The sequence below is a fragment of the Bradyrhizobium sp. UFLA05-89 genome, assembly GCF_059803475.1.
Genome location: NZ_JBANBA010000083.1, coordinates 1 through 43,145 on the forward strand (window position 1 = coordinate 1; position 43,145 = coordinate 43,145).

Genomic DNA, 43,145 nt, shown 5'->3' on the forward strand with positions numbered 1-43,145 from the left:
CACCTCCCGCAGAACAAAAGCGGAAAGTGTAACCCATGTGTCCGGTACGTACCGTCACCTATGTCTCAGGCTGCTCACAAGGATTTGGGGCGGCTTCTCGCGCTTCGCCTTTTCCTCCACCAACGAAACAACCAACCCTAGGTTCTTGCCCGGTGCCGAATGCGTTCCGCCGCTTCGAACGCGCGGCATTGGCGGGCCGCCCCTTTCAAAACAGTCTCTGCGCTGGTTTGCACTCGCCATTGAATTTCTTGAGACCATCGCGTTCAATGAACTGAGCAATCAACGCACCGGTTACGCGGTTGAGCGTGACGCCGCCTTTGTCCGGATCCGTTGAAGCGACCGTTACCCCCGACAAATCTCCGGACATCGTCCATTTCACGTCATTTATCATCAAAGTCTGTTTGCCAATATCAACAGCGACCGCAATGGAAGACCTCTCGCCTACTCGGTTGACCTGTTTGCCTTGATGGATCACTTCAACTGTTCCCCAGCATGACAACAGCTGTTCGTCAGCCTTTGCGTTGGCGGAAGCGATGAGTGCAAAAACGGATACCAAGACCAATAGCGCCGCGCGCTTGGTAGGTGAGGCGTCAATATCCAGGGACGCGACAGATGCGGCAGTCAGATCGTCCATGAGAACCTCCCGAAAAGCACCGACCTAGGTCAGTGAGCGCCTTGGTCATGGTCAGGCAGGCAATTGCTCGCGCACTCGACGACCATCTCGCGTTCAAGGGAGAACCGAGATGGCCCTACTCATTGCTCACCGCGGGGGCCCTTATCCTCAGTCTCCTCGATCAGCATGTCGAGTTGACTCGCTAGATCGCTCAAGCTCTCAAAGTCACCTTGGCGCAAGGCGGCATCCTTGGCCAACTTCAGCCATTCGCTGGCGAGTTGCAGCCAAGCTTCCTTATCGATCGGATCGTCTGCCTGCCTCGCAGATTTGCAGCATTCCTCGGCCTTCCAGCGGAACCGATTTGCGGTACTCTCGGACATGACGGGCACCCCCGCGTGTCCCCACCCGAGCGGTGCACGCTAGGCCGACACCGACGAGGGTTATTGAGCCAAATCAAGGAGCATCGGGATATCGCCTATCGGCCCGCTTCGCACGCTTTGGCCCCCTGTCGGCTGATTGACGTAAACCGGACTCGTTGCGCTCAAAGCGAGTTATTCCGAGTCTGCCCCCAAAGGCGACGTTGCCCTTGAGCGGCCAGTAGTAAGCCCAAAGGCCGCAAGTCGTGGCCGCGGCAGAAGAAGAAGACTTGGCAATTGCCCCTCAGGGCGGAGGCGACGCTTCGAGCACCAAGACCCAGTCGCCTTCACCAGATTTGTTGACTCCCGAAGGAGTGAACCGCCTGCTCCCCTCATTGGCGAAAGGAGATCCCGTCACGTCCGTGTACTCTCCACTCGTGGGATCGTACCAGCGAGCCGTCGCCGTGCCCGCGAGCCTGGACATGTCGACCGTGATGGTCCGAATTGATGGCATGTAAACGATCACCAGCGAGCCATTGGGTGTTCGGGCAGCCGTCGCGCAAGTGTTGCTTGTGATGTATCCAATGCCCCAATACTTTCGGAAACGACCGAGCGCCCTTGACATCAGCGAGTCTTGGTCATGGCCAGCGTACGCCATGAATTTTCCGACAGCACACGAAAAGTAGTCATAGCCAGCAGTCACGACTGCGTGGGTTTGATCGGGCACCAGATCATACCATCTTCGCGAGGCGAAAAGCTTTTCCATGTGGCTTAGCTGGATTACGCCCGACGTATCCAGCTTGGCTTCCCATCCCTTCCGAAGCTGCCAGGAGTGGGCGCTGCCATAAAGCTGTCCCGCGGCGCCGCTGAGCATCGACCAATACTCTTGTTGTCGCAAGTTTCGCGTAGAACTGTCACCAGTGAGTTGCCCCTCGAACTCGTAGTTGGCTTCCACCATGAAGACGGGCTTGAAGTTCGCGCGATTGTATTCAGTTAGAACCTGCGCATAGGTGGGAAAGTAGGTGTATGCCGCATCGAGCTCGATGAGGGGCGCCCATGAATCGTCGTCCAGAGAACCGCTGGTCGTATAGTTGAGCTCGACCGTATGGATGTGGTTTTTATCGATGCTTCTGATCCCGCGTGCGACGGCCTTCACTAAATCGTCGTCGGCAGCATTTTGCCATGACTGCAGGTCGTTACCATGCATCCAGACAAGGTTGGGAAAATCCTTGTAGCGACTTCCCAAATATTGCCCGTACGCGAATGCTTTGGACTTGCCGTTCTTTCGGAGGAAATCCAGCCAGCTGATCGTCTCGATGGGGTCCAGGAGTACGACCATGCCGTGATCCGCCGCAATGCGGAGCATATCGTCGACCCGCTGAAAGTACGCCGGATTTGGTGTTGCAAGGTCGCCCGGAACCAGAAAAGGTGCAATTCCATCAAACGTCTTTGCCTCTATGTTGCAACTCGCTTCAGTGAAAATGCAAAGCAGGTTGATCCAAAGCGTGTTGATGCCATAGCTCCGACGATTGACCATAAAAGCCGCCGCCTCGCTCTGCGACAAACTGGTGATCAATTGTTGTGGGGAGTCTCCGACCATCAGGAACGGAGTGTTTTTCTGGTCGACGAGATAGCGGTTGTTGCGGCTTGCTTTGAGTGGATAAACAGGACCGCCAGGAGATCCAGATCCGGAGATTGGAGGGTACATCGGAGCTTCTTGCGCAAGAAGGCAAGGCATCGGCCCGATAAATAGGGCTCCTCCCAACAGCGCTCTGGCTACAGAACGAAGCATTTGTCACTGATCCAATCATGCATCGCAGCATCAACGATCAAACTATGTTCTTCGGATGATCATATCACGCTGGAAGCGCGTGGGCGGCGACTGTCCGCTTATCGCTCGCGCATGCGGTCTGGACATCCATCATCGACACGCTCCTCAACTTTTGAAGAGTTCGGTAAGGAGCACGGTGACAATGCACTCAATAACCCCGCCGCTTTCGCAGGTTCGAAGGCGCACGAATTAAGTGCACCGTAATTCCCAGCGCCCCTCCCGAAGGCCCCTTAATCTTCGACCCGGAACAGCCGCCATCGCTCGGGCACGCCTTTGAGCTGGTGAACGCCGTGATCCCTGAAGCGGATTTGCGCGTGCGACGCGAGCAGGTCCTTGACCGCGCTCGAGACCAGGACTTCACCGGCGCGCGCTTTCGCGGCGATGCGCGTGCCGATGTGAAAGGCAAGACCGACCATTTCGCCCCCGCTCACCGTGTACTCGCCCGCATGCAGCCCTACCCTGATCTCGAGCCCGAGCGTGCGCACGGCCTTTTGGATCGCTGTCGCGCAATTGACCCCGGCAGCCGGCGCCTTGAACGTCGCCAGCACTCCGTCCCCCGTCGTCACGACCTCCTTTCCGCGCGACGTCTTCAGCTCTTTGCGCACGGCCGCGTAATAGTGGCCCATCACCTTTGTCCAACGCGCATCGCCGAGCTTTGCAGCCTTTTCGGTGGAGCGGACGATATCGACGATCAGGATCGTGGCGAGCGCCTGTTTGAGCTCGGTGCCGCGCTCGACGGATCTGCGCCGGAGCGCAATCGGCCCGGCCAGCGGTTCGTAACGATGGTTGCGGCGCCGCGCGATCGCGGCTTTTGCATAGTCCTGGGCACGCTGCGCCGTGCCGCAACGAACTGTTTTCTCTCTCGGCGCAAGCGTCCAGTAAACCTTCCGCCCGTCTCCGGCGCCATGGACTTCCACGGCGCCCCACTTCAGGAAAACCGCCGAGCCAACGCGCCGAACACACCACGCCTTCGACGTGTATCCGGAAACGTTCGACTGATGGACTCCGATGCGAAGGAATTTTGGCATGAACGTACGGCCATTCGCAGGAACGTTTGGGAAAGCCTGCTTCAAAACGTAATCGTACACCCCTGCGTTGGCAACCGCGCCGCCTGACCGACGATCTCCGACAAAGGCGACGAAAGGGCGTTGCGCGCCGCTGTGGCGATCATGCCTCAAGCGCGCTTGGCGCCGTCTGCCGGGCCGGGCGACGGAGGCATTGGCAATACGCCCCAGCCATTCACGCCGACGACGGCACGGCCTCCGCCAAATACTGCGCAAACAGGCGCTCGCCGTTTTGCGCGGCGCGACGCTCCTGTTCGGCGACCTCAGCGCGGGCTTCGTCGTGGCGACCGAGCTCGATCAGCGCCTGCGCGCGGAGCGCACCGAACCAGGTCTGCCAGGTCTCGAAGCCAGTGGCCTTCCAGGCGGCGATGCCCTCGTCGAGGCGCGCAAGGCCGCTCTCCACCGCGCCGTCCTGAATGTCGGCCCAGCCGAGCGCGACGTCGGCGAAGGCGACGAATTCCGGAAAGCCCATCTCGACGCAGAACGGGCGGCAGCGCGTCGCCCAGTCGCGGGCGGTCGCGACGTCGTCGCGCAGCATCGCGACGATGAAATTGGCGAGCATGGAAAAGCCGCGTGAATGCGGTTGGCCGAGCGCCTCTGCAAGCGGCACCGCGTCCCGCGCATGAGCCGCGCCGGCCTCGCCCGCGCCCGTCATCGCGCAGGCGATGCCGAGATAGAAGCGGCCGAATACGCCGAAATCCATCATGTAGTGCGGATAGAGCGGCGCGTGGCGCTCCGGCCGGTAAAGCCCGACCGTCTCGCTCAGGCGTTTGCGCGCTTCCATCGCGTCGCCGAGATGCAGGCGGATCATGCCGTTCATGTTGCCGGCCGCGAGCGTGTGCTCTTCGCTGGGGTCTCGGGCCTTCATCGCATCGAGCGCTTCGGCGAGCGGCAGCGCGGTTGCAAATTCGGCCTTGCCCCAGTGATACAGCGCAAGGCCATAGGTGATGCGAAACAAGGACGGCGTGTCGGGCAGCGCGCGGCAGGTGTCATAGGCGCGCCGCTGCACGGCGCCGAAGTCGGGACTGCCGGGGCCCTTCATCACCATCTGGGCCGGGCCGAGCACGGCGAGCAGGCCGAGCTCCTCGCGCCTGCGCGCCTCGTCATCGGGCTGGTCGGCGAGCGCATCGAGACCGGCCTGCAACAACGCCGCCGCCTCCTGCGCGCTGCCGCGCCCGATCGCGGCGCCCCCCGCGCGCAGCCACCATCCGGCGGCCGCATGCGGCTTGCCGCCGAGGGTGAAATGACGGGCGACAATCTCCGGCTCGCGCTCGGCGATCTCAGTGAAGTCCGAGATCAGTCGCTGCGCGACACGTTCGTGCAGCTCGCGCCGCGGCCGCGCGAGCAGCGAGGCGTAGGCGGCATCCTGGATCAGCGCATGCTTGAAACTGAGGTTCTCGCCCGGCCCCTGGCCGACCAGGCCGGAGGCGAGGATTGCCTGCAGGGGCCCGTCGAGTTCGTCAAGGGACTGCTCCGTCACCGCGGCGAGCAACGCGGGCGCGAACTCGCGCCCGATCACGGCGCAGACCTGGATCACGCGCCGGGCCGGGCCGAGTCGATCAAGCCGCTCGGTCAACAGGTCGGAAAGGGTTTCGGGCAGATCGCCGCGGCGGATACGATCCGGCGACTCCAGCATCATGCGCGTCATCTCTTCGACGAACAGCGGCACGCCGTCGGTCTTCGCGACGATGCGCGACACGTCGGTGGGCGACAGCCCGATGTCGCGCCCGATCGCTTCGGCAAAACGGGAAGAATCGTCCGCCGTCAACCGGTCGACCGCGAGGGTGGTCACGCTCTCGCGCGCGGCCCATTCGAGCCGTGATCCGGGTCGCGTGGTCGCGATCATCATCAGGGGTGCGGCGGGGTTTGCCTCGACGAAGCCGGAGAGGAAATCGAGCGAGGTGGGATCGGCCCAGTGCAGATCCTCATAGACGACGACCAGCGGCTTCTCACGCGCTTGCGCGACCATGAGCTCCTGCAGGATCGCGAGCGTGCGCGCGCGCTGCTCGGGCGGGCTCATGCGGACGGGGGGCACGTCCTCGCCGGCGATGCCGAGCAGGCTCGCGAGCAGCGCCGGCGCTTCGGGATCGGCCACCGGCCGGCCGTCGAGAAACACGCGCAGCTTGTGGAGCCGCACGCCGTCTTCGTCATGGGCCGCGATGCCGCACTGACGCTGCAGCAGATCGATGTGGGGATGCAGCACGGTGTTGGCGAGCGCGGCATTGCATTGCAAATTGACGGTCTGGAACGCGGCGTCCGGCGCGGTCTCGTCCAGCACGTGCGCAAGGCGCGACTTGCCGATGCCGGCTTCGCCGACGAGATTGATGAACTGCGCCGATCCCCCGCAGGCCGCGTCGAACAGGCGCCGAAGCGCATCGCGCTCGACATGGCGATTGATGAGCGGAGCGCGGGCGATATCGAGCCGCCGCTCGAAGCGGCTGCGGCCGGCGCGAATCCCGGTGGGCACGAACGCCGCGATCGGCTCGGCGAACCCCTTCAGCGTTTGCGGCCCGAGCGCGCGAGCCTCGAACACACCCTCGACCAGGCGCGCGGTCGACTGCGCCATGATGACCTCGCCCGGCGCAGCCAGCGACTGCAACCGTCCGGCAATGTTGAGCGCCGCGCCGGTGAAATTGTCCTCGATGCGTGCGGTGGCCGCATTGCCCTGCCCGACGATCACACCGGTGGCGATGCCGACGCGGACCTGAAGCGGCGTGCCGGCGACCGCAGGCGCAAGCCGCGCGACCTTGTCGACGATGGCAAGACCGGCGCGAACCGCACGCTCGGCGGCGTCCTCATTGGCGATCGGGTAGCCGAAGCAGACCACCACGCCGTCGCCGAGATGATGCAGGATGAAACCGCCGAAGCCGTCGACGGTCTCGCGGATGGCCATGCGATAGGCGGCGAGGCCGTCGAGCAGCTCTTCGGGATCGCGCCCGTCGATCATCTGGGTCGAGCCGACGAGATCGGCGAACAGCACGGTCATGCTGCGGCGTTCGCCAAGCGCAAGCCGGACCGTCACCGGCTTCGCCTCGGCAATCCGCGCGCCGCAGGCGCCGCAGAACTTGACGCCCTCGCCGAGCGGCGTGCCGCACTGGGTGCAGAAGGCGGTCAATGGACCGGTGTCCGCTTCGGCAGCAGGGTAAAACCCTGGCTGCTCGCCTGCGCGGTGCCGATGGCGAACATCAGGAGCATGTCATAGTCGAGCCCCCGTGGCATCTGCGTGAGGGCGCGGTGAACCGCCTGCGGATCGACCGGCTTTGCGGGATTGGGCGCGAAACGCACGAACGGCAGCGCCGTCATGCTCGCAGTAGAGACGGCCGCGGGAAGCAGCAGCGCGGGCAACAGATTCTGCGGCTGGTTGCCCGGACGGTTCTGATACCACTGCGCCCATTGCGGGCCGCCCGGTGTGTAGAGGCAGAACGGCTTTCCGTCCGGCGGCAGCGACGCAATGATCGGCGAGGGATACATCCGCGCCGGGACCAGGCTTTGGGCGGTGCCATGGCAGCTCAGGCAGGCGGACGCATGGAAGCCGCCGGAGACATCGGTATGCTTGACGTCCGGCGAGTCGCAATCGGCGTCGGTCTTGAGCTGGCCGCGCTGCACGCCCTCCACCAGGATCACGCCGTGGCGCTGGGCGATGTCGATCGGGCCCGACATGCGCCCGCCCCATCCGAGGGTGGCCTCGGTGTAGGCAGGCGCCTTCGGATTGCGCCAGAACTGCGTGAGCGCCGTGCCGGGCGGATGACCTTCCGGATAATGATCGAATTGCGGATCATTGCCCCAGGTGGCGCCGAGCGGCACCAGCTGGTCCCAGGCGCCCGTGCCCTTGGGCACATCCTTGTCGTAAACGAAGGTCGCAAACACCCAGCCCGTCTCCGGCGCCGCGTCGGTGTCCTTGACGATGATGTCGAACTGCATCACGCGCAGGTCCGTCACTTGCAACGTGTAGGGCGCGTTCGAGCCGTGCAGGCGATGGTCGAGGATCTCCTTGAGCGGCGGCCGATACACGCGCCAGATCGCGGCGCCATCGACCACCGGCCAGTCGGCCGGCGTCGCCGCCACGCCGCCCGCCTTCACTACGAGCCCGCCCTCGGGGAAGCTCGCGGCAGTGATATCGGGGACGCCCACGTCCTTCCAGATCTTACTCAGCATCGTCGCCGCCATGCGGTCGTAGTAGACGATGGTGTGGTTTTCGGTGTCGCTCTTGAGCCCGCTGTTGGTCTCGCTCGCGCCAAGGATGATCTGCCCGGTGAATGCACCAAGGATCGGATCGCGTCCGCTGTCATAGTCGCCGGGCGCGTCCGCCGGCCCCATCCAGGGCATGTCGTACCAGCCGCTCGAAGCCGGATCCCATTGCGCGGGCGCCTCGATCATCTTGCGCAGCGACGGCGCGACATAGTCCTTCAGCCGCGCCATGTAGTCGGCGGCGTTGGCAACGGTGATGGGGCCCTTCGGCTTGACGTCGCGCCACGACCGCTCGGGCGGCTGCGCGGGATAGTCGTGGCTCAGCTTGCGGAACTTGTAGGGTCCCTCGAACGGCGGCGGGTTGGAGTCCGCCGGCGGGTAGACGCCGAAATTGGACGCGAACGGATCAGGCGCGTCGGCCGCGAATGCCGCCGCGGGCATGAGCGCAGGTATCAGTGCAAGTTTCAGCGTCAGCGTCGTGGCGGCCTTGGCGACGACCGCCCAGCTCGACCGGGATTCAGACCGCGGCATGTGCACCCCCTCGTGCCCATGGGACTGCTGCTCAAGCGCGCATGCCTGCAGGACACGGCTTCCGGCGTTCAATCTGAACCCGAGACCCCGTTTGCGCAAGCGCGCCGGCGAACGCCCCCATTAAATTTGCAGAGCTTTGGAATTTGCAGAAATTTGAAGCCTTGCCGAAACGACCCTGCCGGGACGATTGACACGTTCAGAAACAAATACGCCGCCCCCAGCGGACGAGGCCTAGCATGGGATTACCCGAAGACTTGTGACATCCTTCACAATTCGGCGAGGGTTTGGCGGCTGACGTCGGAGACGCCTGGCATCGACCTCCGGCGCGGCGCCATGATCCTCGACGACCGCGTGACCCCAAAGTTGATGGTCGGTGGGCTGCTCGCGATCTCCGGCGTCGCCATCACACCAGTGAGATCGAGCGCTCGACCAATTTGAAAACCCGGAAGTCGCGCCGTGCCCAGCGTCGGCGTGGTGACGCGAGAAAATGCCGACGCTGCGAAATGTCAGGCCAGGCGCTTCAACATCCGTATCAAACCGGAACTTGAAGCCGGAACTTGAAAGCCGGAACTTGGCGCCAAGCGGGAACCCGCCATCGACTGCGATCAACGCTTTCGTGAAATATGAAGCAGCTCACAGTCCTAAATCGACGTCCGGGTTACCCGGGCGAAGAATTCCGGCCGTCGATTTGGGGGCGATGAGATCGGAAGTGCGCCTGATGACTGACGGGAAAAGACATGAACCAGGAGATCGGAGCGACAGGCTATGTCCTGATCGTCAACAATGATCCATTGATGCGGCAGGCGGTGAGCAGCTACTTTTCCGACCACAATTTCCGCACCAGCTGCTCGTCCGACTGGAGCGAGCTGAACTGCACCCGAACGCTTCCCAGCTTGATCATCATGGACCAGCCAAACGGCCTGCATGACGGGCTGGATCGACTGCGATCCATCCGGTCGAAATCAGATGTTCCAGTCATCGTCACCGGCAACCGCGCCGACGAGGTTGATTCTGTCGTCAGCCTCGAACTTGGCGCCGACGACTACATCGTAAGGCCCAGTCCCGGAGAATTGCTCGCACGTGCCCGCGCGATACTGCGACGCCGGGAAATGTCGCGTTCAGCGCAAAGTCGTGTACGGGAAGGCGGCGGCTACAGGTTCAATGGCTGGCGGCTTGAGCGCTATGGCCGACGTCTCGTAGACCCCCTCGAAACACCGGTCTCGCTAACCAAAGGCGAGTATGCCCTGTTGCTGGCGTTCCTCGAAGCACCTGAACGCCCCCTTTCGCGTGAGCATCTCCTGAATGCGACGCGGGTTCGTGAAGATATCTTCGATCGGAGTGTCGATGTTCAGGTCCTGCGGCTACGGCGCAAGTTGGAGATTGATCCGAATGCACCGCCCATGATCCGGACCGAACGTGGCGTCGGCTATGTTTTTGCCCTGCCGGTCGAGCGCTTTTGACCAATTCTTCCCGCCGGCCATGTGAGGCCCCGCCTCGATGGCGACGCCGGCAGAAAGACGCGTGCTGCGTTGGGAGCAATGGCGTTGCTCAAATCTCCTTTCGCAAACGGACCCGATGTGATTTTGCCGGGCGCACGTTGTTGCGCCTTGTAGCCGAGCCTGTGAGTCATCTTGCAGACGGTGCGTTCGTTGCCATGAACCACCTCGCTACGGCTGTAACGCAATGCGCAGTCCCTGAAATTCTTCCGTAGCGCGTCTCGCTCATCCTGCGGGCGGCTCGCTCAGCTTCGCCTCGGCCGAAGCTTGTGGCGACCGACATCGTAACCATCGGGAGCCCTACGCATGTCAAATCCGATACTCAAGCAAGCTGTCGTCATCGGTGCGGGGATGGGAGGTCTTGCTGCGGCAAAGGCTGTCGCGCCGTACTTCGAAAAGGTCACGGTGTTCGATCGTGACGCGCTGCCGGACGTGCCAGCGCCTCGCTTCGGCACGACGCAGGCATGGCACACGCATGGGCTGCTCGCGGGCGGACACCGGGCACTCGAATTTCTGTTTCCTGGCATCGAGCACGATCTCATCGAGGCTGGCGCCATTCGGATACGCGTTCGGCGCGACATGCGCCTTGAAGCGCCGGGCTTCGATCCTTTCCCGCAGCGCGACCTCGGCTTCGATCAATTCGGCATGTCGCGTGCCGCGCTCGAGCACGTCTGTCGTCGGCGGGTCGAACGTATCGGGCATATCGAGTTCAGGCCGCGCACGCGTGTAACAGAAGTCATTGCCTCGCACGACAATCGTGCGGTGACGGGAGTGCGCTTTGACGACATGCGCGGGAGGGAGGGAGGCCTCGCTGCGGATCTGGTCGTCGACGCCTCGGGGCGGGCTTCGCCAACGCTTCGCTTGCTCGAAGCGATCGGCTCGGCGAAACCGGCAGCGATCGAGATCGGCATCGATCAGGCCTACGCGACGGCCATCTTCGAAAAGCCCGACGACGCTCCGACGGATTGGCTCGGCATGGTGCACGTGCCGATGCCGCCGGCCAGCAGCCGCCTCGCGATCATCATGCCCATAGAGGGGCAACGATGGAGCGTCTCGCTTTGCGTAAATCACGGCGAGGCGGCGCCCGGCGACATTGACGGGTTCATGGCTTTCGCCAAGTCGCTCCGCCGTCCCACCGTCTACGATGCGATCCGCGGCGCGAAGCAGATCGGCAACATCGAGCGGTTCGGAATGCCGTGCAGCGTGCGGCGCGCTTTCGACAAGCTCGACCGTTTCCCTCGCGGGTTGATCCCGCTCGGGGATTCGATCTGCCGCTTCCCTCCGGTCCAGGGCCAGGGGATGTCCGTCGCCGCGCAGGAGGGCTGCGTTCTGGCGACCCTGCTCGAGTCGCGCTGCCGACTCACCGATCCGCTCGATGGCCTCGCGGAAGCCTACGTCCGCGACATCCAGCCGCTTCTCGAAACCCCATGGACCGTCGCGATGGACGATCTCGTTTATCCGCAGACGCGCGGTGTGCGGCCGCCGGACCTCGAAGCGAGGATGCAATACGCGCGCGCGCTCATGCGGCTCGCAGCCGAGGATTACGAGACGGACAGGATCGTCTGCGAAGTACGGGGGCTCCGCAGGCCGCAAAGCGCGCTGCGCGCACCCGAGCTGGCAAGCCGCGTCAAGTCCATGATGGCGGTTGCGTAGGCCTTTTTCGAAATCGCAAGTGGAGGAATTAATGAACGTCATGAACAAATCGACCGCTTCCGACCCAGCCGCGGAACTGGGTGCGAAGATGCAGGGACGAATCGTGGCACGGGGCGACGGCGACTATGCCCGCACGCGGCGGGTATGGAACGGCGCCGTCGAGAACCAGCCAGCGTTATTTGCAGTGTGTGAGACGTCCGCGGACGTGCAAGCGGCGGTGCGGAGTGCGCGTCGGCACGGAGTTCCTCTGTCGGTACGCGGCGGAGGTCATGACTGGGCGGGCCGCGCCTTATGCCCGAACGGACTCGTCGTCGACCTCGGCAAGATGAGGCAAGTCATCGTGGATCCGCACGCTCGAACAGCGACCGTCTCCGGCGGCGCAAGGATCAAAGACGTGGCTGCCGCCGCGGGTTTCTACGGTCTGGTTGCGGCATTGGGCAACTGCGGTGAGGTCGGCGTCACCGGCCTCACCCTGGGCAGCGGCTACGGCCCTCTGAACGGTCGGTACGGCCTGGCGGCGGATAATTTGCTGGGTGCCGAGGTGGTGCTCGCGGACGGGCGGCGCATAACGACCGGACCGGATGCGGAGCCCGAGCTGTACTGGGCGCTACGCGGCGGCGGCGGCAACTTCGGCGTTGTCACCTCCATGCGGATCCGGTTGCATGAAGCGCGCCGCATGCTCGCGGGATCGATCGTTTATCCCTGGACCGAAGCCGAGTCAGTGCTGCGCCGCTACGCGGCGTTCGCGGAAACCATGCCTGACGAACTCGGTGTGTCAGCGATCATGACATCCGGTCCGGATGGCCAGCCCGCGCTCATGCTGTCGCCGCTGTGGAACGGCGACCAACATCGAGGGGAACGCATCATCGGTGACCTCCAGGCCCTTGGAGCGCCGCAATTCGCACAGCTTGGGCCGATGACCTATACTGACATGCTCGCCCCGTTTGATGCCTGGGTGGCCGAAGCGGCTGGCTGCCACTGGGAGATCCGGACGCGCTCGCTGCCCACGCTCATGCCCGGCGCTATCGATACGATCATTAGCGCAGTCGCCCGCAAGACGTCGCCCCGCACTGCCATCGCTTTTCACCACTTCCACGGCGCGGCCACGCGCATTCCGGCGGATGCGATCGCCTTCGGCTTGCGCCAGGAACATTTCATGGTGGAGATCATCGCCGGTTGGGAGCCCGATGGAAGCAACGGCGCGGAGCACAGGCAATGGGCGCAGAACCTTTGCAGGAGCCTCGCCCCGTTCGCCTTGCCGGGTGGCTACGCCAACCTGTTGGGGCCGGATGACCGCGAACAGGCGGCGACGGCTTATGGCGACAATGGCGCCCGGCTCTGCGCCCTCAAGCGTCGCTTCGATCCCGATCGGGTCTTCGCGTCTGCGATCCCGCTGCCGGAGAGATAGATCCGTTCGATCGGGAACCCATGTTGCAGCCGTAACCACCGGCGGCTTGCCGTGGCCCCTTACTCCTTAGAGTGCCCTACTCAGCGCCATTGAACCGTTACGCGTCCCACGGCTTCCTCAATATTGGTGGACTTTCTTGGGATGCGATGCGCGCTGCTTGAAGAGATGGTGCCTGTTCATATCGCAGTACGTGTTCCACCGGCCGGAAGCTGAAGCCAGGCACTGCTCTCTTGTCTGGTAAGAACAGTCACCTGAGGCGCCAAGCCCTCCGCCAAAGACGCACCAGGGATAATCGTGTGCCGCATGAGCGGTGGTGACGGCTGCCAATAACGTCAGTGCGACCAGGATCGTGCGCATCGTTGCTCCAATGGAAAGCAGGGCGAATATGATGGCGGTGAGCGGGCACCGAAACGACAAAGCGACTGTTGAGCTAGATCAAACGTTTCCGGGCACGTAGCCGTTCCCGCAACGCGCCGTTCTGTTGCGCCCTACCGAACATCGCCTCCCAAGCAGCAACGTACGACCTCGTTTCGGAAATGCCCGCCCTGCCGACTTCAGAAGGCCTATTTTACAGGTATCCTGATTTCGCCCAGGCCCTCGATTCCTCCCGTCACCACCTGGCCGCGCTGCACGGGGCCGACGCCTTCCGGCGTGCCCGTCATGATGATATCGCCGGGCTTGAGCGCCATCGACTGCGAGCAGATCGAGATGATGTCCGGCACGGGCCAGATCAGCTTTGAGATGTCGGAATCCTGCTTGAGCGCGCCGTCGACGGCGAGCCAGATGCGCCCGGCGTAGGGATGGCCGACCTTCGAGACCGGTCGCAACGGGGCGATCGGCGCCGACAGATCAAAACCCTTGCCCCAGTCCCACGGACGGCCCTGCTCACGGGCCTGAAGCTGCAGATCGCGGCGCGTCAGATCGATGCCGACGCCGTAGCCCCAGACATGATCGAGCGCGCGCGCGACGGGAATGTCCGCGCCGCCCTGCCCGATCGCGACGATCAGCTCGATCTCGTAGTGGAAGTTGCTGGTCAGAGGCGGATAGGGAACCGTCGTACCATCGTCCACGACCGTGTCGGCAGGCTTCATGAAGAAGAACGGCGGCTCGCGATCGGGATCGCGCCCCATCTCGCGCGCGTGCGCCGCGTAGTTGCGGCCGACGCAGATGATCCGGCGCAGCGGAAAGCGCGCTGTGGCATTGTGGACCGCGACCGAGGCATGAAGCGGCGGCGGCAGGACGAAATCGGAGTGGGTGCTGGTGTTAGGCATTGCCGCGGTCCTCTCGGAAAAGATGCAGGGCTTCCTGAATGGGTCGATCGGAATAGGAGAAAATCACGGCGTCGCCGTCGATCGCCTCGTGACGCACGCGATGCCAGGACGGGACGACGAAGATGTCGCGCTTGCCCCATTCGACCACGATGTCCTCGCCGGATCGCGACGAGATGATGCTGCGTCCCTTGCCCTCGATCGGCACGAACACGGTCGCGTCCGTCGAGCGGTAGACCGCGGTCGCAAAACCCTTCGGCAGGAGCTGGATGAAGGTCGCCATGGTGGCCATGGCGTGATTGCCTGTGATCGGGTTGGTGTAGCGCATCTTGAGACCGTGGCATGCGTCCCAGGCGGCGGCGCGTCGCAAGCGCTCGAGCGACTCGCGCGTTCGCGCATAGGGATAGTTGAACACCGGCGAGGTGCCGCCGCCTCCCCTGTGATCAACGGGAAGCAGGTTATGGCCATAGCGGGCGTCGCTGTCGCCGACCGGGCGGGTGATCGGCTGCTCGTCAACGTCGAGATGTTCGGCGAAGGATGCATCCAGCATCTGAATGACGGGAATATCGAGACCGTCGAGCCAGAACACCGGATCGGAACTGGGGTTGCCATGATCGTGCCAGGCCCAGGGCGGCGTGATGATGAAATCGCCTTCGTGCATGATGGTACGTTCGCCGTTCACCGCCGTGTAGGCGCCCTCGCCTTCGAGGATGAACCGCAGCGCGGATTGCGTATGGCGGTGGGCCGGCGCAACCTCACCCGGCATGACGAGTTGCACGCCGGCATAGAGATCCGTCGTGATTTTCGACTGGCCACGAAGACCGGGATTTTCGAGGACCAGGACCCTCCGCTCCGCCTCCTTGGCGGTGATGAGGCTCCCGGCCTCGAGCATGTATGCGCGGATCTCGTCAAAGCGCCAGGATGCCGGGCGACACGCGCTTCGCGGTTCGGGTGTTACGAGATCGGCCAGTGAGAGCCACAGGGCCGTCAGGTTGCTCTTGTCGATCTTGTCATAGAAGGCGCGCCGCTCTGCCGTGTCGGCCGTTGGCGCCATGATGGCTTGTTGCGACATTTGCCTGTCTCGCTGTTAGTGATGAAGCGTCGCGGCCGACGGCGTGAGCTTGAGCGCCGGCTCGCGTCGGCGAAGCGCGATCACGGCAAGGCCCGCCAACAGGGCCGGTGCTGCCGCCGCCAGAACGACGGACTGCGCATTCCACCCGAAGCCGAGCAGAACACCACCTGCGACCGGACCGATGATCGAGCCGATGCGGCCCACGCCCAACGCCCAACCCACGCCAGTGGCCCGGATCTCAGTCGGATAGAGGCTGGCCGCGAGCGCGTTCATGCCGATCTGCGCGCCGACCACGCCAAAACCGGCGAGGAAGGTCGAGATCATCAGCGTCCACACGCTGGCGGATCCGAAGGCGATACCCGCAATGAAGAGCGCCGAGGCGGAATAGGCGCCGCCGAGCACCAGATACGGATCGAGCCGGTCGACGAAGCGCCCGAGAACGATCGCGCCGACGACGCCTCCGGCGTTCAACACGGCCGTCGAGAGGATCGCGATGTTGAGGGGCAGGCCGCTCGCCTTGAGCAGCGAGGGCATCCAGTTCACGAGGAAGTACATGACGAGCAGGTTCATGAAGAACGCGATCCAGAGCAGCACCGTCATGGATGCGCGGCCTTCTCCGAAAAGCTTCGTCACCGGAAAGCCGGATGTTTGCGAGCCATGCATGACATAGCGGCTCGACGACGAAGGCGAGATGGTCGGATCGAGCCTGACGAGCAAGCCTGCGATCCGGTCGTCGGCAACGTTGCGCGTCATCAGATAGCGGATCGACTCGGGCAGCCAGATGATCAACACGATCAGGGTGACAAGGGGAAGCACGCCGCCCACGACGAAGACCGCTTGCCAGCCGAGCGCACCGATCAGAGGCGCACTGATCACGCCGCCGATCGTCGAGCCCAGCGGAAAGCCGCAGAACATGATGGCGATGAGCAGCGCGCGCATCCGCTTCGGCGCGTATTCGCTGGTCAACGCAATGATGTTGGGCATCGCGCCGCCGAGTCCAAGGCCCGTCAGGAAGCGGTAGACAAGGAGCTCGTTCAGCGTGCTCGCGCGCGCCGTGACGAGCGCGAAGATGCCGAACAGCAGCACAGAGAGCAGGATCACGGATTTCCGACCGAAGCGATCGGCAGCCGGGCTCAGGACGAAAGCACCGACCGTGAGGCCAGCGAGGCCCGCGCCGAAGATCGGACCGAAGCCGGCCATCGCGATCCCCCATTGCTCGGCGATCACCGGCGCGACATAGGCGATCGCCTGCGTGTCGAAACCGTCGAGCAGCGCGATCCACGCGCAAAGAACGAGGACCAGAAGCTGGAGGCGTCCGAACCGCGCCTCTTCGATGACCTCGGTAACGTCTACAATATTCGCAGCGGACATCACGAACTCCAGTGCGCCTGTGTTTCTAAGCTGGTGACAATTCAATAAGCTTTTAAAGAGGACGGAGCTGGCTGCTCGTTCAGGCTACCAACGGAGCGCTGCGCAGCTTCTGTCGATCGATCTTGCCCGTTCCCGTCTTCGGCAAATCGGACCAGTATTCGATCAGGCGTGGATATTTGTAGGGAAGCAGTTTCGACTTGACGTGATCCTGCAGCTCACGCGTCAACGACTCGCTCGCCACATGACCGTCCCGAAGAATCACGAATGCTTTCGTGGTCATGCGGCGATCGGGCAGCTCGAGGCCAAGGACCGCGCATTCGCGGACCGCAGGATGTTCCGACAGGCAGAGCTCGATCTCGACCGGGTAGATCCACTGGCCACTCACCTTGATGAGATCGTCGACGCGACCGACGAAGGTGAAGTAGCCGTCCGCGTCCTCGACGAGCCTGTCGCCGGTCCAGATCCACCCCTCCTCGCGCATGGTCTGTTCGGTCTTGTCGGGCCTGTTCCAGTAGCACGGCGCGTTGGAGTGGCCGCGGACCCACATCACGCCTTCTTCGCCTTGCGCGACTGGCTCCCCTTCGGGCGTGGTCAGCCGGATCTCGTATCCCGGAACGCGCTTGCCGGCTGTCCCGGTCTTCCTCTGTTCGCGCGTGTTCGACAGATAGATGTGCAGAACCTCGGTCGATCCGAGTCCTTCGACGATCTCGAGCCCGAAGCGTCGCCGCCAGTCGCTGAAGATATCCTGCGACAGCACTTCAGCGGCCGACAGGCAGAGGCGCACGCTCGACAGGTCGGCAGACCCGATGCGAGGATGATTCAGCAACGCGTTGTAGAGCGTCGGCAGGCCGAAGAAGAGGGTCGGCTTGAACCGCTCGATCAGGTCCAGAACGGCAGCTGGCTCGGGCCGCCCGGCGAGCAGGACAGTGCTGGCGCCGACCGAGAACGGGAACGTGATCGAATTGCCGAAGCCGTAGGCGAAGAAGATCTTCGGCACGGAGAAGCAGATGTCGTTCTCCTCGATTCCCAGAATGTGGCGGCCGAAACTATCCGCCGTGTAGGCCATGTCGTGCTGGAGGTGCACGATGCCCTTCGGCCGGCCGGTGCTGCCCGAGCTGTACATCCAGAACGCCATGTCGTCGCGGCGCGTGGGTGCAGCTTCCAGCTTCGCAGGAAACTGGGCGAACCATTGGTCGCCATTCAGGACCTTGATCGAGGACGGTTCGCATGCGGCATCGCCGTTCACGATGACCAGCGCGCGCAGCGACGTCCCCGCGATCGTCTCCGGGTCGAACAAGGCCGCATATTCGGCGTCGACGACGGCAGCCGGCGCGGCCGAGTCCTGGAGATAGAAGCCGATGAGGTCCTTCGGCGACAGCGTGTTGATCAGCATCGGAACGAAGCCCGCACGGATCGCGCCAAAGAACACCGCAGGATAGGCCGCCGTGTCGTTCAGCAGGAGGAGCACGCGGTCACCGGCGACAAGTCCGAGCGACCTGAGTGCATTGCCGCATTTGGCGGCCTCGATACACAGTTCGCCATAGCTGGTGTTGCCAGTCGCGGCAAAGATCGCGACCTTGTCGGCACGACCCGCTTTGAGATTGTCGAAGAGGATCTCGCTGGCGTTGTAACGCTCGGCGATTTCGAAGCCGATCTCCTGCGCGCCGGGCGAATTGTCGGGCACATGGTCCACGATCGCGTAGCTGATTCCGTCCGTCATGGGAGCGCTCCTCATCATCGCTTACGTGCTCGAGACCAACGAACTGGCGTCGTAACGCGCCATGAAGCCAGGCGACATCGCGCGGAGCTGATTGTCGTCGATGCGGCCGGAGCGGGTGATATAGCTGTAGCCGAAGTCCAGCGGAGCCAGCTTCATGTGCTCGGCAAAGCGCTCGTACCAGGCCGCGCTGGTCCTTGCGGCCTTGACCAATTTCTCCACCACCGGCCGGCGCGCGGTCTCGTAGTCTTCCAGTGCACGGCGGAGGCTGTGCGGCTCGCCGTCCAGCGCGTTGACGAGAGCGATGACGTCCTCGAGCGCGAGGCGCGTGCCTGATCCGATCGAGAAGTGCGCTGTGTGAAGCGCATCGCCGACGAGCACCATGTTGCGGTGCGACCAGCGATCATTCCACAGCCACGGAAAATTCCGCCAGATCGACTTGTTGTTGACGAGCTTGTGTCCTTCGAGGGTGTCGGCGAACACTTTTTCGCAGATCGCCCTGCCCTCTTCCTCGGTCTTCTCCGCAAAGTCGGCGCGCAGCCATGTGGCGCGATCGCACTCGACGATGAACGTGCTCATCGTCGGCGAATAGCGGTAGTGATGGGCGTTGAAGCTGCCGTGCTCGGTTTCGACGAAGGTCTGGGTCAGTGTCTCGAAGCGCTTGGTGGTGCCGTACCAGGCGAACTTGTTGTCGTCGTACGAAAGGGACGTCTTGAAGTCTCCTTCAAAGGTCCTTCGGATCAGCGAATTCACGCCGTCGGCGGCAACGACCAGATCGTATCCCGCGAGTTCATCGACGGAGCGCACGACGGTGCCGAACTGCAGATTTGCGCCTGCGGACCGTGCGCGCTCGGTCAATTGCGTGATGAAATCGAGCCGTCCGACCGCGGAGAAGCCGACACCGTCGAGCGCGACGCGTTCGCCGCGGTGAACGAGAGTGATGTCGCGCCATGTCTCCATGCGCGCGGAAACGGCCTCGGCGGTTTCCGGATCATCGGCGCGAAGGAAGTCGAGCGCCTTGTCGGAGAAGACGACGCCAAATCCCCAGGTCGCGCCTTCCTGGTTCTGCTCGAAGACGTCGACTTGGTCGTTGGGATGCCGACGCTTCCACAAGTAGGCGAAGTACAGCCCCGCAGGACCACCCCCCAGCACAGCAATGCGACTGAGCCGCATGACTTTCCCTTCCCTGTTGCTTTGCTTACCGCTTCTTATTGCGTATTATGCAATTGATTTCTTAATATGCAATATATTTTTGCGTCTTGAGGAATCATTTTTCTTATAGGGAACGAAGTCCACCGAGCTAAGCTCGTCCGGCAGAAGGATTTTCGGATGTTTGAGACAGCTTTCACGATCGAATGGGGCGATTGCGACGAAGCCGGAATCGTCTTTTATCCCAACTACTTCTATTGGTTTGACTGCACCTATCAGCGCTGGCTGAGGCGATGCGGATTGAGCCAGCGCGAGCTCAAGCGCCGCTTCGGGAGCGTCACGCCGCTGGTCAATGTGGGCGCCCAGTTTGCCGGCCCTGCCCGCTACGACGATGAGCTGCTGGTCCGCGCGGAAATCGCCGAGTGGCAAGAGCGGCGATTTCGAATCGACTACAAGCTGTCGGTCGGAAACGTGCAGATCGCGAGCGGCTTCGAACAGCGCGCCTGGGCTTCTGTCACGGACACAGGCGAACTCCGCGGCGCGAGCATGCCGCAAGAGTTCAAGGACATGTTGCGATGAAACGGACGCGCCCGAAAGATCCTGATGAAGAGAGCGGCGGGACGGCCCCCGGTGGCATCCAGGCTCTCGACGCCGCGCTTTCGGTCCTGCGAGTCCTGCGATCCTTCGACGGGCCGGCGACGCTGTCAGATATCGCGCGCGAAGCCGGCATGCCACCGAGCAAGGTGCATCGCTACCTGGCAAGCTTCATTCATGCGGGCCTTGCCGTGCAGAAGGAGCGCTCCGGCAGGTACGACCTCGGCCGCGAAGCTGCGGAGCTGGGCGTTGCGGCCATCAGCCGGAACAACTTCGTCGTCCGCGCCTCCGATGAGCTTGAGGAACTGGCCGCGACGACGGGGCAAGCGGCACTGCTGGCTGTCTGGAGCCACAATGGCCCGACCGTGGTCCGAATGGAGAGAGGTCCCCATCTGACGACCACGTCGATCGGTCTTGGCAGCACGTTTCCCTTGCTCGACTCCGCGACCGGACGCGTCTTCCTGTCTTATCTGCCGTCCCCACAACTGGCCGCGCGGCTGCAAAACGAACTCGAGCGCGCCGCTTCTGTCGGCGTGAGCTGGCCGGATCTCGATCCCAACCCGGAAAGCGTCGAGGCATTGACGACGAAAATCCGGCGCGAGCGCGTCGCCTATGTCGACGGACGTTACATTCCGGGCCTGATTGCGATCTCGTCCGCGATCACGAACTGGCAAGGCGAGATCGAAGTCGCCGTGACCTTGTTCGGCACGCACAGGGACTTGCTGCAGCCGGACAGTCCCGCGCGGGCAGTTTTGATCGATTTTGCCGCCCGTCATTCGATCGCCCCGCCGACCCCCGCTCCGTCACCCTAGATCGTCAAGGACGCGACGGAGATTGCCCTTGTGGCTGGCGAGAAGATTCGCCGCTTCCGTCTTGTCGTATCCGAGCACGACGAGTGCGGCCAACTTGATGTCGCCGCCGGTCTCTTCCAAGGCAGAGGCGGCTTGCGTTTCGCTGCTGCCGGCAATGCGGGCAACCATCGCTTCGGCGCGGCGCTTCAGCTTCGCGTTCGTGGGCAGCATGTTGACCATCATGCCGCGGTAGACGCGACCAAGACGCAGCATGATGCCGGTCGACATCAGGTTGAGGACGATCTTCTGGGCGGTGCCGGCCTTCATCCGCGTTGAACCGGCGATGAGCTCCGGCCCGGTCTCGACGAGGACCGGATATTTCGCGGCTGCAAGCAGCGGGGCCTGGCGGTTATTGGCAATGCCGACGGTCACAGCCTGGTGCTGGCCGGCCCGGCGTAATGCGGCGACGGTGAACGGGGTCGTGCCGCTCGCCGCAACCGCGATGACGACGTCGTGCGACGACAGCCGTGCGGCATCGATCTGGGCGATTGCGTCGTCGATGTCGTCTTCCGCGCCTTCGACGCTGGTGACGAACGCGCTCTGCCCGCCGGCGATGATGAAGTGGACCCGCTGCTGTGGCCACGCGAAGGTGGGCGTCAGTTCGGCGCCGTCCTGGATCGCCACCCTGCCCGAAGTCCCTGCGCCGACATAGACCAGGCGCCCGTCATCTCCGAGAGCTTCTGCAGCGGCATCCGTCGCCGCGGCGAGCGCAGGAAGACATTGGCCGACGGCCGCGACCGCTGCGAGCTGACCTTCCCACATCGCTTCCAATGCGGCCGTTCCTGACCACGCGTCCAAATCCGTGAAGCGGGGATCGACGGCTTCAGTTGCATTGGCGCGATCCGTTCGTTTCATGGGCTCATACCACCGTGGCGCGACGAATCTGAGTTGCCAGTGGCCGGCTCGGCCAAAGGCATGTCGCCGTTCATCGCATGCTTGAAACTGCCAGCGCGACCGGCGAACCAACTTGGATCCTGGTACATGGGTTCCAGTTCGGTAGGCGCAACTGGCCGCGCAGACGATCCGATCCTTCTCCCAACAAAAATCTCAAAAACACGGAAAATTGAGTCGCGAGCGTTTCCAAAAAAATGCCGTGCCTGATGGCACGGCCAGTTTCAGGGAGCAAACCGGCGCGCGGACCGCCCACTAGCGGGGCCGGCATCCCATCGCGGCGGAGTTCGGATCGCTCAGTGGTCCATATCAGGCGAGACTCACCATTTGAGGGCTGCGGTGCGGACCGGATGGTCCCATAGCGCCGTCGCCTCGGCATCGAGCAGGCTCAACGTGAGCGAGCAGCCGGCCATGTCGAGTGAGGTGACGTAGCTGCCGACCAGCGAGCGGGTGATGCGCAGGCCGCGCTTCTCGAGCAGCTTTCGCGCGGCGTGGTACATCAGGTAGAGCTCGATCGTGGGCGTCCCGCCGAAGCCGTTGACCAGCAGGAGCGCCTCGGACCCCTCGCGCGCGTCAAGATCCTCCGCAATCGCCGTCGTCATCTCGAAGGCGATGGCGTCGGCCCGCTCCAGCTTGACGCGGCGGCGTCCGGGCTCGCCGTGAATGCCGACGCCCATCTCCATCTCGTCCTCGGCGAGCGCGAAGGTCGGTCCGCCCGCCGCCGGGACGGTGCAGCTCGTCAGCGCCACGCCCATCGAGCGCGTCTGCGCATTGACGCGCTCGCCGAGCGAAACGCAGCCGGCGAGATCGAGGCCCTTCTCGGCGGCCGCGCCGACGATCTTCTCGACGATCAGCGTCCCGGCGACGCCACGGCGGCCGATGCTATGGGTGGAGTTCTCGACCGCGACGTCGTCATCCGTCACGATGGTCGCAATGCGGCCTTCGGCGACCTCCGCCGCCATCTCGAAATTCATGCGGTCGCCCGCATAGTTCTTCACGATGAACAGCACGCCGGCCTCACTTGCGACGGCTTGGGCGGCCTCGACGATCTGGTCCGGCGTCGGTGACGTAAAGACCTGCCCCGGACAGGCGGCGTCGAGCATGCCGTAGCCGACGAAGCCGGCATGCAGCGGCTCGTGCCCGCTGCCACCGCCAGACACCAGCGCCACTTTTTTCGGGTTGAGCTCACGGCGGCGCACGAATTTGCGTTCCGATCCCAACGTGACGAGATCGGCATGCGCCGCGGCAAATCCGTCCAGACTCTCGGCCAGGACGTCGTCGACGGAATTGATGAACTTCTTCATGCGACCCTCCCCATCACTCAATGCCTCAGTTTCGGTCTCACTCTTTTTCCTGCATGATGGCAATCAGCCGCCGCGCGAACTCCTGGAGCAGCGCATCGAGCTGAGCATTCCGCTTGCCGCTGCCGAGATCGGGCAGATGCAGCGTCAAGGTCCGCTCGTGCGGTCCCTCGGTCAGCCGGCTGATCCTGCGCGGATGCGCGCGCGCATAGGCACGCAGAAAGGCCGCCTTCGCCTGCGGAGGAAAGTGGCAGACGTCGAAGATCGTGTTGAGATGCTGCACCGGGATTGGCACCGGATAGGCCGGATTGGAAATCTGGCTGACGAAGCTCCGGTTCTTTCCCATAGCATGGGCAAGCCGCAGCCGCATTCCCGAGGGGCGCTTGTCGAGCACCTCCTTGAAAATGCGCTTGTAGACTGCAACGGCGCCGGCTTCCGCCGGTTCATCGGCAACGGCGTCAGTCAAGTCCCACCCCCGCTGCCCAGACGATCGATCGTTTGCTTGATTTGCGCAAGCGCCAAGACGTTCACGGAGAGCTCGCGCAGCCCGCAATCGAGCAGCGCGGGGATGCAGCGCGGCTCGCTCGCCATGTCCCCGCAGAGGCTCACCGGGATTCCATTGCGCCGGCCGTGCTCCGCGGTCCGCGTGATCAACTCGAGAACAGCGGGGTGCAAGGGATCCATCAGGGATGCGAGAGCGCCATTCGAGCGGTCGCAGGCAAGGACGTATTGCGCAAGATCGTTCGAACCGATCGAGAAGAAGGCGCTCCTGAAGCTGGCGATCGAAAGCGCCGCTGCGGGCACCTCGACCATGATCCCGAGGTCGGGAAGCATCGCGGGAGTGCCTTGCGCCCGCAAGTCCTGCACGACGTCGGCGAACAGCTTTCGTGCCGCCTCGACCTCGCTCGCCGACGTGACCATCGGGAACATGACCTTGAGATTTCCACGCACCGCCGCACGCGCCAGTGCGCGGAGCTGAACCGCAAAGATCTCGGGCCGTGCGAGACAAAGACGAAGACCGCGAACCCCAAGGAAGGGGTTTGCCTCGCCGTCCGGCGTGAAGCCCGGCACCGGCTTGTCACCGCCCGCGTCAAAGGTGCGGATCGTCACCGGACGCCGGTCGGCCCAGCGCAAGACCTGGTCGTAGACCTGAAACTGCGTCTCCTCGTCAGGCAAGACGTGCTCCGACAGCAGAAACTCGGTGCGCATCAGGCCGACGCCATCGGCATATTGCGCATCCGGATAGTCGAGATCCTCGACGCGCTGGATGTTGATGAGAAGCTTGATCCGTTCACCGCGCCAGGACGATGCCGGCCGCCGCAGGATGGCTCGCGCGGAGGCCCTGCTCTTGCGGTGAAGCTCCCGCCGCTTCTCGAACAGGCCGATCTGCTCGCTGCTGGGATCGAGCTCGAGCGTTGCGCCCTCGCCATCGAGCAGTGCCGAGGTCCCTGCCGCCGGCACCGCGCCGAGCTGCACCACCATCGGAATGCCGCGGGCACGCGCCAGCATCGCGACATGGCTCGTCGGACTGCCGCGCAGCAGCGCCAGGCCGCCGCCATCGGACCAGTCGATCTCGAGGAAGCGCGAAGGCGGCAGATCGTCGGCGCAGACGACCGCACCGCTCGGAATTCTCAGCGCATGGCCTTCGCCGCCGCGCAAGATGTTCAATACGCGATCGCGCAGGTCAGCAAGATCCGAGCTGCGCGCCTTCAGATACTCGTCCGGCGCCGAATTATAGTCCGCGATCTGCTCGTCGAATGCCGCGCCCCAGGCAGCGTCCGCGGGTTCGCCTTCGCCGATCGCTGCCAGGATCGCGCTGACCAGATCTTCGTCCTCCAGCAGCGCGACCTGGAATTCCAGGATTTGCGCGGCTTCACCGCCGGCGGTTGCAGCGAGCTCGGCGATCTGCCGGCTCGCGGTGTCAATCGCGCTCCGCAGCGCAAGCGCTTCATCGACCAGGGTTCCGGCGACCCGCTCGCCGTTCGCGCCCGCATCGACCCGGATGAACGGCCCCTGGGCAAAACCGATCGAGGCGGTTCTGCCACGGTAGGCCGGTCCTGAAGCGCTGTCTCGCATGTTACGCGATCCCGTCTGGGAAATCGGATGCAATCAGATCGATCAGTGCGGCGACGGCCGCTTCCGCATCACCGCCCAACGCCTTGATCTCGATCATGCTGCCATGGGCCGCGCGCATGGCCATGATCTTGGCCACGCTCTTGGCATTGATCCACTCGGCCGCGCCGGCGACGCGGACGGAAATCTGCGCCTCGAACTTCTTGGCGAGCTTGGTCAGCTTGACCGCCGGGCGCGCATGCATGCCTACCGCGTGCACCAGTTGTACGGTGCCCGTGAAGATCTGTCCGTTCACGTTTGAAGTTTCCAACATCGTCATATTCCATCCTCGCGTCGCCGACATTTCAGTCGGCAGAGAGTTCCTCGGCCACGGCCCGCACCTCGGCCAGCGAGCTGCCGCCCGCCGCTTCAGTTGCCGCCATCACGGCACCTTCGACGATCGGTGCGTTGCAGACGACAACGAGATCCCGTCGCCCAGGGTCCAGCATTTCAACCGCCATTTCGCTGTTGGTCTCGGCGCCGCCGAGATCGACGAGGATCGCGACACCCTTCGGCGACCACGCGTCATTGATGGCATCGACGATCAGAGCCACGCTGGTTCCCAATCCGCCGTCGGGATTGCCGCCGCAGAAGGCGACCTTGACCTCGCTGCCGACCATCTGCCGCACCATGTCGGCGGTGCCTTTGGCAATGTCCTTTGAATGCGAGACGATCACGATGCCCACGGTGTCGTTCATGGCCGCCCCTCAAGACTCGCGCACACCGCTTGCAGAAGGACGCAGCTCGACCGTGCACCGGGATCGACATGTCCGACACTGCGAGGTCCGAGGAACGAGGCCCGTCCTTTTGTCGCCTGCATCGGCGCAGTCCGCTCGGCGGCCTCGGCAGCCGTGGAGCGAATGCGCTCGACGATGTCGGGCCGCCCGGCATCCGTCCTCAACGCCTCCAGGACAGGAACGAGCACGTCGAGCATCGTCTTCTCTCCAGCCTGCGAGCGGCCGCGCTTGCTTACCGCGTCGACTCCGCTTGCGAAAACTTCTGCAAGATCATCCGGCAGGTGCTTGTCATGCGACAGCGCTTCACCGGCGGCGAGGAAGAAGCTGCCGTAGAGCGGTCCAGACGCGCCGCCGACGGTCATCACAAGGGTCTTGCCGATCGTCTTCAGCGCCTCGTCGAACGGCTGCGCGGAGATCGCATCGAGCTTGCCGAGCACGGCTTCGAAGCCGCGCTTCATGTTCGTGCCATGATCGCCGTCGCCGATCGCCTGATCCAGGCTCGTGAGCTCCGGCGCGCTCGCGATGACCTGCTCTGCGGCCACCTTGACCAACGATTTGAATGTCTCGGGTTGCAGCGACATTGAATGATCCTCAGTGAACCATGGCGTTGATGCGTTGCCCCACGCCGTCGAAATAAAGTGGATGCTTCAGGTGCAATTCAACCTCCTGACCAACCTGGAGCGGCTGGCGCGGGTCCGCAAGCGTCACCAGCGTCTGGCCCTTGTAGTCCAGGTGAACGTGATTCTGCTCACCCAGATGCTCGACCCGATGCACGCGGCCGATCAACCGCCCCCCATTTCGCGCAGCGATCTGCACATGCTCGGTGCGGATGCCAATGGTCTCGGTACCGGGTGGAAGGACTATCTCCGAAGCAAGACGTGCCGGAAGAAGGTTGATCTGGGGCGTGCCTAGCCGTGATGCGACGTACGTACTGGACGGGCTCTCGTAGATTTCCCGAGGTGTGCCGAGCTGGAGAAGCTGGCCGTCCTTGATCACGCCGATGCGCGTGGCCATGGTCATGGCTTCCACCTGATCGTGCGTCACATAGAGTATGGTTGCACCGAGCTCGACCTGGATCCGCTTGAGCTCGAGGCGAAGCTCGGCGCGCAGCTTCGCATCCAGCGACGACAGCGGCTCGTCCATCAGGTAGATCGACGGATCCCGCACCAGCGCGCGGCCGATGGCGACGCGCTGCATTTCACCGCCGGACAGGCGGGTGGCGCGGTTGTTGAGCTTGCTGGCGATATGCAGGAGCTCCGCGGTCTGCTCGACGCGCTTGCGGATGACCGGCTCCGGAACGCGCCGCGCAGGCGAGCGCAGCGGAAACGCCAGATTGTCGTAAACCGACAGGTGCGGATAGAGCGAATATTGCTGGAAGACGAACGCGATGTCGCGCGACCCCGGAGGATCGAGCGTGACGTCGCGCCCGTTGATCATGACCGAGCCCGAATCGGGTTGCTCGAGCCCGGTGATGAGCCGCAAGGTCGTGGTCTTGCCGGCGCCGCTCGGGCCGAGCAGCACGAGAAATTCGCCGTCGTCGATCGCAAGCGACAGCTCGCGCACCGCCTCGATCGCGCCAAAACGCTTGTTGATGTTGCGCAGAATGACGTCAGCCATGGCGAGCGCCTCCCCCGTTCGCGGTGCGGATCGCAAGGCCGCTGCCGGCATCGAACAGCGCCAGCCGTTCGGAGTGAAATTCGAGACCGACCATCTCGCCGATCCGCACCGGTGTGGCGGACGGCAGCCGGGCTGCAACCCGCCCATGCGCGGTGTCGACGGTGACGATCTGGTTGGTGCCGAGATATTCCGCGCCGAACACCTCGCCACGAACCGGCGCCGCATCGGTGAAACGGATATGCTCCGGACGGACGCCGAGGACCAGCGGCGCGCTGGCACGGTCCTCGCGGATCTCTGGCACGGCGATGACGGTGTCATGGAAACTGACGGCGCGATCGCCGCAATGCAGGCCGCCCTCAAAGCTCAGGAAGTTCATCGACGGCGAGCCGATGAAGTCGGCGACGAACATGCTCGCCGGCCGGTCATAAATCTCCTGCGGCGAGCTGATCTGTTCGACGCGCCCCTTGTTCATGACGGCGATCTGGTCCGCCATCGACATCGCCTCGAGCTGGTCGTGCGTCACGTAGATCGTGGTCGCGCCGATGCGATCGTGGAGATCGCGGAGCTCGCCGCACATCAGATGGCGGAATTCCGCATCGAGTGCTCCGAGCGGCTCGTCCATCAGGAAGGCCTTTGGCCGCCGCACCATCGCCCGGCCGAGCGCCACCCGCTGGCGATCACCGCCCGACAGCTTTGACGTCTTGCTCGACAACAGATGCTCGATGCGCAGCAGCCGGGCGGTCTCCTCGACGCGCTGGCGGATTTCGCGGCGGCCCATGCCCTGGCACTTGAGGGGAAAGCCGATATTCCCGGCGACGTTCATGTGCGGATAGAGCGCGAACAGCTGGAACACGAACGCGATGTCGCGGGCGGATGCACGGTCGAAGGTCACGTCCTCGCCATCGAGCAGGATCTTGCCCTCGGTCGGCAGCTCGAGGCCGGCGATCATGCGCAACGTCGTCGTCTTGCCGCAGCCCGAGGGACCGAGCATCGCAAAGAAGGTGCCGTCGTCGATCGTGAAATTCGAGCCTTCGACGGCCGTGAACTGATCGAACGATTTTCGCAGGTTTTCGACGCGGATCTGTGCCATATCTGCGGCCCTATTCCGGAAAATGGCTCACAACGACGTAGCCGAGCGTGCCCGCCAGGATCGTCACGAACGAATAGCTGTAGAGATCGAGCGAGAACGGCTGCACCAGCATCACGATGCCGACGCCGATCAGGATCGTCGCTCCGGTCTCCCAGGGCCCGCGCCGGAACCAGCGCATCACGCCGCCATTGGCAATCGCAGAACCGGTCATTTGCGTACAGCTCCGAAGGTGATGCCGCGCAACAGATGCTTGCGCAACAGAACGGTGAAGAGGACGATCGGAACGACGAACAGCGTGGTCGCGGCGGCCACGGCCGGCCAGTCCTGTCCGCCTTCGCCGATGATGAAGGGGATGAAGGGCGGCATGGTCTGGGCTTCGCCGCTGGTGAGCAGAACCGCGAACGCATACTCGTTCCAGGAAAAGATCAGGCAGAAGATCGCCGTTGCCGCGATGCCCGTCACTGCCTGCGGCAGCACCACCTTGCGCAGCGCCTGCAATCGCGTGTAGCCGTCGACCAGGGCAGCCTCCTCATACTCGCGCGGAATTTCGTCGATGAACCCCTTGAGCAGCCAGACCGCGAGCGAGACGTTGACCGCCGTGTACAGCAGGATCATCCCGAGCCTGGTATCGGTCAGGTTGAGCTGGCGGTACATCAGATAGATCGGGATCGCGACGGCCACGGGCGGCATCATCCGCGTCGACAGGATGAAGAACAGGAGGTCGTCGGCAAGCGGAATGCGAAATCGCGAGAACGCATAGGCCGCGAGCGTGCCGAGAAACACGGCGAGGAAGGTCGAGCCGAAGCCGATGATGAGCGAATTGACGAAGCGCGGCACGACCTTCGAGGGGCCGGCGATCACCATGTCGTGCTGGCGCACGAGCTTGTCGTACCAGGTCTGCGGCGGCGGAAGCTTTGCGATGAAGTCCGGCGTCTGCCGCGTGCGTACCGTAAACAGGTTTACATAGCCCTCCAGCGTCGGCTGGAACAAAACCTTGGGCGGATAGGCAATCGCATCGCTCTGCGACTTGAACGCCGTGGCGACGATCCAGACCAGCGGCAGGATCGTGATCACCGCATAGAGGATGACCAGGCTGCCGGCCACCGCCTTTGTGCGCGGCGAGGATTCGACGATGGAGTGAGCAGTGGATTTGGCGATAGCGGCGGTCATCGTTGCTTCACCTTGTTGAGCACCTTGACGTAGATGTTGGCTGCACCAAACACGGTTACGAACAGGATGATGGCGAGCGCGGAAGAATAGCCGGTGCGCCATTTCTCGAATGCCGCGCGCTTCAGCGTGATCGAGACCAGCTCGGTGGTCGATCCCGGCCCTCCCGAGGTCAGGAGGTTGACCATGTCGAACATCTTGAAGTTCTCGATGGCGCGGAACAGGACTGCGAGCATCAGGAACGGCACCGTCATCGGCAGCGTGATCGACCAGAACTGGCGCCAGGCCGAGGCACGATCGACTTCCGCAGCCTCATAGATGTAGTCGGGAATGGAGCGCAGCCCGGCGAGGCAGATCAGCATGACGTAAGGCGCCCACATCCAGGTATCGACGAGGACGATCGTCCACGGTGCCAGCGCCACTTCGCCGGTCATGCTGAACGAGCTCGGCGGCACGCCGGTGAAGAGGCTGATCAGGTAATTGAACGGTCCGATCTGCGGCTGGAACAGCAGGGTCCAGAAGTTGCCGACCACCGCAGGCGACAGCATCATCGGCAGCAGGATCATCGTGGTCCAGAAGCTGTGACCGCGAAACTGGCGGTTGATGAGCAGTGCGAGCCCAAATCCGATCACCACCTGCAACGCCACTGACGAGATCACGAATTGCGCCGTGGTCTGGAGCCTGATCCAGACGTCCTCGTCGGTGAGAATGTCGGTGAAATTGTCGAGCCCGACGAACCGCAGCGGCAGATACGACATGCTGAGGTTGAGGCTCGTGAAGGAGAGCCTGATCATCCAGACCAGCGGAAAGATGTTGATCGCGAGCAGGAGCGCAATCGTTGGGGCGACGAACAGCCAGGCGATGGCCCGGTCCGACAGGCCGCGGACGCGTCGCGTGGCACGAGATTTGGCGGGCTCGCTCACGCCGGGGATCGTAACATGATCGGGTTGCAGAATCGTGGTCATCTTGTCCATCGGCTGGCTGGTTCGGCTTCCCCGGGGCGCTTCCCCGGGGAAACCAGTTGGAGCGATGCGAACGGTCTCGTTTATTGCGAGGCGACCTGCTTGCCCTGCTCCTTGAAGACCTTGGACCAGTCCTTGACCAGGAGATCGAGCGCTTGCTGCGCCGTTCCCTTGTCGGCAACGACGTAGTCATGCACGCGCTTCTGCATGTCGAGCAGGAGCTGGGCGTAGGACGGCTCGGCCCAGAAGTCCTTCACGATCGCCATCGACTCCAGGAACTGCGGAGCGAACGGCGCGCTCGCGGGGAAGTCCGGCGCGTTGACGACGGCCTTCAGCGCCGAGTAGCCGCCGAGCTGCCACCACTTCTGCTGAACGGTCGGCTGCGCGAACCACTTGATGTAGGCGAGTGCATCGTCCTTGTGGTCCGACGTCGCGACGACCGAGATGCCCTGCCCGCCGAGCTGGGTGAAGTGGCCGTTCGGACCGGCCGGATTGACGAAGAAGCCGATCTTGTCGCCGCCGACGTTCGGGTCCTTGTAGAGCCCGGGGAAGAAGGCGAACCAGTTCATCTGCATCGCCACCTGCCCGGACTTGAAGGCGTCGAGGCCTTCCTGCATGTAGGCGTTGGTCAGGCCCGGAGCCGTGCAGCACTTGTAGAGCTCCTTGTAGAACTCCAGCCCCTTGGCAGCATCTGCCGAATTGACGAAGCCCTGCATCTGGTAGGGCTTCTTCGGGTTCTCGTAGTTGAAGCCGTAATTGTAGAGCACGTTGGTCACGCCCATCGTGATGCCTTCCGAGCCGCGCTCGGTGAAGATGTAGGCGCCGTACACCTTCTTGCCGTCGATCTCGCGGCCCTGGAAGAACGCGGCGATCTCCTTCAGCTCGTCAAAGGTCTTGGGTGGCGCGAGATCGCGGCCGTACTTGGCCTTGAACGCCGACTGAATGTCGGGCCGTGAGAACCAGTCCTTGCGATAGGTCCAGCCGACCGCATCGGCCATCGCCGGCAGCGCCCAGTAGTTCGGCGAGTTCTTCGGCCACTGCGAATAGCCGACGACGGTCGCCTGGACGAAATCGTCCATCGAGATCTTCTCCTTGTCGAAGAAGTCGTTGAGCTTGACGTACCACTTGTTCTCGGCAGCGCCGCCGATCCACTGGCTGTCGCCGATGATCAGGTCGCAGAGCTTGCCGTGTGAGTTGAGTTCGTTGAGGAAGCGATCCGCATAGCTCGTCCAGGGGACGAACTCGTATTTCATCTCGATGCCGGATTGCTTGGTGAAGTCCTTGCCGAGCTCGACCAGGGCGTTGGCCGGATCCCAGGCCGCCCAGCACAACGTGAGCTGCTTCCCCTGGGCCGCGGCCTCGCCGCCGCCCGTCACCACTAGCGCGGCGGCCCCAAGGACCGCAGACGTCACTGCACCACCTAGCCATTTGAGTCTTCGCATGTCCGTTTCCTCTCTATCGTTGAACCACCGAACCCGCTCGGCGCGTGCCTTTATCGGAACGACGCCAAGACCCTGAAACCGAGTTGATGAGCGATGAGATGATGGAGAACGAGACTGACCGCGCCCGGAAACGGATCCGGACGGGCTGGGCTCCTCCCACACATCAGCTCGATGCGCGATGTTTATTTTTTTGTAATACTAAACCTATTACTAAATTTCAGAGCTCGTCAAGCCGGTTTTTGGCGAGCTCGCCGACAAGCTCGCCGCGATAGCATTCAACCGCGAGCTTGCTGCAACGCAGCGAAATGGCCTTGATTTAAGAAGATCCGCTTTGCGCCCTGAACGTAAGGCTGCACCGATGCAGCCCCGCGTCACGCAGTCGAAGCGCAGGGATCGTGTTTAGCAAATCATTTTACTGAACGTTCAATGCAGCGCAGTTCCCAGGCGGTCTCGTCGTCTGCCTTCACTCCGGCAACTGCGCTACAGTCAAAAGGGGGCTGGCCTGATCGTCGTTCACTTCAGGAGACCGCATGTCCACGGCAATCTCGGTACTCGGCGGCGTCGGTCTTTTTCTGCTTGGCATGACCGTGATGACGGAGGGCCTAAAGGCGCTGGCCGGCTCCGCCCTGCGCACGGTGCTCAGCAGGGCGGCCGCGACACCGCTGCACGGCTCCTTCTGGGGCGCTGTCGTCACGCTCCTGGTGCAGTCATCGAGTGCAACGACGATGACGACGATCGGTCTCGTCAGCGCCGGCCTGTTGACGTTCCAGCAAGGGTTGGGGCTTGTGTTCGGCGCCAATATCGGCACCACGGGCACCGGCTGGCTGGTCGCGCTCATCGGCGTCCGTGTCTCGCTCACCGCCGCGGCACTGCCGATGATCTTCGTCGGCGCGTTGACCAAGCTTTTGGCCCGCGGACGAATATCCGGCGCCGGCGCCGCGCTCGCCGGATTTGGGCTCGTGCTTTTCGGGCTGACGACCTTGCAGCAGGGCATGGGCGGGCTCGCCGAACGACTGCACCCGGCGGACCTTCCTGCCGTTCTCGCGGGTCCCGACGGGCGGTGGTGGTCGAGCCTGTTCGGTGTGCCGGTGCTCGTCGTGATCGGCTTGGTGATGACTGCGCTGATGCAGTCGTCAACCGCCGCCGTGGCGGTGACCCTGTCCGGCCACTTTGCCGGTGCAATCGGGCTGGACCAGGCCTGCGCGCTGATCATCGGCCAGAATATCGGAACGGCAACAAGCTCCGCCCTCGCCGCGATTGGCGCGAGCACCACCGCCAAGCGGCTGGCCATCGCCTATGTGCTTTTCAAGCTCATCGCCGCCCTGATCGCGCTCGTGCTTTTTCCCGTCACCATCCCCCTGCTCGTGCGTGCCTCGGACAGCATCGATGGCGTCACGCTGCTGGCCGGATATCACACCGCGTACAATGTCGTCGGCGTGGTGGTCCTGCTGCCGCTGGTCAACCAGTTCACGCGCCTGGTCGAGCGTATCCTGCCCGAGCGCGGCTCACCGCTCACGCGATGCCTCGATCCATCGGCACTCGTGACTCCAATCGTGGCCGTGGAGGCGGTGCGCCGAACGGTCGCGCGCGCGCTCGTAACGGTATGCGCCTGGGTCGAGGCAGCACTGGCCGGTCGCGCTGCACCAGTTCGCCTCGGGAGAGATGCCGTATCGCTGCAGGACGCTGCCGACGCCCTGCGCCAGGCACAGATTTTTTTGTCGGAGGTGACCGGACCGCCTGACACCGAGGACGAGCAACGGCGTCTGACCAGCACACTGCATGCACTCGACCACGCGTCTCGGCTGACGGACGTGTCGAATGGCGGAATTAATTTCGCTTCGGTGAAGGATGGACCGGAGGACATCCGCGCAGCAGAACTATGCGCCGAAGTGATGCGGAGCGCGGCTGCGATTGCACGCGGCGTGGCGGCGCCATCGCAGCCGGTCGCGCCAGTCCCGCATGGCACCGACGCCATGGCCGGTCCGCGCGCGATCCAGACTGACGAGGCAATCGCCGAGCTCGAACGTTGCATGACAGAACTTGGTGAAGTGCTGCGACGCCACCGCAGCGCAACGCTCAGCGCGGTCGCCAATGGAGCCCTCACCGCCGACGCCGCACTCGATCGCGTCGAAACGGTTCGCAGCCTCCAGGCGATGTCGCATCATGCCTGGCGCTCGGCGGCGCACCTTGTCGATCGTGGCTAGTCGTATCCGCTAAAGCGCGATGAACCGTCATCGCGCATCAGGTTATTTGTTTGAGCATGATCTCCGCGCAAACGCGTTCCGCGCTTGTCGCGAGGGAAAACCGCCTCACGCTTTGCGCTAACGCGGCGCTTCGGGTCCGGATCATGCTCTAAACGCCGAGGCTTTCCGGTTGAAATTCTGCAACAGGCGCAGCGTCAGCGTTCTGGCGTTCGCGACATTGAGCAGCCAGGCCGCGCCGGCATAGGCGATGCCGCCGGCCAGGCTCACCGCAATCAGCGACAAGAGCCCGGTGCCGTTGACCTCTGAGCGAACCGCGAGGATCGCCATCGCCATGACCGCGGACGAGGCGCCCACGCCCGCGAGCCGGCCCGGATCGAACGGCAGCACATAGGCGCGGCGCATCAGGACGACCGCAGCCACGAAGCCGATGGCTTCGGTCGCGAACGTTGCCAGCGCTGCGCCATACAGCCCAAAGCCCGAAATCAGGGCGAACATCAGCGCGATGCTCAGCACCAGCGTGAGGAATGACTGGGCGGCAAGGATGAAGGGCCGCTCGGCGAGCTGGAAGCTGATCTGGACGTAGAACTGATTGGCGATCCCCAGCATCCGCGCCGCGACCAGCATCGGCAGCAGCGCCGACACGCCGGCGCGGAAATCGACGCCCACGAGCGTTCCGGCGACCTGGTCCGCAGCGAGCGCGAGCCAGACCGCGACTGGCATGATCACGACGAGCAGGAGCTCGAGGCTTTCGTTGAGCCGTTCGCGGGTCGCGGCGTGACCCTCCTGGCTCAACGTGCGGAACACGATGGGCACGGTGGCCGCAGCGACGCTCGAGGCCAGCATCACGAGGAACTGCCGCGGCAGATCGGCGGCGACGCCGAAAATCCCGGCGGCATCCTTGCCGAGAAGGTAGGCGACGATCAGCCGGTCGCTGGTCGAGTAGAGCGCGACCGAAAGACCGCCGATTGTCAGCGGCAAGCCGTAACGGGCGAGCTGGGTGAGCTGGCTCTTCTGCCAGCGCGCGATCTTCGTCGAGTCACCAGCAAGATTGAGGATGATGCCCGTGAGTGAACCGAGCCCGAACGCCGCGAGCAGGCCCAGCCCGCCCCAGCCCAGCCAGATCGCGAGCAGCCCGAAGCCGACGCTGGACAGGCTGCGCACGATCGCAATGGCCGCGAACCTGTAGGGGCGCAACTTGGCGCGCTCGAATTCCTGACCGACATCGACCGCATTCGCGGTGATGGCGACGAACACGCTGGCAAGCAGCAGCTCATAGCTGACATCGCGATGGAACAGGAAGGTCAGCGGCGCCGTGGCACAGAGGGCAGAGACGGTCAGCACGAAGGCAACCATCGCCGTGCCGCGAAAATCCACCTCCGGCGACATCGCCTGGTAGCGCGAGACCGACAGCTTGATCCAGGCAAAGAAGATCGCGCCCAGGATGCTGGCGATGCTCAGGCCCACGACGTAGACGCCATATTCGGCCGGGCTCAACAGCCGCGTGTAGGTCGTGATCGCGAAAAAGCCGACGGCGGCCGGCAGGATGTAGGCCGCGAGATAGATCGAGAAATGGCGGTTCAGCATGCGAGCACGAGACGGTGATTATCCCAGCCAATTAACGCTTCGTTAATCAGTTGGACCTTGGTTTGGCAATTTTGACGATGGCGCTGCAGCATGCCGGAGAATAGGCGCATAAAGCGACAATCCGGACCGTTGAATGCGCCGTTAGGCTCTATTTCGTACGTTAGCGTTAAATTTGCGGTTGTCTTGAACTCGCAAGTGCGATCACCCATTAGAAATAGTGGTTTCGAGCACCACCGACCGTCTCCAACGTGGACCTATCGACATGGAAGTTGCCGAACATGCTCGGACGGAGTTGCGCCTGCCCGATGCGGGCCGCAGCGACGCCGACAGGGGCATGAGCGCGACGTTGCATCCGTCACGGCCGGAGACTGCGCGCGGCGAACGGACGGTGCTCAATCTCTTCTTCGAGGAGAAGGACGACCGCTGGTTCCGCGGTGACCGGCATCTGCGCACCTGGGCTCGGCGCCTGCTGCTCGGCAAGCCGTGGATCAACGGCCAGCAGCGCGTATTCCTCAATCTGTGCGCCGGCCTCGACAGGCTCGGTATCCGCTACCGCGTCAACGATTACAGCTACATCCGCACGCATCCCGACGAACTCGCCTGCGTCATCGGCCGCCCCTTCGTGCTGGACTGGATCGACTGGAAAAATCCGATCCTGCTCGGCGTCGCCTCGTACAATCATCCGATCGACGATCCGGATCTGCTGACGCGGTATCCGATAAAACATATCGTGGTCCCCTGCCAGTGGTACGCCGACATGTGCCGACCCGGTTGGCCCAATATCGACGCGTGGCCGGTGGGCATCGATACCGACGCGTGGACGCCGCCCGTCGCGGAACACAAGAGCGTCGACGTCCTGCTCTATGACAAGGTCATGTGGGACCGCGAGCGCCTTGAACCGGATCTGATCGAGCCGATCCGCGCTCGGCTCCGGGCCGAGGGCCGCACGTTCGAGGAAATCCGGTACGGCAGCTATAATGAGCAGGACTATCGTACTGCACTGGCACGCTGCCGTACCATGATCTTCCTCAGCCAGAACGAGAGTCAGGGGATCGCCTGTCTACAAGCACTCGCGAGCGGCGTGCCCGTGTTTGCCTGGGATCGCGGCGGGCCGTGGCGCGATCCGAATTATTTTCCGCACCGTGTCAGGTTCGACGGTGTCTCCTCGGTGCCATACTGGGACGATCGCTGCGGCATGAAATTCGTCGATGCCGAGGGCTTCGGTTCCCGCTGGAGCAAGTTCTGGACGCAGGCCGGCACCGGGGATTTTCGGCCGCGCCAATACGTGCTCGACAACCTCACGCTCGCGAAAGGCGCGCAGCATTACTACGAGATCGCCCAAGCCGTGATGCAGCGTCTTTCGGCGCGTTAGGGAGTGTGCAACATGCCGAGCCTCGACAGACGCGAATTTCTTCTTGGCTCAGCTGCTGCGCTCGCGGCCGGCGCCCCGGCAGCAGCCCAGACCTCGAAGCAGCTCAGCCGCCGTCCCGGTTATGGCGCTGCGGCCACGTTGTGGGATTTGCAGGCCGACCCGCGGCTCGGCGAAGCAATCAGCACATATTGCACGCAGGTCGTTCCGGTCCTCGAGCTGAAATGGCCGATGCTGCGGCCGGACCCGCACACCTTTGCGTTCGAGCGCGCCGATGCGATCCTGGATTTCGCCCGGCAAAATGACCTGACGATGCGCGGCCACACCCTCGCCTGGTATCACGACATCCCTGACTGGACCAAGCAGATCAAGGAAACGAAGGCGGCCGAGCGGGCCTTCGTCGATCACATCTCGACCGTCGTTGCCTACTACAAGGACAAGCTGACCTCGTGGGACGTGGTCAACGAGCCGATTCCCGACAATCCGCGCAAGATCACCGATCGGCGCGACTGCTACTGGTCGAGCATGCTGGGCGAGCGCTGGGTTCCGCTGGCCTTCCGCACGGCGGCGGCCGCCGATCCCTTCGTCAAGCTCGCGATCAACGAGTACGACATCGAATCCGCCAAGGACAGTTTCATCGCCAAGCGCGCAGCCTACCGCAACCTGATCCAGGACCTGCTCGATCAGGGCGTTCCGCTGCACGCGGTCGGATTACAGTCGCATCTGCATGCCGAGCTCGAGATCGACAAGGACGGGCTTGCCGCCTTCGTCGCCGAGCTGCGCTCATGGGGGCTCGAGGTCCTCGTCACCGAGCTCGACGTCGACGACCAGAAGCTGCCCGGCGATCCGGCGCAGCGCGACGCCATCGTCGCAAAGCGCGTGGACGACCTCTTGACGGCAATCACCGCGAGCGGCCCGCTCAATTCGATCCTGAGCTGGGGCATCTCGGATCGCTACAGCTGGATCAACGGGATGTTCAAGCGGCCCGACAAGCAGCCGAACCGGCCGCTGCCGCTCGACGGCAACTTTCAGCCGAAGCCGCTGATGGATGTGATCACCAAATTCATGAAGGCCGCCTGAGCCGCGTGCCCCACTATTGCACTGTTTTCGGCGTTGCGATCCCGGCGCCATCCCCGACGTGATCGCCGGGCGCAAGGCTCGGCGCGATTGAGCGCAGGCGGAACACGTCGCGGATGTCCTCGATCGAGGTCGACGAGTAGGACTGGATGCAGAGCGCGACCTGCCGGGGCGAAGCGGCGCGCATCATCGCTTCGATCGCCGCGCGGTCGAGCCGGGTGTCGTCCCAGTGCGACACCGCAATGCTGTCCTCGGTGATCTCGTGCGCCGCCAGATGTTTTTGCGAATTGGCGACGAAGTGGCCGTAGAGCAGGTATTCGGAGAATTTCTTGCGGCGGCACAGCGCCAGGATCCAGCTCGTTCCCGTCACCGACTTGATCGCGTCGGTCATCGCCCGCACCGAATCCTTGTCCCAGACCAGCGCGTTGCCGACATAGTCATCCGCGGGGAGGCGCGTCTGCGGCACGCCGAGCAATTGATCGACGGTGCGCAGCCACAGGCAGTGCAGCGGTGTTTCCGCGCCGATCGCACCGCGCGCGACGAACAGCGGCGCCTTCGCCGAGCCTGCATATTGGCCGACGTCGAACTCGCGGAAGAACAGATTGTCCGAATCCAGGATGCAGATGCGCTGCTCGGGCGCGCCAAGCACGCCCGCGATCTTGACGATTTGCTGGATGTGCCAGCCATGCACCGGAGAGGATAGCAGCGACAGCCAGACCTTGCGGTTGCCCCGCCGCAGGAACGAGGGCGCCGCGAACAGCCATCGCGGCAGATAGCGCGACACCGGCACGATGACGCGCTTGTCGGAGGCAAACCGCGCGAACAGCGCAGCGTCCTCGTCGTTAACGACGACGTAGTGCCTGGTGTATCCCGTTAACCACGTGTCGATGCTCTCGGCGAGCAGCGAGAAGCGCTCGAGATCCTTGGCGTAGCTGGCTGTCAGCAGTGCAACGGAATGCATGAACGCGCTCGGGCCGGGTTGTCAGGGGGGCATTGCGGGCCAACTTACCGGGGCCACCTAAAGCGGGGAACTCACTTTCCAAATCAAGGTAAAGCTCCGCTGTATGGATCCCGATGCGGCTTCGCCACGCATAGCAATGACGACGCTGTCGATCCCGTCATCCTGAGGTGCGAGCCATGGGGCGCGACGCGCCACATGGGGAGCCTCGAAGGATGAACGGCCCCGCGGTAGCAGCCGGGCCGTCGTCCTTGGAGGGCCGCTTTGCGGCCACCTCAGGGTGACGGTGATAGGCGCCGCCGTAGCGCGCCGCCCTCACTCCCCATTCCCGCCCTTCAGCTTCGGCAGCGTCTCGACGATCTTCTGCTTGCCGTCGACGATCTCGGCGAGGAAGCTTGCACGGTCGATGTCCCCGTTCTGGTCCCAGCTCGCTTCCATCAGCATGCCCGGCGCCTTGTCCGGCGTCAGCGTCAAGCCTTTCATGGCTGCAGCGAAGGCCTTGCTGTCGAACTTGCCGATCTTCTCGGTGAGGTATTTGACGAGATAGACCGCGGTGTAGCCCTTGATGCCGTTGTGGTCGGGCCAGTATTTGTATCGCGCGCTGAATTTCTTGGCGAAGTCCTGGATCGCGGGCACCGGCGCGTCGGCGGAAAGGCCGACATGGCCACGCACACCGTTGGCGGCGGGGCCGGCGAGCTCGACGACCTTCTGGCTGAGCAACGTGGTCTCGCCGAACAGCGGCGTCGACAGGCCCTGCCGACGCGCCTCGATCAGGAAGCGGGCGCTCTCCTCCTCGTTGGTGTAGACGAAGACGGCATCGGCCTTGGCGGTCTTCAGCTTGATGACGTCGGAACCGAAATCGACCTGGCCCTGCTCGGTCGAGATGTCGGCCGTGATGTCGATATTGCGCGCCTTCATCTCCTTTAGAAAATTGTCGTGGCCGCCCTTGCCGAAGTCATTATTGACCCAGACCAGCGCCACCGTCTTCACCTTCAGCTTGTCGTGCAGATAGTTGGCGATCTTGGGCATGGAGAATTGCTGGCCGAAGGCAGTGCGGAAGACGAACGGGTTGCCCTGCGTGGTGATGTCGGCGGCTTCCGCGCCGACGATCTGCGGAATCTCGGCCGCCTGCGTCAGCGCCATGTTGACCTTGACTGAGCCGGAATAGATCGGCCCGAGCACGACGTACGGGTCCTTGTCCAAGACCTTCTGCACCTGGGCACGAGAGACGCCGGGATTGCTCTGGGTGTCGAGATGCTCGGTCTCGATCTTGCGGCCCAGAATGCCGCCGGAGGCGTTGATCTCGTCGATCGCGAGCGCGACGCCGTCGCGCCAGTTGGTGCCGGAGACCGCGCCGGGGCCGGACAGCTCGACGACATCAGGGATGTAAACCGTCGTCTGCGCCTGCGCGAGGCCAGCGCACAGCCACGCAGCAGCAACGATGCCGCTCCATTGTCCCAAAGCCTTCATGACGTTCTCCCTCTATTCTTTGTTATCTTGATGATCTGGGTCGAAGCCGAGCAGCCGTGCCGGCGTTCGCCACAACAGGCGATGCTGATCGGCCGGATCGGGAAAGAGCCGGCTCAGCACCGCGAGCAGTGGCCCATAATCCAGCCGCTCCGGGGCCCGCAGGAACGGATAGTCCGAGCCCCAGACGCAGCGATCGAGTGTGAAGGCCTCGACCAGCGCCGCGATGAAGGGCCAAGTGTCTTCGTAAGGGTGCGTCAGCCTCGAGAACTTGTAGTAGCCCGACAGCTTGACGTGCGCATCGCGCGTGCGGCCGATTGCCAGCAGCGCCTGGAAGGCTTTGCCGTTCAGGCCCTGCTCGACCGGCGGCCGACCGCAATGATCGATCACAAGCTTGACGTTCGACTTTTCGATCAGCGGCAGCAAAGCCAGCAATTGATCGTGCTCGACCTGGATCTGGAGGAAGAGGCCAAGATCGCTCAGCTTCGCCAACAGCGGCGCGGTGTTGAGATAGTAACCGGTGCCGTGGAACGGGACGTTGAAGGCGACGCCGATCACGCCGGCCGCTTTGAGTCGCTCCAGCTCCTTCACCTCGACATCGTTCTCGACCACCGCGACGCCCCTGAAGCGGCCCTTCCCTTGTGCGAGCGCGTCGAGCAGGATGCGGCTGTCACTGCCATAGCCGGTGTTGGTGGCGACGACGAGCGCGTGCCTGACGTCGAAGACGTCGAACACGCGGAGAAACTGCGCGGCTGGTGCGATCTCCTGCCCGCTCGGCCGATAGGGTGTTGTAGGCGTGTATGGAAACCGCGCGGGATCGATGGCGTGGATGTGGCAATCGATCTTGGGACACGCCGGGATGGTCATGGCGAAGTGCTTCTAGAAGGTCGCTTCGATGGCCTTGATGAGATCGGGCGTCACGTCGGGCATGACGCCGAACCAGGCCTTGAAAGCGAGCCGCGCCTGGTTGAGCAGCAGGCCGAGCCCGTTCACGGTCTTGCATCCGCGCGTGCGGGCCTCAGCCAGGAACGGCGTCTCGAGCGGCGTGTAGATGAGATCGGCAACCAGCGTCGAAGGCTTCAGCCGCGACAGGTCGATCTCGAGCGCGTCCTTGCCGACCATGCCGCGATCGGTGCAGTTGACGACCAGCGCCTTGTCGGCAACGGTGGCGCTGCGGTCCGCCCAGGCGACCGCGCGGACGTTTGCGCCGAACTCCTTGGCCAAAGCCTCCGCCTTGTCCGCCGTGCGGTTGGTGATCAGGATCTCACGCGCGCCGTTTTCGAGCAGCGCCACGACAACCGCGCGTGAGGCGCCGCCAGCGCCCAGCAGCAAAATCGGTCCCTCGTCGGCGCGCCAGTCCGCACGCGCATCGCGCAGGCTCTGCACAAAACCGTTGCCGTCATTGTTGAAGCCGGACAGCGTGCCGTCCTCCTCGACGACGATGGTGTTGACGGCGCCGATGCGGCGCGCGATGTCGTTGACGCGGGTGAGCAGCGCCATCGCCGTCTGCTTGTGAGGCATGGTGACGTTGCAGCCGCGGAATCCAAGCGCGACGAGGCCAGCCAGCGCGTCCTTCAACCGCTCGGGCTGAACTGCGAGCGGCACATAGACGCCACGGATGCCGTGGGCATTCAGCCAATAATTGTGAATCACCGGCGAGCGCGAATGCGCGACCGGCATTCCGATGACGCCGGCGAGTCCAAAGCCGTTTGCGGACATGCTTTCGATCCATCCTCCGTTGGCGCGACACCCGCTACGGCAGGCGTCGGCCGGCCCTTGCCGGCACCAAGGACGGCCGACGGACCTCTGCTTTTGTTCAACTGTACAAGATTATTAGGCGGAACGCCAATCGCAGGCAATCGGAATCTCGGGACGAGAAAATCGCGGCGGCAAATGCCGTGCAAAGAGAGGTGAGCGCCGGCCCTGCCCGGTTCCTGCGCGTGGCCGTGAACGCGCAGCGGTGCGACGCTCTATCGCTCCACGTCGACCTGTTGACGGCCAGCAG

At 63.6% G+C, this 43,145-nt stretch carries 38 protein-coding genes; 8 read left to right on the forward strand and 30 right to left on the reverse strand.

Translation table 11 applies throughout. The annotated features are described in order from the left end of the window. Positions 1-205: 205 nt before the first annotated feature. The 6 genes from SO139_RS32160 to SO139_RS32185 all read right to left on the reverse strand — a co-directional run bounded on the left by SO139_RS32160 (position 206) and on the right by SO139_RS32185 (position 8,583). Entirely contained in the window at positions 206-634 is a 429-nt protein-coding gene (locus tag SO139_RS32160; RefSeq protein WP_449384141.1) for a hypothetical protein, read from the reverse strand. 119 nt (positions 635-753) lie between these two features. Further along, complete coding sequence (locus tag SO139_RS32165; RefSeq protein WP_474800763.1) at positions 754-1,002, reverse strand: hypothetical protein; 249 nt, start codon at positions 1,000-1,002, stop codon at positions 754-756. A 271-nt stretch (positions 1,003-1,273) separates the two neighbouring features. Beyond that, positions 1,274-2,677: an apiosidase-like domain-containing protein gene (locus SO139_RS32170; RefSeq protein WP_498541240.1), complete on the reverse strand. Its 1,404-nt coding sequence runs from the start codon at positions 2,675-2,677 to the stop codon at positions 1,274-1,276. Positions 2,678-3,030: 353 nt separating this feature from the next. Next, on the reverse strand, positions 3,031-3,828 hold the full coding sequence (locus tag SO139_RS32175; RefSeq protein ID WP_474800759.1) for an adenylate/guanylate cyclase domain-containing protein: 798 nt from the start codon (positions 3,826-3,828) through the stop codon (positions 3,031-3,033). Positions 3,829-4,039: 211 nt separating this feature from the next. Beyond that, positions 4,040-6,979, reverse strand: a complete 2,940-nt coding sequence (locus SO139_RS32180; protein WP_474800757.1) for an AAA family ATPase — start codon at positions 6,977-6,979, stop codon at positions 4,040-4,042. Beyond that, positions 6,976-8,583 (reverse strand): hypothetical protein, encoded by a 1,608-nt coding sequence (locus tag SO139_RS32185; RefSeq protein WP_474800755.1) that lies wholly within the window; start codon positions 8,581-8,583, stop codon positions 6,976-6,978. The genes SO139_RS32180 and SO139_RS32185 overlap by 4 nt, the downstream gene beginning before the upstream one ends. A 737-nt stretch (positions 8,584-9,320) precedes the next feature. Here SO139_RS32185 and SO139_RS32190 point away from each other — a divergent pair. The 3 genes from SO139_RS32190 (at position 9,321) to SO139_RS32200 (ending at position 13,140) form a co-directional block, all read left to right on the forward strand. Further along, positions 9,321-10,043: a winged helix-turn-helix domain-containing protein gene (locus SO139_RS32190; protein WP_449384147.1), complete on the forward strand. Its 723-nt coding sequence runs from the start codon at positions 9,321-9,323 to the stop codon at positions 10,041-10,043. A 342-nt stretch (positions 10,044-10,385) separates the two neighbouring features. Next, positions 10,386-11,732 carry an FAD-dependent monooxygenase gene (locus tag SO139_RS32195; protein ID WP_498541241.1) on the forward strand — a complete coding sequence of 449 codons (1,347 nt, stop codon included), beginning with the start codon at positions 10,386-10,388 and terminating at the stop codon, positions 11,730-11,732. A gap of 31 nt (positions 11,733-11,763) precedes the next feature. Further along, positions 11,764-13,140, forward strand: coding sequence for an FAD-binding oxidoreductase (locus SO139_RS32200; RefSeq protein ID WP_498541242.1), 1,377 nt, complete (start codon positions 11,764-11,766; stop codon positions 13,138-13,140). Positions 13,141-13,257: 117 nt separating this feature from the next. On the opposite strand, the gene SO139_RS32205 is transcribed toward SO139_RS32200, so the two are convergent. From SO139_RS32205 to SO139_RS32230, 6 genes are all read right to left on the reverse strand, one after another. After that, positions 13,258-13,497: a DUF3551 domain-containing protein gene (locus SO139_RS32205; RefSeq protein WP_449384150.1), complete on the reverse strand. Its 240-nt coding sequence runs from the start codon at positions 13,495-13,497 to the stop codon at positions 13,258-13,260. A 206-nt stretch (positions 13,498-13,703) separates the two neighbouring features. Then, positions 13,704-14,411: a fumarylacetoacetate hydrolase family protein gene (locus SO139_RS32210; RefSeq protein ID WP_498541243.1), complete on the reverse strand. Its 708-nt coding sequence runs from the start codon at positions 14,409-14,411 to the stop codon at positions 13,704-13,706. After that, positions 14,404-15,462 (reverse strand): gentisate 1,2-dioxygenase, encoded by a 1,059-nt coding sequence (gtdA, locus tag SO139_RS32215; RefSeq protein WP_449384153.1) that lies wholly within the window; start codon positions 15,460-15,462, stop codon positions 14,404-14,406. Before gtdA ends, SO139_RS32210 begins: the two co-directional genes overlap by 8 nt. Positions 15,463-15,495: 33 nt before the next feature. Continuing rightward, positions 15,496-16,851 (reverse strand): MFS transporter, encoded by a 1,356-nt coding sequence (locus SO139_RS32220; protein ID WP_498541244.1) that lies wholly within the window; start codon positions 16,849-16,851, stop codon positions 15,496-15,498. Positions 16,852-16,930: 79 nt separating this feature from the next. Then, entirely contained in the window at positions 16,931-18,571 is a 1,641-nt protein-coding gene (locus tag SO139_RS32225) for a benzoate-CoA ligase family protein (RefSeq protein WP_449383137.1), read from the reverse strand. 21 nt (positions 18,572-18,592) lie between these two features. Further along, positions 18,593-19,741, reverse strand: coding sequence for an FAD-dependent monooxygenase (locus SO139_RS32230; protein WP_474800746.1), 1,149 nt, complete (start codon positions 19,739-19,741; stop codon positions 18,593-18,595). Between the two features lie 156 nt (positions 19,742-19,897). Here SO139_RS32230 and SO139_RS32235 point away from each other — a divergent pair, with 156 nt between their 5' ends. Beyond that, positions 19,898-20,296 carry an acyl-CoA thioesterase gene (locus SO139_RS32235; RefSeq protein ID WP_449383139.1) on the forward strand — a complete coding sequence of 133 codons (399 nt, stop codon included), beginning with the start codon at positions 19,898-19,900 and terminating at the stop codon, positions 20,294-20,296. Further along, positions 20,293-21,123: an IclR family transcriptional regulator gene (locus tag SO139_RS32240; RefSeq protein WP_449383140.1), complete on the forward strand. Its 831-nt coding sequence runs from the start codon at positions 20,293-20,295 to the stop codon at positions 21,121-21,123. The genes SO139_RS32235 and SO139_RS32240 overlap by 4 nt, the downstream gene beginning before the upstream one ends. Here SO139_RS32240 and SO139_RS32245 read toward each other — a convergent pair. From SO139_RS32245 to SO139_RS32305, 13 genes are all read right to left on the reverse strand, one after another. After that, positions 21,115-22,017 carry an N-acetylmuramic acid 6-phosphate etherase gene (locus SO139_RS32245; RefSeq protein WP_449383141.1) on the reverse strand — a complete coding sequence of 301 codons (903 nt, stop codon included), beginning with the start codon at positions 22,015-22,017 and terminating at the stop codon, positions 21,115-21,117. The genes SO139_RS32240 and SO139_RS32245 overlap by 9 nt on opposite strands. Before the next feature lie 356 nt (positions 22,018-22,373). Next, positions 22,374-23,357 (reverse strand): dihydroxyacetone kinase subunit DhaK, encoded by a 984-nt coding sequence (dhaK, locus tag SO139_RS32250; protein WP_449383142.1) that lies wholly within the window; start codon positions 23,355-23,357, stop codon positions 22,374-22,376. Between the two features lie 37 nt (positions 23,358-23,394). Further along, positions 23,395-23,820, reverse strand: coding sequence for a hypothetical protein (locus SO139_RS32255; protein ID WP_254097481.1), 426 nt, complete (start codon positions 23,818-23,820; stop codon positions 23,395-23,397). Then, positions 23,817-25,430: a phosphoenolpyruvate--protein phosphotransferase gene (gene ptsP / locus SO139_RS32260; RefSeq protein ID WP_474800742.1), complete on the reverse strand. Its 1,614-nt coding sequence runs from the start codon at positions 25,428-25,430 to the stop codon at positions 23,817-23,819. The genes SO139_RS32255 and ptsP overlap by 4 nt, the downstream gene beginning before the upstream one ends. A 1-nt stretch (position 25,431) precedes the next feature. Further along, positions 25,432-25,740 carry an HPr family phosphocarrier protein gene (locus tag SO139_RS32265; RefSeq protein ID WP_449383144.1) on the reverse strand — a complete coding sequence of 103 codons (309 nt, stop codon included), beginning with the start codon at positions 25,738-25,740 and terminating at the stop codon, positions 25,432-25,434. A gap of 31 nt (positions 25,741-25,771) precedes the next feature. Beyond that, the gene (dhaM, locus tag SO139_RS32270) at positions 25,772-26,164 is read right to left on the reverse strand and encodes a dihydroxyacetone kinase phosphoryl donor subunit DhaM (protein WP_474800740.1); all 393 of its coding nucleotides are present in this window, start codon (positions 26,162-26,164) and stop codon (positions 25,772-25,774) included. Further along, complete coding sequence (gene dhaL, locus SO139_RS32275) at positions 26,161-26,784, reverse strand: dihydroxyacetone kinase subunit DhaL (protein WP_449383146.1); 624 nt, start codon at positions 26,782-26,784, stop codon at positions 26,161-26,163. The genes dhaM and dhaL overlap by 4 nt, the downstream gene beginning before the upstream one ends. Before the next feature lie 10 nt (positions 26,785-26,794). Beyond that, positions 26,795-27,820: an ABC transporter ATP-binding protein gene (locus SO139_RS32280; RefSeq protein WP_449383147.1), complete on the reverse strand. Its 1,026-nt coding sequence runs from the start codon at positions 27,818-27,820 to the stop codon at positions 26,795-26,797. Further along, positions 27,813-28,910, reverse strand: coding sequence for an ABC transporter ATP-binding protein (locus SO139_RS32285; protein ID WP_449383148.1), 1,098 nt, complete (start codon positions 28,908-28,910; stop codon positions 27,813-27,815). The genes SO139_RS32280 and SO139_RS32285 overlap by 8 nt, the downstream gene beginning before the upstream one ends. 10 nt (positions 28,911-28,920) lie before the next feature. After that, entirely contained in the window at positions 28,921-29,121 is a 201-nt protein-coding gene (locus tag SO139_RS32290) for a hypothetical protein (protein WP_449383149.1), read from the reverse strand. Next, positions 29,118-30,080 carry a carbohydrate ABC transporter permease gene (locus SO139_RS32295; RefSeq protein ID WP_474800737.1) on the reverse strand — a complete coding sequence of 321 codons (963 nt, stop codon included), beginning with the start codon at positions 30,078-30,080 and terminating at the stop codon, positions 29,118-29,120. Before SO139_RS32295 ends, SO139_RS32290 begins: the two co-directional genes overlap by 4 nt. Further along, positions 30,077-31,051: a carbohydrate ABC transporter permease gene (locus tag SO139_RS32300; RefSeq protein WP_254108216.1), complete on the reverse strand. Its 975-nt coding sequence runs from the start codon at positions 31,049-31,051 to the stop codon at positions 30,077-30,079. The genes SO139_RS32295 and SO139_RS32300 overlap by 4 nt, the downstream gene beginning before the upstream one ends. 71 nt (positions 31,052-31,122) lie before the next feature. Continuing rightward, the gene (locus SO139_RS32305; protein WP_449383151.1) at positions 31,123-32,481 is read right to left on the reverse strand and encodes an ABC transporter substrate-binding protein; all 1,359 of its coding nucleotides are present in this window, start codon (positions 32,479-32,481) and stop codon (positions 31,123-31,125) included. A gap of 530 nt (positions 32,482-33,011) precedes the next feature. Here SO139_RS32305 and SO139_RS32310 point away from each other — a divergent pair. Beyond that, positions 33,012-34,685, forward strand: coding sequence for a Na/Pi cotransporter family protein (locus tag SO139_RS32310; RefSeq protein ID WP_498541245.1), 1,674 nt, complete (start codon positions 33,012-33,014; stop codon positions 34,683-34,685). A gap of 141 nt (positions 34,686-34,826) precedes the next feature. On the opposite strand, the gene SO139_RS32315 is transcribed toward SO139_RS32310, so the two are convergent. After that, positions 34,827-36,269, reverse strand: coding sequence for a lipopolysaccharide biosynthesis protein (locus SO139_RS32315; protein ID WP_498541246.1), 1,443 nt, complete (start codon positions 36,267-36,269; stop codon positions 34,827-34,829). Positions 36,270-36,603: 334 nt separating this feature from the next. On the opposite strand from SO139_RS32315, the gene SO139_RS32320 reads away from it, so the two are divergent. Together SO139_RS32320 and SO139_RS32325 are read left to right on the forward strand one after the other, a co-directional pair. Continuing rightward, positions 36,604-37,641: a glycosyltransferase family protein gene (locus SO139_RS32320; protein WP_498541252.1), complete on the forward strand. Its 1,038-nt coding sequence runs from the start codon at positions 36,604-36,606 to the stop codon at positions 37,639-37,641. 12 nt (positions 37,642-37,653) lie between these two features. Further along, positions 37,654-38,718, forward strand: coding sequence for an endo-1,4-beta-xylanase (locus SO139_RS32325; protein ID WP_498541247.1), 1,065 nt, complete (start codon positions 37,654-37,656; stop codon positions 38,716-38,718). A 13-nt stretch (positions 38,719-38,731) separates the two neighbouring features. Here SO139_RS32325 and SO139_RS32330 read toward each other — a convergent pair whose 3' ends face one another. From SO139_RS32330 to SO139_RS32345, 4 genes are all read right to left on the reverse strand, one after another. Next, complete coding sequence (locus SO139_RS32330; RefSeq protein WP_498541248.1) at positions 38,732-39,676, reverse strand: DUF6492 family protein; 945 nt, start codon at positions 39,674-39,676, stop codon at positions 38,732-38,734. Positions 39,677-39,988: 312 nt separating this feature from the next. Further along, on the reverse strand, positions 39,989-41,143 hold the full coding sequence (locus SO139_RS32335; protein ID WP_498541249.1) for an ABC transporter substrate-binding protein: 1,155 nt from the start codon (positions 41,141-41,143) through the stop codon (positions 39,989-39,991). 12 nt (positions 41,144-41,155) lie between these two features. Next, positions 41,156-42,007 carry an amidohydrolase family protein gene (locus SO139_RS32340; RefSeq protein WP_498541250.1) on the reverse strand — a complete coding sequence of 284 codons (852 nt, stop codon included), beginning with the start codon at positions 42,005-42,007 and terminating at the stop codon, positions 41,156-41,158. A 12-nt stretch (positions 42,008-42,019) separates the two neighbouring features. After that, complete coding sequence (locus tag SO139_RS32345) at positions 42,020-42,859, reverse strand: shikimate dehydrogenase (protein ID WP_498541251.1); 840 nt, start codon at positions 42,857-42,859, stop codon at positions 42,020-42,022. Positions 42,860-43,145 lie beyond the last annotated feature (286 nt).

Bases quoted from the DNA above. Each gene is read 5' to 3' on its own strand.
- SO139_RS32160 (WP_449384141.1), bottom strand. From the start codon at position 634: ATGGACGATCTGACTGCCGCATCTGTCGCGTCCCTGGATATTGACGCC.
- SO139_RS32170 (WP_498541240.1), bottom strand. From the start codon at position 2,677: ATGTACCCTCCAATCTCCGGATCTGGATCTCCTGGCGGTCCTGTTTAT.
- SO139_RS32175 (WP_474800759.1), bottom strand. From the start codon at position 3,828: ATGCCAAAATTCCTTCGCATCGGAGTCCATCAGTCGAACGTTTCCGGA.
- SO139_RS32185 (WP_474800755.1), bottom strand. From the start codon at position 8,583: ATGCCGCGGTCTGAATCCCGGTCGAGCTGGGCGGTCGTCGCCAAGGCC.
- SO139_RS32190 (WP_449384147.1), top strand. From the start codon at position 9,321: ATGAACCAGGAGATCGGAGCGACAGGCTATGTCCTGATCGTCAACAAT.
- SO139_RS32195 (WP_498541241.1), top strand. From the start codon at position 10,386: ATGTCAAATCCGATACTCAAGCAAGCTGTCGTCATCGGTGCGGGGATG.
- SO139_RS32200 (WP_498541242.1), top strand. From the start codon at position 11,764: ATGAACGTCATGAACAAATCGACCGCTTCCGACCCAGCCGCGGAACTG.
- SO139_RS32205 (WP_449384150.1), bottom strand. From the start codon at position 13,497: ATGCGCACGATCCTGGTCGCACTGACGTTATTGGCAGCCGTCACCACC.
- SO139_RS32210 (WP_498541243.1), bottom strand. From the start codon at position 14,411: ATGCCTAACACCAGCACCCACTCCGATTTCGTCCTGCCGCCGCCGCTT.
- gtdA (WP_449384153.1), bottom strand. From the start codon at position 15,462: ATGGCGCCAACGGCCGACACGGCAGAGCGGCGCGCCTTCTATGACAAG.
- SO139_RS32220 (WP_498541244.1), bottom strand. From the start codon at position 16,851: ATGTCCGCTGCGAATATTGTAGACGTTACCGAGGTCATCGAAGAGGCG.
- SO139_RS32225 (WP_449383137.1), bottom strand. From the start codon at position 18,571: ATGACGGACGGAATCAGCTACGCGATCGTGGACCATGTGCCCGACAAT.
- SO139_RS32230 (WP_474800746.1), bottom strand. From the start codon at position 19,741: ATGCGGCTCAGTCGCATTGCTGTGCTGGGGGGTGGTCCTGCGGGGCTG.
- SO139_RS32235 (WP_449383139.1), top strand. From the start codon at position 19,898: ATGTTTGAGACAGCTTTCACGATCGAATGGGGCGATTGCGACGAAGCC.
- SO139_RS32240 (WP_449383140.1), top strand. From the start codon at position 20,293: ATGAAACGGACGCGCCCGAAAGATCCTGATGAAGAGAGCGGCGGGACG.
- SO139_RS32245 (WP_449383141.1), bottom strand. From the start codon at position 22,017: ATGAAACGAACGGATCGCGCCAATGCAACTGAAGCCGTCGATCCCCGC.
- dhaK (WP_449383142.1), bottom strand. From the start codon at position 23,357: ATGAAGAAGTTCATCAATTCCGTCGACGACGTCCTGGCCGAGAGTCTG.
- ptsP (WP_474800742.1), bottom strand. From the start codon at position 25,430: ATGCGAGACAGCGCTTCAGGACCGGCCTACCGTGGCAGAACCGCCTCG.
- SO139_RS32265 (WP_449383144.1), bottom strand. From the start codon at position 25,740: ATGTTGGAAACTTCAAACGTGAACGGACAGATCTTCACGGGCACCGTA.
- dhaM (WP_474800740.1), bottom strand. From the start codon at position 26,164: ATGAACGACACCGTGGGCATCGTGATCGTCTCGCATTCAAAGGACATT.
- dhaL (WP_449383146.1), bottom strand. From the start codon at position 26,784: ATGTCGCTGCAACCCGAGACATTCAAATCGTTGGTCAAGGTGGCCGCA.
- SO139_RS32280 (WP_449383147.1), bottom strand. From the start codon at position 27,820: ATGGCTGACGTCATTCTGCGCAACATCAACAAGCGTTTTGGCGCGATC.
- SO139_RS32285 (WP_449383148.1), bottom strand. From the start codon at position 28,910: ATGGCACAGATCCGCGTCGAAAACCTGCGAAAATCGTTCGATCAGTTC.
- SO139_RS32290 (WP_449383149.1), bottom strand. From the start codon at position 29,121: ATGACCGGTTCTGCGATTGCCAATGGCGGCGTGATGCGCTGGTTCCGG.
- SO139_RS32295 (WP_474800737.1), bottom strand. From the start codon at position 30,080: ATGACCGCCGCTATCGCCAAATCCACTGCTCACTCCATCGTCGAATCC.
- SO139_RS32300 (WP_254108216.1), bottom strand. From the start codon at position 31,051: ATGGACAAGATGACCACGATTCTGCAACCCGATCATGTTACGATCCCC.
- SO139_RS32305 (WP_449383151.1), bottom strand. From the start codon at position 32,481: ATGCGAAGACTCAAATGGCTAGGTGGTGCAGTGACGTCTGCGGTCCTT.
- SO139_RS32310 (WP_498541245.1), top strand. From the start codon at position 33,012: ATGTCCACGGCAATCTCGGTACTCGGCGGCGTCGGTCTTTTTCTGCTT.
- SO139_RS32315 (WP_498541246.1), bottom strand. From the start codon at position 36,269: ATGCTGAACCGCCATTTCTCGATCTATCTCGCGGCCTACATCCTGCCG.
- SO139_RS32320 (WP_498541252.1), top strand. From the start codon at position 36,604: ATGAGCGCGACGTTGCATCCGTCACGGCCGGAGACTGCGCGCGGCGAA.
- SO139_RS32325 (WP_498541247.1), top strand. From the start codon at position 37,654: ATGCCGAGCCTCGACAGACGCGAATTTCTTCTTGGCTCAGCTGCTGCG.
- SO139_RS32330 (WP_498541248.1), bottom strand. From the start codon at position 39,676: ATGCATTCCGTTGCACTGCTGACAGCCAGCTACGCCAAGGATCTCGAG.
- SO139_RS32335 (WP_498541249.1), bottom strand. From the start codon at position 41,143: ATGAAGGCTTTGGGACAATGGAGCGGCATCGTTGCTGCTGCGTGGCTG.
- SO139_RS32340 (WP_498541250.1), bottom strand. From the start codon at position 42,007: ATGACCATCCCGGCGTGTCCCAAGATCGATTGCCACATCCACGCCATC.
- SO139_RS32345 (WP_498541251.1), bottom strand. From the start codon at position 42,859: ATGTCCGCAAACGGCTTTGGACTCGCCGGCGTCATCGGAATGCCGGTC.